The sequence below is a fragment of the Amycolatopsis sp. CFH S0740 genome (assembly GCF_004522315.1).
GTDB classification, from domain to species: Bacteria; Actinomycetota; Actinomycetes; order Mycobacteriales; family Pseudonocardiaceae; genus Amycolatopsis; species Amycolatopsis nivea.
In genome coordinates this window covers 1-56929 of sequence record NZ_SDLS01000019.1, presented here as the reverse complement: position 1 = coordinate 56929, position 56929 = coordinate 1, and the positions used below count along the sequence as shown (strand labels likewise).

Below are 56929 nucleotides of genomic sequence, written 5' to 3'. Positions count from 1 at the left end.
TAGCGGTGTCCCCGTTCAGCTCAACGGAAACAGCGAAACGAGGCAGCTCCCGACCCCGGCCGGACACCCGGCCGTCGGCATGCACGCGGATCTCGGCCGGGTAAATCTCTTCGGCCAACTCCGCGCGGACAGCGTCCTTCGCCGCGATCCGGGTCAGCAGCCAGCCACGCTGCTCGCGCGGTGGTACCGCGGCGAATTCGGCCCGTTCCTCGGCCGCGAGGTAGACACCGGCGTAAATCTCGCGCGCGGCGACCGTCGGCCAGCGGTCGGTGACAGACACGCGACCGCCGTCCAGGCGCTCGGAAAGCAGGTGCTGGTGCGGGAAGGCGTAGACGCGATGGGCCGCGCGGTCGCACGGGAACCGGACGTCCCGCCAGCCCTCGACGGTCGCGAGCACCTGGCCGTCGCGCACCAGTTCGGCGTCCATTTCCAGCACGTCCGGCCGGGGCAGCCGCGTTCGCACCAGGCATTCGACCCGGGTGCCCGGTCCGGGTTCCGCGGCGTGCCAGGTGATCCGGCCGATCGAGCGAGGGAAGGCGAGCAGATCGTCGGACCGGGTCGCCATCAGCCAGCAGCCCAGCAGCTGGCCCACGTTGTCGAGCAGCCCGCCGGGAGCGGACGGCACCACCAGCTCGCCCCGGATGTGCTGTTCGCCGAGACCGGTCAGCCGGGCCAAGCCTTGGTACGCCGGGCCGTGGAACATCTCGCGGCGTGCGTAGATTTCGGCCGCGGCCAACGGCGGCGGGGTTTCCGGTGCCGGAATCCGCGTGCGGGGCGGCGATGGCCGGAACGGGCCCAGCTCGACGGTCAGCAGTGCGTACGGTCCGATCTCGACAGTCACCTGGTCGCCCCGGCGGCTGAGCGACAGCGGCACCTGCTGGGCAGGAGCGGCGATCAGCCACCGCGAGAACACCGCGTCGCGCACTGTGGCCGCGGTCGTGCCCGGCCAGGTCCGTTCGACGGCCCGGCAGGCGAGGTCCACCAGCGTGGTCGCGGGCACCACCGGGCGGAAGTCGGTCTCGTCGGGCCAGTCGTCGCGCTGCCGGAAGAACCGGTGGTCGCGCAGGTACGGCATCGCGGCGAGCGATACGTCCACAGTGGACTCCACCGGACGCTGGACCGCAGCCGCGACGACGTCCGCCGCGCTCTGGCGGGTCTGGTCGAGCAGCGCGCGGAACTCCGCGGCGATCGCCTCGGGCGTCCCGGCGGGCAGCTCCGGCAGGCTCCGGTCTTCGAGCAGCCCACGCGCCCGTTCCCCGAGTGTCAACAACGGTCGCCCGGTGTTCAGCCGGATCCGCCGCGGCTCCGCGGCTGCGAAGTCGGGTGCGCCGCCTTCGGTCCACAACGCCGTCGCGACCCGGCGGAGCTGAGCGAGCCCGGAGCGGGTTCCGGATCCGGCTGCGACGACCAGGTGCCGCCGGTCGCCGAGCGTGTCGGCGACGAACGAGCCCAGCTGCCCAGCGCCGACCTGGACGAACACGCAGAATCCATCCTCGTGCAGCGCCTCGGTGAGCTCGCGGAAGCGGACCGGGCGCACGAGGTGCTCCAGGTACAGCCGGCGGATCGCGTCCGGTTCGGCGGGATAGGGCCGCGCGGTCGTGGCCGACCACACCGGCACAGCGGGTTCGCGCAACTCCAGCTCCGCCGCGAGCCGCGTGAACGGCTCCAGGTGCGGCCGCAGCAACGGCGTATGGAACCCGGACCGGAACGGCAGCGTCCGCGCCACGATTCCCTTGCTGCGGCACGACTTGGCGAACGCCGCTATCGCGTCCGGCGGACCGCACACGATCGTCTGCTGCGCCGCGTTTTCGTGGGAGACAACGAGGTCTTCGGTGAGCAGTTCGGCCGCTCGCCCGGCTGGGCAGCCCAGCACCAGGTAGTCCGCGGCGGGCAGTTCGAATCCTTCCGGCCAGTACCGGTCCAGCAGATCCGGCTCCGGCCGGTACATCCCGGCGGCCTGCATCGCGGTCCACTCGCCGGCGCTGTGCCCGGCGAGCGCGTCCGGGCGGATCGCCAGCCGCCGCAACGCCTGGTCGAGCACGAGCCCGGCTGCCGACACGCTCGCCGCCCGCGCGGGCACGCTCGCGGTCGACCAGTGCGGACGGTCGAGTCCGAAGTGCCGGGCGACGTCGGCGAGGCGCGGTTCGGCGTCCGCTTCCAGCCCCGGATACAGGAACACGGTTTTCCCGTGCGGCAACAGCGGATCGGCGGTGCACCAGAGGTCGGCGCTGTGCCATGCCCGGCCGGTGGCCGCGACTTTCCCGATCACCTTGCGAGCCATGGCCAGTTTGCGTTCGTCCGGGCCGACGATCCCGATCCGGCACCGCCCGTCCCCCGGCTCCCCCGGCCGGTCAAGGCGGTCCAGCAGCTCCGCCGGGGAGTTCGCGGCCAGCCGCAGCACGTGTTCCGGCTCGGTGACGCGTGCTTTGCGCTTCGGCGCCGGATCCCCAGCCTCCACCACCAGGTGCGCGTTCACGCCGCCGAACCCGAACGCGCTCACCGCGGCCACGCGCGGCAACGCGCCCCACGGCTCGGCTTCGGCCAGCACGCGGAACCGCGTCTTGTCGAGCAACGGGTTCGGGTCGCCGCAGTGCAGCGTCGGCGGAAGCACCTCGTGGTGCAGCGCGAGCGCCACCTTGACCAGCCCGGCGACCCCGGCCGTCGACAGCGTGTGCCCGATCATCGACTTGACCGAGCCGATCACCGCGCGCGGACCGACGGTCGTGCCGAACACCTCGGCGACGGTGGTCAGCTCGGCAGCGTCCCCGGCGGGCGTGGCCGTGCCGTGCGCCTCCAGCAGGCCGATTCCCGCCGGGTCCATTCCGTCCCACGCCCGGCGCAGCGCGAGGGTCTGGCCCGCGACCGACGGGCTGAGCAAGCTCGCGCCCCGCCCGTCGCTCGACGTGCCGCTGCCCCGCAGCACGGCGTACACGCGGTCGCCGTCGCGCCGGGCGTCGGCCAGCCGCTTGAGCACGACGATCGCGGTGCCCTCCCCGATCAGCATCCCGTCGGCGCCGCGCGAGAGCGGGCTGATCCGCTGGCTCGGCGACAGCGCGCCGAGCTGGGTGAACAGCGACCAGAGCGTGTCATCGTGCGTTTGGTGCACGCCGCCGGCGAGTACGGCGTCGCAGCGTCCCCTCGCCAGTTCCCCGATCGCCTGGTCGACCGCGACCAGCGACGACGCACACGCGGCGTCGACGGTGTAGGCCGGGCCGCCGAGGTCGAGCCGGTTCGCCACACGGGCCGCGGCGAGGTTCGGCACCAGCCCGGCGGCGGTCTCCGGCCGGAACTCGCCGAGGGTTTCGCGCAACGCCGTGCGCAGCCGGTCGAGCACGTCCGGGCCGGCGGACGGGACCAGTTCGCCGACCGTGCGGGCGATCTGCCGGACCGTGCGGACCCGCTGGTCGAATCCTTGCAGCCCCGGCGAAAGGTAGCCGCCGCGGCCGAGCACGACGCCGATCCGTTCGGGGTCGCCGAGTTCGCTGAGGCCGCCGGCGTCGTCGACCGCGGCCACCGCGACCGCGAGCGCCGTCAGCTGGTCCGGCTCGATCCCGGCCAGCGACGTCGGCGGCACGCCGTGGGCGGCTGGGTCGAATTCGAGCGTGTCCGGAGCGAATCCGCCGCGGCGGCCGTGCGTCCGGTCCGGCGCGGAGCCGGCTTGCCCATGGAACGCCGGGTCGCGGCGATCCTCCGGAATCTCGGTGACGGCGTCGGCGCCTTCGACAAGATTCCGCCAGTACTGGTCCACAGTGGACGCTCCCGGGAGGAAAACGCCCATCCCGACGAGCGCGACCGGTTCCTGCCTCACCATAGCGACGCCGTGTACAGGACCGCGCGATCAGTTCCGTAGGCGAGTTCGCGCAACAGAGCCGCGACGCCTTCCCCGGCGTCGAGCAGGGCGACCTCCCGGCGTTCGTACTCGCGGGCCAGCTCCGGCGAAACCATCCCGCTGTGGTCAGCGCCGGGGGCCCACGGTCCCCAGTGGACAGTGACCGCGCGGCCGGGCCAGCTCGTGCTCAGCGATTCCAGAGCGTCGTTCGCCGCGGCGTAATCGGTCTGGCCGCGGTTGCCGAGCACTGCGGCGATGCTGCCGAAGAAGGCGACGAACCCGGGTTCAACCCCGAACTCCGGCAACGCCGAGAGCAACGCGCGCGCACCGTCCACTTTGGTCTCGAAGACGGTGCGGAACGACTGTTCGTCCTTGTCCGCCATGAGCTTGTCGTCGATCACGCCCGCGGCGAAGACGACGCCGTCGATCCGGCCGTGCCGCGCCACGAGGTCTTTGACCAGTTGGTGCACGGCGTTCGCGTCGCGTACGTCGAGCGACTGGTACGCGGGGTCGCCGCCCACAGCCCGGATCTCGTCAAGGGTGCGGCCGATCTCGCGCTGCGCCAGGACGGTCCGCACCTGGCGTTCGATGTCGGCCACCGATCCGCCGCGTCCGGCGAGCACGGCCCGCATCGCGGCGGGGTCGGCGGGCAGGTCGTCGGGTTCGCCGGGCCACGGAGTGCGTCCGGCGAGTTCGATCCGGCAGCCGGACTCGGCGAACGCGACCGCCGCGCGGGCGGTGATCCCGCGCGCCCCGCCGACGAGCAGGACCAGGGAATCCGGGCCGAGGTCCAGCGCGGCGAGTTCGCCGCCGCCCGGCCCGGCCCCGGAGTAGGCGATCGACCCGAGTTCCTGATGCTGCGGCTCGATCGTGAAGCGGCCGTCGTGGTCATGGCCGACGACGGACGGGCCGTCGCTGCAGGCTTCGTCGACCAGCACCTTCGCGAGGTCTTGCCCGACCTCGACCAGCCGGGTGGTGCCCGCGCGTTCCAGCGCGGCCGAGCGGACCAGGCCGCGAAGCCCGGCAGTTCCCGGCTCCGCCGCGATCAGGACATCTCCATGCAGCGCCTTGAGCCGGGTGAACAGCTCCGGGGCCTCGGTGCCTCCGGCGAGCAGCACGGTGAGGTCGGCGTCCTCGGTGACGACTTTCGCTCCGGCGCACGCGAAAGCCTCGCGGACCGACGCGTCGCCGCCCAGCACCGCCACGGACTTTCCGCGCAGCCGCGTGGGATCCGGGTCGAGCGGCACCGGCACTCTGGCCAGCCGGTACCGCTTCGGCGCGGCCGCCGCCGGGGCGGGCGACAACCAGCTCTCCAGGTGCGCGGTGAGGGCGTTCGCGGTCCGGTCGCGGCTGAGCTGATCGGTGCGGTCGTCGGCGGGCAGGCCCAGTTTGCCCAGCAGGGTTCCGGCGATCTCGGTCCGTTTGATCGAGTCGATCGACAGGTCCGCCTCGAGATCGAGGTCGCCCGCGATCATCTCCGCCGGATAGCCGGTGCGTTCGCTGATCACGCCGATCACTGTCGTCAGCACGTCGGCGGGCGCTGCCTCGATCGCCGCTGGTTCCGGTGCGGCCACCGGCTCCTCGATCACCGGGACGAGCGCCGGGGCGGCTGGCGCGGGTGCGGCGGGCGCGGTGCCCAGGTAGCCGAGCATCACGTCGCGCTGCGCCGCGACGAGTTCGCGGGCGGTACGCAGGAAGTCGACGACCGCTTGGTCGCGGCTGGGGGCGGGCTCGGTCATCGCGGTGCTCCGTATCCGTCGGGCAGGCGGGAGGGCGGGGGTTTCGGCGCCGGGTGCGCGGACGGACCGGCCGTCGACTGCCCAGGCGGTGTCGGCGGGTTCGGGGCGCGACGGCCGGACCAGCCGTTCGGTGCGGACGGCGACGCCCGCTTGGGCGAGGCGGGACAACGCGGTCAGGAATCCGTTGAGGCCAGGTCCGCACGCGACCGCGGTGTGCGGGCGGTCTCCGAGGATCTCCCCCACCAGCGCGGTCAGCACCCGGCCGGGCCCGACCTCGACGAACGTCCGCGCGCCCGCCGCGTACATCGATTCGATCTGGTCGAGAAACCGCACGGGTGCGCCGATCTGCGCCGCGAGTTCGCCGCGGACGTCGCCTTCGTACGGTTGCGCCATCCGGTTCGACCACACCGGCAATCGGGGCGCGGAGAGGTCTTCCTCGGCAAGCGCCGCGGCGAAGGCGTCGCCAGCTCCGGCGACCAGCGGGCTGTGGAACGCGCAAGCCACCGGGATCCGCTTGGCCGCGATGCCGGTCTCGCGCAGCCGCCGGATCGCGCGTTCCACCGCGGGGACCGGCCCGGACAGAACGCTTTGCTCGGGTGCGTTGTGGTTGGCCACCACGACGTCCGGGCCGATCAGGGTCGAGGTGAGGACGTCGCGCGACGCCTTCACCGCGGCCATCGTGCCGGGTGCGGCGACGTCGGCGATGGCCTTCGCCCGGGCCCGGCTGAGCCGCACGAGGGTCGCGGTGTCGAACGCGCCCGCGACCGACAGCGCGACCAGTTCGCCGTAGCTGTGCCCGCCGAGGAAGTCCGGCCGCACGCCGACTTGGTCCAGCAGCCGCGCCACCGCGGTTTCGACCAGCCCCAGCGCGGGCTGCGCGACGCGCGTGTCGGTCAGCGCGTTCTCTTGCGCCGCAACGGAATCAGGGTCGAAGGCATTCGGCGGGAAAGCGGTTGCGGCGACGTCGGGGGCGAGGCGCAGGACGTCGGACAGTTCGGGGAAGTGCACGAACAGCTCGGCGAGCATGCCGACGCGCTGGCTGCCCTGGCCGGGGAACAAGAACGCGACTTTGCCGGGATCAGCCGCGCTCGGGGCGATGCCGGCGAGGGTCTCCGCGGTTCCGGCAGGCCAGTCGCGGAGCCCGTGCCGCCGGTCGGGAGCGACTGGGCCCGCCCCGAGCACGGCGTGGAAATTCGTACCGCCGAAACCGAACGCGCTCACTCCGGCCAGCCGCGCCGGATCCGCCCACGGCCGGGCCGGGGTGGTGAACGTGAACGGGCTGGCCGCCGGGTCCCAGGCCGTGGTGGGCTTGGCCAGGTGCAGCGTCGGCGGGACGACCTCGTGCCACAGCGCGAGCGCGGCCTTGATCAGCCCGGCCAGCCCGGCCGCGCACTTCGTGTGGCCGATCTGGCTCTTGACCGAACCGAGCGCGCAGGAGCCCGGCGTGGCCCCGGACTCAGCGAAGAAGCTCGTCAAAGTGCGCAGTTCGGTCGCGTCGCCGACGACCGTTCCGGTGCCGTGCGCCTCCACCAGCCCGACGTCCGCCGGGGACACCCCGGCGTCGCGGTAGGCCCGTTCCAGCGCGCGAGCCTGCCCTTCCGGACGCGGCGCGGTGAGCCCCAGCGCCTTCCCGTCGCTCGCCGCGCCCACCCCCTTGACCACGGCGTAGATCCGGTCGCCGTCGCGTTCGGCGTCGGCGAGCCGTTTGAGCACCAGGCAGGCGACGCCCTCGCCGAGCGCGATGCCGTCGGCGGACGCGTCGAACGGACGGCACCGCCCGGTCGGCGACAACGCGCCGGCGGCGGTGAACATCAGGTAGTCGTGGATGCCGTTGTGCAGGTCGACCGCCCCGCACAGCACGAGCGAACTGGTTCCGCTGCGCAGTTCCTTCACCGCGAGATCCAGTGCGGCCAGCGAGGATCCGCAGGCGGCGTCGACGGTGTAGTTCGCGCCGCCGAGGTCGAGCCGGTTGGCGATCCGGCCGGAGATGACGTTGGCGAGCGTGCCGGGGAAGGTGTCCTCGGTCGGTTCGGGCAGCTGGTCCCGGAGTTCGCTCGGGACCTCCTCGAAGTAGCCGTCGAGCAGCGAGCGCAGCGTGCCCGCGTTCGCGAGGTCGCCGCCTGCCTCGGCGCCGAAGACGACGCTCGTGCGTTCCCGGTCGAACTCCCGGTCTTCGTACCCGGCGTCGGCCAGCGCGCGGCGCGCGGTCTCCAGCGACACGAGCTGCGCCGGGTCGATGCTGCTCATCGCGGACGGCGGAATGCCGTAGTCCAGCGGGTCGACCGGCAGCGGCGGCAGGAAACCGCCCCACTTCGACGTCGACTGTCCGAAGTAGACTTCCGGATCCCAGCGCTCGGGCGGCACCTCGGCGACCGAATCCTCGCCGCGCAGGATGTTCGACCAGAACGCTTCGAGATCAGGCGCGCCCGCGAAGGTACCGGCCATGCCGATGACGGCGATGTCACGGCTCGCCGTCTCCGTCTCTTCGACGGGGCGCGCGAATGTCCGTCCCGAGGAGACTTCGGCGTGCAGTTCCGCGATCGTGGTCCGGCGGTCGCGCAGCACGGCGACCTCCCCGGCCATGTACATCCCGTCGGCGAGCTGGGTCTGCGCGCTCAGCCGCGTTCCGTCGCGGCGCACGCCCTTGCTGGCGATCCGCGACCGTCCGGTGTTCAGCTCCTCGAGCCGTTGCCAGGCCTGCCGCGCGGGCACGTCGGTCAGGTCTGCCTTGAGCTGCTGGAACTCCGTCGTGTACGGGCTGAGCAGGCAGCGCGTGCGATGGCCCGGCGCGGTTTCGAGGGTGACAGTGGTGTCGGCGGCGAGCACGCATTCCTGGAACAGCCGAGTGATCGCGCCGTGCTGCACGGCTTCCTTGGTGAAGAGGTAGGCGGTGCCCAGCAAAACGCCCGCACCGTCGAGCGGCGCGGCCATCGCGGCGACCATCGCGGCCGAACGGGCGTCGTGGATCCCGCCCGCGAACAGCACCTCGACGTCCTTCTCCCCCGCCAGGACAGCCAGCTGCTCTTCCCACAGCTCGAAGCTCGACCGCGGTCCGACGTGGCCGCCGCATTCGGCTCCCTCGAACACGAACCGGCGCACCCCGGCGTCGAGGTACTGGCGGAGCAGGATCGGCGAGGGAACGTGCAGGAAGGTCGCGATGCCCTCGGCTTCCAATGCCTTGGCCTGCCCCGGTTTCCCGCCCGCGATCAGCACACAGCGCGGCCGGGCGGCCCGGATCGCGGCGAATTGCTCGGCGCGCAGGTCATCGGGGACGAAGCCGAGGATGCCCGCGCCCCATGGCCGGGTACCGAGCCGTTCGGCGGTGCCGCGCAACAACTCGGCCGTGCGCGCGCCGTTCGCGGTAGCCACTGCGATGAACGGAAACCCGCCCGCGTCCGCGACCGCGGCGGCGAACGCGGGCTGGTCGCTGACGCGCGTCATCGGGCCTTGCACGATCGGCAGCGCGGTGCCCAGCGTGCGGCACAGCCGGTCGCCCAACGCTGCCGAGGGCAGCTCCGCGCCGATGATCCGGCGGACGCTGGCCTCCGTCGCGGACGGCAGGAGCACCCCCGCCGCGCCGCCCGCGAGCGCGCCCACCGCCGTCCGCTCTCCGGCCGCGCGGCCCCACACCGGGACGTCGAACCTGCCGAGAAGCTGTTGCAGCAGAACGAACTCGCTCAACTCGCCGACCCCGGCGACGAGCCCCAGCGCACCGCCGCGGACCGCTTCGGCGGCGGTTGCCGCGTCAGTCACCTCGGCGAGCGCGCCCTGCCACGGCGCTTTCGTCCGGATCGCGAAGGCCGCGCCCGCGGGCAGCGGACCGTCCGTGCGCACGCCGTAGGGCACGCGAACCCGGGCCGCGACCAGGCGCAGCTCGACCGGGTCGGCCCCGTCGAGCACGCCCAGCCCGCCGCCGCGCGCGACGGCCGCCACCGTGTCGGGATCGCCGACGCCCAGGCACCGCAGCCGTCGAGCGTGCGACGGCGGGACGAGCTCGACCATCGGCTGACCTCCTGTACCGGGATGGGCAGTGGTGCGCGGACGGTCGCCGCGGAACCGTTTACAGCAATAACGCATGGGCTGCGGAAAACGCAATACCGGCCGGGAATAATTGCCGCGGAGCGTACCACCGGCCCCCTCGCCGTGCTAATGTCCGAAACCGTGGACCGACCCCTCATCAAGCCGCTGAGCAGGGCTTTTGTCATGCGAATGACAGTCCGGAAATACACTTTGCTCACCCCGGTAACACTGTCGCCGAAAATAGTGGAGAACAGGTGGAACTGATCGGACGGGTAGTCGTGCTCACCGGCGCGGCGCACGGAATCGGCGCCGCCATGGCCCGCAGATTCGCCGCCGAGGGCGCGAGCGGGGTGGTCGTGTCCGACCTCGACGCGGACGGCGCCGAACGCGTGGCGGCCGGGATCCGGGACGCGGGCGGGCGGGCCGTCGCGGCGGTGACCGACGTGACGTCCAAAAAGGACTTGAAAGCGCTGGTCGCGGGCGCGCGAGCCGAGTTCGGGCCGGTGGACCTGTTCTGCGCCAACGCGGGCGCCGCGTTCGGCACCGGTCTGCACGCCGCGGACGAACAGTGGGCGAAATCCTGGGAAATCAACGTGATGCAGCACGTGCACGCCGCGCAGGCGGTGCTGCCCTCGATGCTCGCCCGCGGCGAGGGCTGCCTGCTGCTCACTGCGTCGGCCGCCGGTCTGCTCGGCGTGCCGGGCGACGCGCCGTACTCGGTCACCAAGCACGCGGCCGTCGCACTGGCCGAATGGCTCGCGATCACCTACCGGCCGCGCGGGGTGCGGATCAGCGCGCTGTGCCCGCTCGGCGTGCGCACCGCGCTGCTGGAGCCGGGCCTCGCCGCGGGCCACCCGGCCGCGCTGGCGATCGCGGCCGCCGCGCCGCTGCTCGAACCCGAGGACGTCGCCGACGCCGTCGTGCGCGGGCTCTCCCGGGACGAATTCCTGATCCTGCCGCACGAAACGGTGCGCGAAACGTTCGCCCGCAAAGCCAGCGCGGTGGACGCGTGGATCACCGAGATGGCCGCCCAAGGAGGCTGAAGTGGAATACCGCAGGCTCGGCACCAGCGGCCTCGCCGTCAGCGAAATCGCCTACGGCAACTGGTACAACCACCACGCCCCCGGCTGCGTCGCCGCGGCGCTGGACTCGGGCGTCACGACGTTCCACACGGCCGCGGCCTGGGACGGCGGCGCCGCGGAAGCCGCCTTCGGCACGGCGTTCGCCGGCGCCCGCCGCGACGATCTGGTCCTGTGCACCGGAGTGTTCTGGCCCGAAGGCCCCGGGCCCAACGACGCCGGACTGAGCCGCAAACACGTGATCGCGTCCCTCGAAGGCTCGCTGCGGCGGCTGCGCACCGACTACATCGACGTCTACCAGCTCTTGAGATTCGACTACAAGACACCGGTCGCGGAGACGTTCCTGGCCCTGTCGGACCTCGTGCGGCAAGGCAAAGTGCGCTACGTCGGCACCGCGGAGTGGACGGCGGACCAGCTGGCGCAGGCAGCCGAGGCGGCCGCGCGGTACGACGTGCCGCTGATCTCGAACCAGGCGCACTACTCGATGCTGTGGCGCGTGCCGGAGGCACAGGTGATCCCGGTGTCCGACCGGCTCGGCATCGGCCAGTTCGCCGCTGTCCCGCTGGCACAAGGCGTCCTGACGGGCAAGTACGGCAACGGCACGGTCCCGCCGGGCTCGCGTGCGACCGGACCGGCGTACGCGCGCCCGCTGCGGTACCCGGAACTGGTCGACCGAGTCGAACTGCTGCGCGGCGTCGCCGACGACGCGGGGTTGACCATGGCGCAGCTGGCGCTCGCCTGGACCCTGCAACACGAAACCGTCGCCGCGGCGGTGGTCGGGGCGAGCACGCCGGAACAGGTGACTGAGAACGCGAAGGCCGCGGGTGTCCGGCTCGATCTGGATGTGCTGATGCGAGTGGACCAACTGCTGGGCAGCTTCGTGCAGACCGATCCCCGGCTCGTGTGGATGCCGCCGCCGGGGAACTGACGCGACGTCGGCGGCAAATGGGCACCGCTGGACCACCAGCCGCAGCTGCGCGGCAGCGCTGGCGCCGAGTACCGCCCGGATGACGCCTTCTCGTTGATCGACAAGGTGTTCTGCGCCTGAGCGACGTCCGATGGACAGCCGAGTTCAGGCGTCTCGTGGACAGCGCAACCCGCTCCAGCCTGTGCCGCTCGAGCAGCACGAGTATTTCAGCGCTCGGTAACACGCTCCGGGATCCCGCCGTCTGTCCTGGTACAGACGAGGAGTTCACGCGATGATCGGTTCCCATTCTGGCGGCCCCGCGCCGTGGCCGGGCGCGGTGCCCGCCGCGTTCCCGTGCCCGTACTGCGCACAGCAGGTCCCGGCGGGCACGGTGCGCTGCTGGCGCTGCGGCAACCGACTGGCTGCCGAGGCCACGCCGGGCGACACCGTCCGGCGGTTCGCCGCCGCGACCGGGCTGGCCGCGGGCGGCGTGCTGGTCGGGGTGTCGCCGGTCCTGCCGTGGTTTCAGGTCGTGCTGCTGGGGAACGCGAGCCTGTTCGACGTCGCTCGCCTGGCAAGCAGCCGAACCGTGCCGCTCGTCTTTCTTCCCGCGGCTCTGGCGGTCTGCGGGGCCGCCGCGATCGTCGCGGCCGTCGTGCTGCGGGAGGGCGTCGCGGTCCGGGCGACTGGCTTCGTCCTGTTCGGCGTCTCCGGTGTCCTGGCCGGATTGCTCCTCTTCAGCCTGCTGAGCGGTCTCGACAGCGCTGGCGGCCTCCTGCGCATCGGGCTCGGCCCCTGGGTCAGCGTCGCCGGTGCGCTCTTCATGCTCGTCGGCGCGGTGGTGCCGCAGCCTGCCGTCCGGCCACCGCGCACCGACGGCCGCACCGTCTTCTCCGCTATCACCTGCGCGGTCGCCATCGTGGTCGCCGCGCTGGGTCTGACCGCCGCCACCGGCATCGACAGAACGACCCGCAGCACGACGGACCCGACGCTGGCCGCCCCCTCGTCGCCGGAACCCGTTCTCCCGGTGCCGTCCACCAGCGACCCGCAGCCAAGCAACGCCCCGACCTCCACCGTGACCAAGGATTCAGCGCCCCCGGCCGCCCCGCGCGACACCCTCGCCGACGCCGAAGCAGTCGTCCAGGCGAAGGGCTACCGCCCCTATCCAGCCACCTCCTGGGAATCGGCCGACGGCCTGCAGGTCGTCCTCGCCACCATCGCCGAGTCGGCTGACGGCTACGCGAACCGGGCCTTCTTCTTCCACGACGGCAAGTACCTCGGCACCGACACCTCGGTGGACAGCGCCGGCATCCAGGAAGCGTGGTCTACTGACACCACCATCGCCCTCTCGTACGAGATGTACAACGCCGAAGACCCGCAGTGCTGTCCCACCGCCGACGCGGCGACAGTCCGCTACCACTGGACAGGAACCCGCCTCGTCCCCCTCGACGCGATACCGCCCGCCGACCCGAGTGCGAGCCCGAGCCGACGCTGACCTGAACTGCCGGAACCGACCTGTATCCGCAACAACCCAGCTTCGCGGCCGAACGTGAGATGGAGTCGCCGTTGCCCACCCTTTCAGCCCCTGACCAAGACAGTGGACCGAGCGGGGCGCTTCCCCTCACGTTCGGCCGGGTTTTTCGCCCGTGGCGCTATGCCGTCAGCCATTCGGAACTTCGGTTGCGCACCGTCGACACCGAAGCCGGCGACCTGATCGAAGCCGCCTTCTTCGGGGTGGTCGGGATGAAACTCAAATCCCTCTATCAGTCCCTGACCATAGACTACGCAGACCGTGCGCAGACCGCGGAAACACTGCGGTTCGCAGACATCAAAGAGAAGTCCGCCCATCACGTGCGATGTTTGACACTCCACTCGACCGGCGACAGCGGATTCATCGCGTGCCTCAGTTTTGTCGTCAGATCCTATCCCGCTGGATCCGACCCCGACCGCACCGACAATTCTGCTTTGATCGCGAGGAGCAATCGCTAAGGTACCTTTCTGACACTTCGTTAAGCCGGATGCGAAAGCCTCGTCCAGCGTGCACCCCGGCAGACCTCACTCCACCGCGGGACCGATCGGCCCGAGCACCCCGGTCTCGGTCCGGACCCCTTCTTTGAGTTCGATGAACAGGGCGTGACTGTCGGTGTCGCCGATGTTGTGCCCGGCGTGCTGCTGAGCGGCCAGCCAGCCGACCTTGCCCGCGGTCAGCTCCAGGTCGTGCGTGCTGTCGTCGGCGGCGTACATCCGGCGGCGGAACGAACTGAGCACCACCAGCACGCTGTCGGGATGGGCGTGGCGGGTGGTGCGGTCGCCGGGCTTGTCGGTGTATTCGAGCACGCGGACGCGCTCGTTCTCGAACACCACGTGGTAGTGCTCCGGGTTGGTGACAGTGGGATCCAGGGCGGTTGCCGCATCGATGGTCATGACTGCCTCACCGAGAAGGTTCGAGGTCCGCCCGGCGGGCGCCGGACGTGCGGCCCGGCCGCCGTCGCGGCGGGTACCGCAACGGAGGATTTTATTGCACGCATGCGTGCATGTAAATGAGTAGACTGGACGCATGCCTCGCCGTTATTCAATGCAGACCCGGCGCCGCGCCAGCGAAGAAGCGCGGACCCGCATCTTCGACGCGACCCTGGACGCCCTGGTCGCCTCGGGCGGGCAGCAGGTCACCATGCAGGAGATCGCCGAGCGGGCCGACGTGGCGCTGCGCACCCTCTACAACCACTTCTCCAGCCGCGACGAACTGCTGACCGCGGCGTTCGACCACCACACCGCGCAAACCCGTGCGGCCGTGGAGGATCTCGGCTTGCCCGACGCCGCGCCCGAACATCAGCTGCAGCACATCATCGAGGCGTACTACTCCCGGTACGAGCAGATGGGCCCGCGCCTCACCGTCCTGCTCGCCCAGCAGGACGCACCGGAGCTGGACGAGCAGATCCGCGCGATCCGCCGGTGGCGGCGCACCCTCCTGAACAGCATCGTCGAACGCGCCCACCGGGACGGCAGGCTCGCGGTGTCCGCGTCGGCCGCTCTCGCGCTGGCCTACACCCTGACCAGTCACGCCGGCTGGCAAACCCTGCTCGACACCTTCGACGGCGACACGGCATCAGCTGCGCGCGCCGCCACCGAGGCGTTAACCTCCGCGCTGTTCCACCAGCAGCCCAGCGTCGATCATTGACCTGACCGAGGAGCGCCTCATGGCAACCGGAGCCGACCGGACCGCGTTCGGGCCGATGGTCATCGTCGCCGCCGACCAGCACGAGGCCCGGCCGCTGATCGACGACCCGTGGGCCCGCCGCCTCCTGCCCGCCAGCGGGAGGCTCGCGGCCGCGCTGACGAAATACCGGCCGATCCGGCGAGCGCTGATCGCCGCGACCGAGAAGAAGATCCCCGGCCTGTGGGCGAGCATGCTGTGCCGCAAACGCTATGTCGACGATGCCCTCCGCGCGGCTCTCGACGAGGGCGGGCTCGAGGCGGTGGTCATCCTCGGCGCGGGCTTCGACACGCGCGCCTGCCGCCTGCCCTCGCTCGCGAAGATCCCGGTCTACGAGGTCGATCTGCCCGCCAACATCGACCGCAAACGCGCCGCGCTCACCAAGGCGCTCGGCCGCGTCCCCGCCAACCTGACGCAGGTGCCGGTCGACTTCAACACCGAAAACCTCGCCGACGCCCTCGCCCGGCACGGCTACCTCCCCGGTCGGACTTTCTTCATCTGGGAGGCAGTCACCCAATACCTCACCGAGGACGGCGTCCGCCGCACGTTCGACTTCCTGGCCACCGCGGCCGCGGGCAGCCGCCTGGTGTTCACCTTTGTCCGCAAGGACTTCCTCGACGGCACCCGCCTTTACGGCGCTGAAGCCGCCTACACCGAGTTCGTTCGCAAGCGGCCGCTCTGGCGCTTCGGTCTGACTCCCGACCGCGTCGAAGCCTTCCTCGCCGAATACGGCTGGCACGAACGAGAACAAGCCGGACCGGAGGAATTCGCCGCCCGGTACCTGCGGCCCGCCGGACGGGACCTGCCGGTGTCGGAGATAGAACGCTCGGTGCTGGCCGAGTTCACCGGCTGATCCCCGCCCGCGGAATCCGGTCAGGTCAGATGGTCGAATTCCCCGCTGACCCAACGGATATGCGCGTCGGCGGAACCATGCACGACCGCCTTGGCGTCCGCGTCGATCGTGTCGCCGCCGAGCGTGTACAGCCGGTCGTAGGACCAGCCGTCCAGCCGATCCACGATCCGCCGGACCACCGCAGCGGACAGTGGGATGTGCTTCGGGAAATTGCGCTGGAACGACACCCAATTCGGCGCCAGACCGCCGCTGATCGAGTCGCCGGACAGGATCGTGCCGTCCTGGGTGCGCAGCACGGCACTGCCCAGCATGTGCCCGCCGACCTGGATCAGCTCGACCCCCGGCACCGGCTCGGCGTGCTCGGTCCAGAACTCGAGCACAGGATCGGTGCGGCCCAGCCATTCCCGGCCCGCGGCGTTCACCAGCACCGGAACCCGCCCGAACGCGTGACTCCAGCTGACCTGGGCGGCGAACATGTGCGGATGACTGGTCGCGATGGCGGCGACCTCGCCGAGCGCCCGAACCGCGGCGAGCGTGTCCGGCTCGATGGAAGTCGGCGGATCCCACAACACGTTCCCCCGCGCGGTCCGCACGACGAACGACCACTGCCCGATCCCCACCACCGGTTCCCGTCGCAGACTGTGCACCCCGCGGCCGTGGTCCCGCTCCCGCACCACGTGCGGTTCGGCGGCAAGCTGTTCGTGAGTGCGCCAACTCCCCGAATGCGGGCCCAGGTCGCCGCGTTCCTCGATGCCGACCTCGCCGCGGTCCAGCACGCAGTGCGGGGGTTCCGGAGAGCCGGGTTGTTCGATGCCGCATCGGTCGCAGATCCACAATGTCATGATCGAGATTCTTGAACCTCGACCATGGTGGAGGTCAACCGCCGATCGACGAACCACGCCGGTTGCTCCCCCGACCTGGCTCGCGAGCTACCGAACGCCCGATGAATCCTCCAGCGCCGCAATCATTCCCGTCAGCGCGCCGAGGCTGACGGTCCGGACCTGATCGCGGGTGAGGCGGTCGTGTTCGAGCCATTCCAGGCACAGGGTGTGCACGAACATCAGCCAGGACGTGAGCGCCGCGGACATGGTGGCGCGCTGTGCGCCGCTGAGGCCGGTGGCGGCGAGCATGACGTCGTGCATGGCCCGGTGGTCGCCCAGCACGATGGCTTGCACGACGGGGTCGCCGGCGAGATCGCGGTTGGCGGCCAGCACGGTGTGGCGGTTGGCCGCGAAGTAGTCCATGTGCGCGTCGAGGCCGGCGGCGATCTGGTCGGTCAGCGGCAGGTCTGGCTCGATCCGGATCTCGGCCTGCAACTGCTCGGCGGCGCGCTGGTAGATCGCCGCGAACAGGACGCTCTTCTTCGGGAAATGCCGGTACAGCAGGGCGCGGGAGACCCCGGCGCGTTCGGCGACGCGGTCCATCTGCACCTGCTCGTAGGGCAATTCGGCGAACAGCTGCGCGCCGACGTCGAGGAGTTCGGCACGGCGCTGGTCCGGAGCGAGACGGCGGCGAGGCGGCATCGCCCCACCTTAGTTGACGCACGTCCACTAGCGCGGTTACGCTTCGGCGGCTTAGTAGACGCGTGTGTACTAACGGCGCGCATCCGGGACCGGGAGACGATCATGAAGGCCGTATTGCGGTGGTATCTCGTCGTTTTCGGGATCGCCTGCGCGCTGATCGCGCTGGCGCACATCCTGATCGGGCCGAGCACGATCATCGGCGCGAACACCCCGAACGCCACCCTCGACGGCGATCTGCGGTTCTCGATGCTGCTGTTCCTCGCCTACGGGATCGCCTGCGTGTGGGCCGCCCGGGACCTGGACCGGCACGCCGGCCTGATCCACCTCCTCATGCTGGTGTTCTTCGCCGGCGGGCTGGTGCGCTTGCTGACCGTCGCCTACTCCGGCTGGCCGCACTGGTTCTACGTCGCGATGCTGGTTGTCGAACTCGTCACGCCGCTGATTTATTCGCCCCTGCTGCAGAAAGCCACCGGACGCCCGGCGACCGCGGACCTCGCGGCGTTGACGCGGCAGGGCTTCCCGTTGCGAACAAAGGAAAACATCATGCTGGCCGGTTTCATCGCTTACCATTATCCGCGTCCGCATTACCGCGACGAGTTCTTCCGGCGCGTGGAAGGCGTCGCCCGGGTTTTCCGCAGTGCACCGGGGTTTCTGTCGGCGGATTGCTGGCTCACTGCAGACGGGGAAACCGTCGTGTGCGTAGCCAAAGCCGAATCTCGCGAAGCGCTCGAAGCCGCCATCATCCTGCGCCATTCGCCGCAGACCCGGCTCGCGCTCGACGCGGAGTTCGGCGAAGCGCCGCCCGGCGTCGTCGACGGCACGAACACCGAACTGTTCGCGCGCCCGCATCTGGTTCACCAGCTCGTGTCGCGGTAAATCCGGCTCGTTTCCCGGTCAACGGTGAGGACAATCGTGATGAATGCGCAAGAACCCGCCCGCATCGAGGTTTTGGTAGTCGGAGCCGGTCCGGCCGGAATGGCGGCAGCGGCCTCCCTGTCCGATCAGGGCGTCGAAACGATGGTCGTGGACAAACAGGCCGAAATGATGAACACCTCACGGGCAGCCGTCGTGCACGCCCGCACGCTTGAGGTGCTCGAGGAAATCGGCGTCACCGAGGAACTCGTGGCACGCGGCATCCGCGTCTCGAAATTCACTGTGCGCGAGCACGATCGCGTGCTGCTGCACATCGATTTCGACCAACTGCCCAGCGCTCATCCCTATACCCTGCTGGTGCCGCAGGACATTACCGAGCAGGTACTGCTTAAGCGGCTGCACAAGGCAGGCGGGCAGGTAACCCGGCCCAGCGAGGTGACCGCGTTGGCGCAGGACCCCGCAGGCGTCACCGTCACCCTCGCCACCGGCGAGCAGATCCGGGCCGGATACGTCATCGGCGCCGACGGGATGCACAGTCTCGTCCGCGAGCAGGCCGGCATCACGTTCCACGGCGACAGCTACCCGCAGTCGTTCGTCCTCGCCGACGTCGTCCTGACCGGCGACGTGACCGACGCGGAAGTCCGGCTCTACTTCGCCCCCGAGGGAGTCACCGTGCTAGCACCCCTGCCCGGCGGCCGGCACCGAATCGTGGCGACGGTCGACGACGCTCCGCCGCACCCCGACCGTTCGCAGGTGCAGGCATTGCTGGACGCCCGCGGTCCGCGGACCGGTTCGATCGAGGTGACCGATCTGGGCTGGAGTTCGCGGTTCCGCGTGCACCACCGCCTCGCCGACCGTTACCGCGCAGGACGCGTCTTCCTTGCTGGCGACGCCGCGCACGTCCACAGCCCGGCCGGCGGCCAGGGCATGAACACCGGCATCCAAGACGCACTGGACCTGGCCCGCCGACTGGGCGCGGTGCTACGCGATGGCGCCCCAGACAGCACCCTGGACGGCTACGAAGCCGAGCGGCGTCCAGTCGCCGAGGAAATCGTGGCGTTCACCGACAAAATGACCCGGGCCGCCACCCTCGGCAGCCCCGCGCTGCGAGCCATGCGCAACACCGCGATGCGCACGCTGGACTGGCTGCCCGCGGTCCATCGCAAGATGGCGCTGACGCTATCCGAACTCAAAACCGGCCACTGACCCCCGCGAGTTACTTGAGGCGCAACAGATCCGGGTGGGGCTGAGAAGGCTGCGGCATCTGCTCCGCACGCAGCCGGTGGAGCTGGCCAATGGTCAGCGGAACCGAGAAATCAGCACCGTATTTCTCGCCGCGCGTCTGGTGAAACTCAAGACCGTCCGGAGACATGCCCACCCCGACAGTCGCCAAGTAGACAACGTCTAATTCGTCAGCGAGCGCCAGCCAAGCGCCCGCGAAGTGCAGCACCGCTGCCTGCACGCGGACGCCGTCCACCGTCCACATCGAACGCGGCCAGCTGGACAGGTCAGCGACACGCTCGGCCAGATGCGCCTGAACAGCCTTGCGAAGAGCGGCGCGATCCGCACCGGGCGGGGTCGGTTCGATGACGTTCAGCAGCTGCCCGAGCGTCATGCCGGGCGCACCCCATTCCAACGGCCCCGTACCCGCCGCGAACGCTCCGCGCGGCAAGGTGCCCACCAGCGCAGCCCGGTCTCCGGCATCGGTCCGGTGTCCGAACCAGACCGGCGTCACAGGCGAGTTTTCGATCGCCGCGACCCACTGCTTGTGCGGACCGGGAAAGTCCAGGTCATACACCGGGTCGACAGCGGGCGCGGCCTGGTCGTCTGCGTTCATCCGCTCGGCTTTCACAGCACGAGATCCTCTCGACGGGTGTGCACGCAGTAGAGCACATGCACGCGCTGAACCGCCTCAGCCAGGACCGAATGAGCAGCGCAAGCGAGCGTGGAGTCACGATGAAGCTGTCATTCAGCGATGACTTCCGCTTCCGGGGCCGTTTCAGCGGGTCAATACGACCGCGGCAAGCCGAGTGTGTGGCTCGCGACGTAGTTCAGGATCATCTCCCGGCTGACCGGCGCGATCTTGAGCAGGCGCGCCATTCCCCACAGGTGCGCGAGACCGTATTCGGTCGCCATTCCGTTGCCGCCGTGGGTTTGGATGGCTGCGTCGAGGGCTTTCAGGGCGGCATCGGCGGCGCTGTACTTCGCCATGTTCGCCGCCTCGCCCGCCGGGCGGCCCGCGTCGTGCAGCCACGCGGCTTTCGCGGTCATCAAGCGTGCGAGTTCGACGTCTACCGCCGCCTCTGCGAGCGGATGGGCCACTCCCTGGTGCGCGCCGATCGGCGTGCCCCAGACCGAGCGCTCGTTCGCGTAGCGCGCGGCTTTCGCCAGTGCGTACCGTGCGATGCCGGTTTCGATCGCGGCGCCGCCGATGCGTTCCGGGTTGAGGCCGCGGAAAACGATGCGCAGTCCGTCGCCGACCTCGCCGATCCGGCGGTCGTCGTCCACCCGGACGTCGTCGAAACTGAGCGTGTACTGCTTCTCCGGCGCGCGCATTTCGACCGGGATCCGGCTGCGGTGCAGGCCGTCGGCGTCCGTGGGCACGACGAACAGCGTCATTTCGCCCTGTCCGGAGTCGCTGGCGCCGGTGCGGGCCACCACGAGCAGGTTCGCGGCCTCGTCCACTCCGGAGATGTAGTACTTCGTGCCCGACAGCACCCACCCGTCGCCGTCGCGGCGCGCGGTGGTGCGCAGCTGGTGGCTGTTCGACCCGGCGTCCGGTTCGGTGATCGCGAAGACCATTTTCTCCGCACCGGAAGCCATCGCGGGCAGCCACCGGCGCTGCTGCCTGGGCGTGCCGAATTCCTTCAGCACCTCCCCGGAAATCGCGGCAGACACGAGCAAAAGCAGCAACGGCATCCCGGCCGCGGCGGTCTCCTCGACCACGATCGCGAGTTCGGTGATGCCCGCGCCTCCCCCGCCGTGCTCCTCAGGCAGGTTCACGCCGACGAAGCCCGCCTCGCCGAGGGCGTGCCACAGCTCGTCGGTGCGCCCGTCTTCGTCCAGCACGCGCCGGAAATACCCGTCGCCGAACCCCGCGCAGATCTTGCCGACCGCGGCCCGCAGGTCAGCGTGCTCGGGCGATTCGTCGAAATCCATCAGTGCCGTCCCGAGGCTTCCGGCGCCGACGCATATTGCCGGCGCAGCTTGTACTTCATGACTTTTCCGCCGACTGTTTCCGGCAGCGCGTCCACGAACCGCACCGTTTTCGGGGTTTCGAAGCCAGCCAGGCGTTCCCGCGCGAACGCGATCAGCTCCTCCTCGGTGACCGCCGCGTCCTCGGCCAGCACGACGAACGCCGCCACCCGCTCGCCCCAGCGTTCGTCCGGAACACCGATTACCGCCGCCTTCGCGACGCCGGGATGCAGATGCAGTGCCGACTCCACTCGGATCGTGGAGACGTTCTCGCCGCCGGATTTCACGATGTCCTTGTACCGGTCGACCATCACGCGCTGGCCGCTTTCGCCGTAGGAGCAACTGTCGCCGGAGTGGAACCAGCCGTCGCGGAACGCTTCGCGCGTGGCCGCTTCGTCGAGGTAGTAGCCCGCAGTGGTGACCGGCGAACGGTAGACGGCTTCGCCGGGCACGCCTTCCTGTCCCTCCAGCGAAACGCCCTCCGGATCCACGATCTGCGACGCCAGCAGCGGACTGGGCGCTCCGACGTAGTTGTCCTGCGGCGCGGTCCGCTCGTACAGGTCCGGATGCTGGTCGGGCCAGAACCGGTGGCAGGCAATGGATTCCGTCTGCCCGAAGATTTCCGTCACTGTCAACTGTGGACAGTGCTCGCGAAGACCGGCGAGCACCGCGGGCGGGAGCGCGGCCCAGCCGTAGACGGCGATCCGCAGGGACGACACGTCGCGCGGGTGCGCGTCGAGTTCCTGCCGCAGCGCGCCGAGCATCGCCGGGGAACCGCCCCACAGCGCGGTGCTCCGCTCGCGCTCGATGCAGTCGGCGGTCGCGACCGGGTCCGGCCGTCGTCCGATGACGGCCGAGCCGCCTGCCGCGAACGCCGCGAGGAGAAATATCTGATGGCCGACGTGATACATCATCGGCAGGAAGCTGGCGACCTTCACCGCGCCCTCGAACGGGACCCCGCGGGTGAGGGTGAGCGCGAAGCCGTGCGCGGCGAGTGTGGACGCCGCGTGCGAGCACATCACGCCCTTCGGCATCGCCGTCGTGCCGGAGGTGAAAAGGATTTCGTAGATGTCGTCGCCGTGGATCGTGGTGTCCGGCGCGGTTTCGGAGACGCCGGAGACGAAGTGCGAGAACGACTCGCTGCCTTCCGGAGCGGGTCCGCCGATTTCCACCGCCACGTCCGGCGAAACCCCGGCGCCGCGCCACTGCTCCGGCGCGGCGGCCCAGATGTCGGCGTCCACGACGCACATTCGCGGCTGGACCCGGTCGATCAGGTAGCGCACCACGTCCGGCGCCATGGCCGGGTTGATCGGCGCCGCGACCATGCCCGCCTTCGCGACGCCGAGCTTGAAGGCGTAGCCCTCGACGGAATTCTCGCACACCATCGCCACCCGGTCGCCCCGGTGCAGCCCCCGGGCGAGCAGGGCGTTCGCGATTTGGCTGGTGAGCGCGTCGAGCTCGGCGAAGGTCAGCCGGGCGAAGCGGGGATCGCCGAACGCGCCGGGCCAGCCCGCGATCGCGGTCGCGTCCGGGACGCTCCAGGTGAGGCGTTCGACCAGATCGGACACGCAGATGCGGTTCCAGCGGTCGTCCGCGCGGCGGTTGTAGAGGCTGGTGACATCGAAGGCCATGAAGCTCCCCCTTTGGAACTCCGCGGTGAGCACGCCGCGTGCTCGGATGCCCCTCACCTTAGAGAATCATCATTCACTAAGCAAGGGGCTCCGCGGCCGGGGGTCACTGGTCCGCGGCGATCTCCAGCACGAGCTCGGCGGCGCGGGCGAGGCAGTCGAGCAGCCGGTCGGCTTCGAGGCCGACGTTGTGGAACAGGTTCGACTGGACGGCGCCGACCGCGGCGTGGACGAGCGTGCGCGCCACCGCGTCGTCGAGGTCCGGATGCGCCTCGCGGGTGAGGTGCACCCACTCCTCCAGGTACAACCGCTGCTTGCGGCGCAGCCGGACCTGGTCCTCGGCGGGCAGGCTGCCGATCTCGTTGTGGTAGACCCGCGCAAGCGCCCGCTGGCGCACCACGAACTCGGCCTGCCCGCGCACAAGCCGCCGCAACGTCTCACGCGGCCCGGCATGCTCGGCGAGCGCGACCTCCTGGTCGGCGATGAGGCGGTCGATGATGTCGTCGAAGAGCGCGACGAGGATCGCTGCCTTGCTGTCGAAGTGCCGGTAGATCCCGGAACCGACAATGCCGGCGTCGCGGCCGATCTCGGCCATCGACACCGCGTGGTAGCCGTTGCGGCTGATCAGATCGCCCGCCGCGACGAGAATCTTCGCTCTCCGGTCGGGATCCCGCGTCCGGGTGGCCGAACGTGCCACACCCACCACCTCCAGCCTGTCGCTCCCGCCACGATATCGGCCGCGCGGCGGGCATGCCGAAGCGGACCCAGTGGGGTGAACGGCGGGTCACTCAGGATTGGCGGGATTGCGGCGGGAGGACGGGCGCACCGACCGCTGGCTTCTCGAATCACCGGTTCACCGGCGACAGCGGACCGGTGCACCCGCGCGGGTGGGGAAACCCGGCGTGTCCTCCACCGCTGCGAAGGCTCGACCCCGAAGCGCCGCTCGGGCGCTGGCTCGGCGAACCCGAAGCGAAGGCTCGGCCGCAACCCGGCCCGAACCCACCTCAACCATGGAACTGCCCAGGCCTCCAAGCCTGCCCGGCGAGCCGGCGAGCACCCGGTCCCCACCCGGCCCGAACCCACCTCAACCATGGAACTGCCCGGCCACCGACCTTCCCCGGCGAACCAGCCGAACGCTCGGCCGCAAGCCCGCAGCGCACCCCAGACTGAACCCGCCTCAGCCGCAATGCCAGGAACTTCAGCGGCGTGGCCTCAGTCCCGCTCACCGTCCACAAGAGACGCCAGCGCCGCCGAAATGCCCGATTCATTCTCATTTGCCCGTGTCTTGCGTCTCAGGCCAGGCGACACCTTCGACCTGGGCGGACACGGCTCGAACGCACCTGCAACGCCGCATTAAGCTCCTGGCATGGGGAATCAGCCGCGGAACTGCCCCGCCCGCCGCCCAACCCCAGGCGGGCCCGCGAACGCCTGGGCCACCCGCATCCACTCCCCCGCGATATCACCGCGCGTGCGCAGCGCCGTGTCCGCCACATGCCGCCGCTGGGTCACGACCAGGCAGAAGTCCTCGGCCGGTCCGGTCACCGCGTTCGGGGAGGCCGGGTCGCCCCAGGTCCAGTGGCTGCCGTCCGGGGCGGTCAGGGCCACGTGCAGCTCGGCGTCGGGCACTGGCCGGCCCCGCGCCCGGTAGCTGTTCGGGAAGGCCAGCACTCCGATCCGCGCCACGTGCCGCAGCCGTGCGGTCGCCTCGCGGCGCACGCCGAAAGTGTCCGCGACGTCCTGCCCGTGCGCCCAGGTCTCCATGATCCGCGCCGTCAGCTTCGACGCCAAGCTCATCGACGGCCCGAACCACGGCACCCGGACCGCGGGATCCGCCGCCTCGGCCGCCGCGCGCAAACGGCGGTGTTCGTCGTTCCACCAAGCCAGCATCTGCGCACCGGGGCGATCCGCGTGCACCGCTCCGATGTCGTCCACATAGGACTGAAGATCTTCTAGGGAATCCCGCAGCGCGACGAATTTCTCCGGCTCGCCGACGCACAGCGCGGTGACTCCGTCGAAATGCGCCAGGTGCGCGATCTGGTCGCGAACCGTCCAGCCAGGCGCGGGCGTCGGCGCGGACCAGTCGTGGTCCGGACGTCCGGCCAGCAACGCGGCGAGCGCGTCGTGCTCCGCCGTCAAGTCTGTCAGCAATCCGTCGATCATCGCGCCCGCCACCGCGGCGCCCGCTTCTCGGCGAACGCGCGCGGACCCTCCTGCGCGTCCTCGCTCAGATAGACCGGTTCCCAGATCCGCTCGGCCACCTCGAAGGCATCCGACCGGCCGTGCTCGGCGACCGCGTACACCATTTCCTTCGCCGCCCGGACCGAAAGCGGTGCGTTGGCGGCGATGCGGGCAACCACCTCCCGTGTCGCGTCAAGCAGTTCCGCGCCCGGCACCACGCGGTTCACCAACCCGATCTCGTAAGCGCGCCGGGCGCTGATCGGCTCGCCGGTCATCAGGATCTCCATCGCGACGCGCGGCGGGATCAGCCAGGGCAGCGGCGCGGCCCACGGTGAGCCGCGGCCGACTTTCGCTTCCGACACCGCGAACTTCGCCTCTTCCGCCGCGATGACCAGGTCCGCGGACTGTGCGAGCAGGAAGCCGCCGCCGTACGCGCCGCCGTTCACCGCGGCGACGACCGGTTTGGCGAGCTTCAGCGTGCGGCCGGGTTGGGGCACGAAGTCCGGCGGCGGCACAGTGAGCTGCGTACTCGCCATCTCCTTCAAATCGCCGCCCGCGCAGAATGCCCGGTCCCCGGCCCCGGTCAGCACGATCACCGAGACCGCCGGATCAGCGTCCGCCTCCTCGAAGCGCGCTTTCAGGCCGCGCCGAACCGCCGCGTTGAGCGCGTTGCGTGCCTCCGGCCGGTTGATGGTGATCCACGCGGCACCGTCTTCCACCGCGTATCGGACCTCGTCAGCCATTCTCGCCTCCCGCACCGGTTTCCTCGAGCACGATCAGCACCGTTCCGGTGTCCACAGTGGACCCTTCAGCGACCGGGACGCTGCCCACGACGGCGTCGGCGGGCGCGGTGACGGCGTGCTCCATCTTCATCGCCTCCAGCACGATCAGCTGCTGCCCGGCCCGCACCTGCTCGCCGGGCGCGACCGCCACCCGGATCACCGTGCCCGGCATCGGCGCGACCAGCGATCCCTCCAGCAGGTGGTCGGCGGCGTCCGGGAACCGCGGCAGCACCGCCAGTTCGACCGTCCCGCCCGGCCAGCCCGCGTAGACGGTCGCGCCGGCCCGGTCGATCGAGAACGCCCGGCGCACGCCGTCCACGACGAGATCCGCGTGCTGCGGCGTGCAGGCGTGCACGACGACCTCGTGCGGCTCGCCGTCCACTTCGAACCGGACGTCGCGGCCGAGCCGGTAGCCGACGGCCAGTTCGCGGTCCAGATGCCGGTACGACCGCGTCTGCAGCTGCGCGGGCGAGGACCGGAACCCCGACGTCACGTGCGGCAGCACCCGTGCCGACGCCCGTTCGTGCGCTTGCTCGGCCAGCGCGGTCGCGAGCGCCGCGGCGCGCACCACCTCGGCGTCGTCGACCTCGATCAGCGTCGACGGCCGGCGCCGGTCGAGGAAATGCGTGTCGATCCGCGCGGCGGCGAACTCCGGGTGTTCGAGGATGCCGACCAGCAGCGCCCGGTTGGTGGTGACGCCGTGCACCCGGGCCCGCCGGAGCGCCCGGACGAGCCGCGCGGTCGCTTCTTCCCGCGTCCGCCCGTAACCGACGACCTTCGCCAGCATCGGGTCGTAGTTGGTGGACACCACCGAACCCGACTCGACGCCGCCGTCGACCCGCAGCCCCTCGGCTTCCGGGATCTCGAAGCGCTCCAGCAGACCGGCCGCGGGCAGGAAATCGCGCGCCGGGTCCTCGGCGTAGAGCCGGGCTTCGATCGCGTGCCCGCGGATCCGCGGCTCGTGCGCCTCCGGCGGCAGCGGGGCCCCGGCGGAGACCTCCAGCTGGAGGCGCACCAGGTCGAGGCCGGTGACCAGCTCGGTGACCGGGTGCTCCACCTGCAGCCGCGTGTTGACCTCCAGGAAGAAGAACCCGCCGTCCGGCGCGACGATGAACTCCACCGTGCCCGCCCCGACGTAGCCGAGCGCGCGCCCGGCGTCCACCGCGGCCGCGCCCATCCGGGCCCGCAGCTGCTCGTCCACCACCGGCGACGGGGCTTCCTCGACGATCTTCTGGTGCCGCCGCTGGATCGAGCACTCCCGTTCGTTCAGGTGCACCACGGTGCCGTTCCGGTCGCCGAAGATCTGGATCTCGATGTGCCGCGGATTGTCCACGTAGTGCTCGAGGAACACCGTGTCGTCGCCGAACGCCGCTCCGGCCTCGCGGCGGGCCGACGCGATCGCTTCGAGCAGCTCGCCCGGTTCGCGCACCACCCGCATGCCGCGCCCGCCGCCGCCGAACGACGCCTTGACCAGCACCGGCCAGCCGATGTCGGCGGCGATGCCGAGCACCTTGTCGTCGGCGACGCCGGTCAGGTCGCGGCCCGGCAGCACCGGCACGCCGGCGCGTTCCATCATCTCCCGCGCGGTCAGCTTGCTGCCCATCGCGGCGATCGCTTCGGCGGGCGGACCGACGAACGTGACGCCCGCGGCCTCGCACGCCCGCGCGAATCCCGCGTTCTCCGAAAGGAAACCGTAGCCGGGGTGGATCGCGTCCGCGCCGACGCGTTCCGCCGCGGCGAGCACCCGGTCGGCGCGCAGGTACGACTCGACGGGCGTCGCGCCGCCGAGCGGGACCGCTTCGTCGGCCTCGTGCACGAACGGCGCGTCGGCGTCCGGATCGGCATAGACTGCGACCGTGGCGATGCCGAGTTCGCGGCACGTCCGGAAGACCCGGCGGGCGATCTCGCCGCGGTTGGCGACCAGCACCTTGGTGATCATGTGTCCCTCGCCTACATCCGGAAGACCCCGAACCCGCGGGTCCCCTCGATCTCGTTGTTGTGGCACATCGACAGGGCGATACCGAGCGTGTCCCGCGTGTCGCGGGGGTCGATCACGCCGTCGTCGTAGCACTGGCCGCTCATGTACAGCGCGAGCGATTCGGCCTCGATCCGCTCCGCCAGTTCGGCGCGGCGGCGCGCGTCGGCCTCCTCGTCGAACGGCCGCCCGGCCGCCGCGGCGGCTTGCCGGGCGACGATCGACATCACCCCGGCCAGCTGCTCCGGGCCCATGATCGCGGTCTTCGAGTTCGGCCAGGTGAACAGCAGCCGCGGATCGTAGGAGCGGCCGGACATGCCGTAGTTGCCCGCGCCGTAGGACGCGGCCAGGTTGACCGTCAAGTGCGGCACCCGGCTGTTGGTGACGGCGTTGATCATCTTCGAGCCGTCCTTGATCATGCCGTTCTGCTCGTACTGCGTGCCGACCATGAACCCGGTGGTGTTCTGCAGGAAGACCAGCGGGGTGTCGGTCTGGTTGCACAGCAGGATGAACTCGCTGCCCTTCTTGGCCTCCTCGTTGAACAGCACGCCGCGCGCGTTCGCCAGGACGCCGACCGGGAAGCCGTGGATCGAGGCCCAGCCGGTGACCAGAGCCGTGCCGTAGAGCGGTTTGTACTCCTCGAACCGGGAGCCGTCCACGATCCGCGCGACCACCTCGCGCGGGTCGAACGGGACCTTCAGGTCGACCGACGCGATCGACAGCAGGTCTTCGGCCGGGTACAGCGGTTCGTCGGCCGGTTCGGTCGGGCCGGGGCCGAGCTTGCGCCAGTTCAGGTGCTCCACGATCTCCCGGCCGAGCGACAGGCATTCGTGCTCGTCGCGGGCGAGGTAGTCGGCCAGCCCGGACGTGCGGGCGTGCATGTCCGCGCCGCCGAGGCTTTCGTCGTCGGCGTCCTCGCCGGTGGCCATCTTCACCAGCGGCGGGCCGCCGAGGAACACCTTCGCCTGGTTCTGCACCATCACCGCGTAGTCGCACATGCCCGGCACGTACGCGCCGCCCGCGGTCGAGTTGCCGAAGACCAGCGCGATGGTCGGGATCCCGGCCGCCGACAGCGCGGTCAGCTCGTGGAACAGCCGCCCGGCCGGGACGAACAGCTCGGCCTGGCGCTCCAGGTCGCCGCCGCCGGACTCGACCAGGTTGATCACCGGGAGCCGGTTCTCGCGGGCGATCTGCATGGCCCGCAGCACTTTTTTCCAGGTGTAGGGGTTCGACGCGCCGCCGCGCACGGTCGGATCGTGCCCGACGATCATGCATTCGACCCCGCTGACCACGCCGATGCCCGTGACGACGCTCGCGCCGACCGGGTATTCGGTGCCCCAGGCCGCGACGCCGCCCAGTTCCAGGAACGGCGCGTCCCGGTCGAGCAGCAGCTCGATCCGTTCCCGCACCAGGAGCCGGCCGCGTTTCCGGTGCCGTGCCACGTATTTCTCGCCCCCGCCGTCGACCGCGCGGCCGAGCTGGCGGCGTAGTTCGGCCAGCCGCTCGAGGTTGCCCTCGCGGTTGGCGGCCGCGGTCGCCGAGGAGAAGTCGAACGTACTCGTGAGTGTCTTCATCCGGCCTGGATTCCTTTCCCGCACCGGGTCCGCGCCGCCGCTCCGGCGAGGAGCGCGGCGGTTTCGGCGATGTCGCCGGCACTGCAGCCGCGCGACAGGTCCGCCCACGGCCGGCGCAGGCCGAGGACGAACGACCCGAGCGCCCGGGCGCCACCGACCCGTTCGGCGACCTTGTACGCGATGTTTCCCGCTTCCAGCGACGGGAAGACCAGCACGTTGGCCCCGCCCGCCAGCACCGAGCCGGGCGCCTTGCGCGCCGCCACGCCCGCGTCCACCGCGACGTCGAACTGGATTTCCCCGTCGGCGACCAGGTCCGGGCGCGCCGCGCGCAGCAGCCGGGTCGCCTCCCGGACCTTGTCCGCGCGCGGGTGGACCGCGCTGCCGCCGGTGGAGAACGAAAGCAGCGCCACCCGCGGCTCGGTCCCGAACAGCTCCCGGTGGTGATCGGCCGCCGCGGCGGCGATCCGCGCCAACTGCGCCGCGTCCGGGTCGGGCACGACCACGCAATCGGCGTAGGTGGCCCACGTGCCGTGGTGGCGGATCGCGAAGCAGCCGCATACGAGGTCCGCGGTCCGCAGCTGTCGGATGCCCGCCCGCAGCACCGCCGCGCTGGTGGTGAGGCTGCCGCTGACGCCCGCGGCGAGCCCGGCCGGTTCCAGCACCCGGGCCAGGTAGTCCACTGTGGACTCGCCAGGCGGCGGGGTCAGCTCCTCGGTCCCCGCGGGCGCGGTGCCGGGCGCGGCGCCGATCAGCACCGGCGTGATGCCGCCCTGCTCCACCAGCCGGGCCGCCGCTTCGATCACCCGCTCGTCGCTCGCGTCGGCGAGTCCGATTCGGACAGTCATCGCGCGAGGTCCGCGGGAACGTCGAATTCCATTTGCAGCAGGCCGAGCGAAAGGGTTTTGCCTTGCGCGTCCGTGCGCAGCGAAGCCGCTCCGCCGCCGTCGAGCGCGTCGTGGAGGATGAAGTTCAGTGCCCGCAGGTTCGGCAGTTCGTAGCGTACGACCTCGCCGCGGCACAGCGCGCGGAAATGCGCGGCGACGCGTTCAGCGGTCAGGTTCTCCCGGAGGAACTCGTACGCCGCGTCGGTTTCGGTCCAGACGCCGATGTTCGCGTCTGCGCCTTTGTCACCGGAGCGCGCCGAAGCGAACTCGCGCAACTGCGTCGTCCTGGTCATGCCGCCACCTCGCTGACTCGCACTGCCGGACGCACCGCGGATTTCTCGAGCAACGCGGGCCAGAACCCGACGATCGCGCTGGCTTTGGGCCGCCCGCCGGCGAAACCGGTCAGCCCGGGCGGGCCGGACGTCAGCAACGAAGCCAGTTCCGCGCCGAGCCGGTCGACCGCCGCCTTGTCCTGCGACCGGATCGACACCCGCAGCACGACTTCCGACGGCGGCGCGGCCGGCTCCGGCAGCATTCCCTCGTACAGCACGTTGGTGCCGACGACCTCCACCCGGCAGTCTCCTGCGGGAAACCGCACGCCGTCCTCGGCGAGCCGCGCCAGCAGAAGATCAGCGGTGCAGCGCGCTTTCGCCGCCGCGTCCGGGCCGCCGACGGTCAGCTGCGCGGTGGTGCGCCAGCCGTCGAGCGTGCTGACGGAAACCTTGTAGGTGTCGGTGGGCGCGCTGCCGCGCACGCCATGCACGCGGACGCGGTCCGGGCCGTCCTGGGTCAGCTGGATCGAGGTGAAGTCCGCGACGACGTCCGGCGTGAGATACCGGGCGGGGTCGCCGAGTTCGTACAGCAGCTGCGCGGTGACGGTGCCGACGTCGACCAGTCCCCCGGTGCCCGGTTTCTTGGTCAGCACGAACTCGCCGGATTCACCGACCTCCGCGATCGGATAGCCGATGCCGGCCAGGTCGGGCACGGATTCCCAGCGGTCGTAGTTGCCGCCGGTGCTCTGCGTGCCGCATTCGAGCAGGTGCCCGGCGACGGTGCCGGCCGCGAGCCGGTCGTAGTCGCTCGCGGTCCAGCCGAACTCGTGGATGAGCGGGGCGAGCACGAGCGACGGGTCGGTCACGCGCCCGGTGACGACGATGTCCGCGCCGTCGGCCAGCGCCTCGGCGATCGGGAACGCGCCCAGGTAGACGTTCGCGCTCTGCACGCGCGCCAGCTCGCCGGCCAGCGGAGTGCCGGTCGTGAGGTTCGCCAGCGCATGCCCGTCTTCGATCAGCGCGGGCAGCCTGGCGAGGATGTCGTCACCGCCGACCGTCGCGACCCGGACCGGGACGCCGAGCCGCCGCGCGACCTCCTCGACCGCGGCCGCGCACGCCGCCGGGTTCACCCCGCCCGCGTTCGCGACGACCTTGATGCCGTGCTCCGCGCAGTCCGGAAGGATCCGCTCGAGCTGCGCGACGAAGTCCGTCGCGTACCCGGCCTCGGGGTTCCGCGCCCGCAGCTTCTGCATGATGCTCATCGTGACCTCGGCCAGGAAGTCCATCGTCAGATAGCCGATGCCGCCGCCGCGCACCAGCTGCAGCGGCCCGCGCACCGAATCGCCCCAGAAGCCCTGGCCGTTGCCGATCGAGACGGTTCTGCCGGTCATGACCCCTCCTCGCTAGTGAATTGCTATTCACTATGGGCATCCCGCTCGTGCCTGTCAAGACGAGCCCCGCGCCGTGATCGCCGCGCTGGCATCCGGCCCGGGCACGCGTTACAGTGCCGCATTAGTGAATGGGAACTCACCTGAAGATCCCGGAGGACCGCCCCGGTCGGGATTCCCGCGATCCGTGGAGGAGCAATGGAGCTCGCCGCCAACCTGATCCAGCGCGTCAACGTCGCGGATTCCCTCCGCCGGAGCGCCGCCGCCCGCCCGGACCGCCCGGCGCTGGTCGACGGCCCGCGCGCCTGGACCTACGCCGAACTGGACGACTGGGTCGACCGCCTGGCCGGCGGCTTGTCGGCGAAGGGCTACGAACGCGGCGACGTCCTCGCCCTCGCCTCCGGCAACAGCGCGGAATTCCTCGCGGCCTACTACGCCTGCGCCCGGCTGGGCGTCGTCTGCGTGCCGATCAACCTGGGCTGGCGGCCGAAGGAAGTCGGCTACGTGCTGACCCACTCCCGAGCCCGCGGCCTGGTCGTGGAAACCCAGCTGGTCGCGACGATGGCCGAGTCGCTCGCCGAATGCGCCCAGGTGTCCGACGTCTTCGTCGCGCCCGGTACCGATGCGCAGTGGTCCCCGGCGCCGACGGACCGCTCCTGGACCACGCTGGACGAGGTCGCCGCCGCACCGGCCGCCCCGGGAGAAACCCTCGTGGCCGATCGCGATCCGCTGAGCTATCTCTACACGTCCGGCACCACGTCGTTCCCCAAGGGCGTCGTCGGCACGCATCTGGGCATCTACCTGGAGTCCATGTCAGCCGCCCTGGACAACGGCTGGAGCGCGTCCGACCGGTTCCTGGCGATGATGCCGATGTTCCACACCGCGCAGCTCAACGCGTTCTGCACGCCCGCGATCCTCGTCGGCGCGACGGTGCGCATCCATCGCGGTTTCGAGCCCGAACGCTTCCTCGAAACGATCGAAGGCGAAGGGATCACCCAGGTGTTCGGCCTGCCGATGATGTACCGGGCGGCGCTGGATCACCCGTCGTTCGGCGCGCGGGACCTGTCTTCGCTGCGCCGCGCCACCTACGCGATGGCTCCGATGCCCGAAGCCCAGATCAAGGCCTGCCTCGACGGCTACGGCTGCGAATTCGCGCTGCTGTTCGGGCAGACCGAGATGTCGCCGGTCACCACCCTGTTCCGGCCCGAGCACCAGCTCACCCACGTCGGCGCCGTAGGCACCCCGCTCACCGGCGTCCACGTCGCGATCATGGACGAGCAGGGCGAGCTGCTGCCCCGCGGGGAAACCGGCGAGATCGTCTACCGTGGACCGTCCACAATGGAGGGATATCTGCGCGACCCGGACGCGACGGAAACCGCGTTCCGGCACGGCTGGTTCCACTCCGGCGACGTCGGCCGGTTCGGCCCCGACGGCGTGCTGTGGTTCACCGACCGGGCCAAGGACGTCATCAAGACCGGCGGCGAGAACGTCGCGTCGCTGGAGGTGGAACGCGCGGTCTACGACGCCGAGCCGAACGTCGCGGAGGTCGTCGTCGTAGGACTGCCGCACGAACGCTGGACGGAGGCGATCACCGCGGTGGTCGTCCCGAAACCCGGCTGCCGGATCGACGCGGAAACCCTGCGCACCGCGCTCAAGGACCGGCTGGACGGATACAAGGTGCCGAAAGCGGTGATCGTCGCCGACGAACTGCCGCGCACTTCGACGGGGAAGATCCAGAAGAACGTGGTCCGGGAACAGCACGCGAACCACTACGGGGAGCGGTGAAGGAGCCCCTGTTCGGAACGCCACTCCTCAGCGAGCAGCCCGAGCACGACTTGGTCGGCGAATTCCCCGCCGACCCACGCGGCGCGCCGCAAGGTGCCCTCCGGCACGAAGCCCGCCGCGGGTAGCGGCACAGGACCGGGACCGCATCACCGCCCAAACCCTGGCCCCGATAAGCCGGACGGAGAGCGATAGCTACGTGCGCTGTCCAGTTGTGGAGATCGACGCCCCAGAGCAACGCTTCACCGGCCAGTGTGTTGTCCGCGAGCCGCACCACCGAGAAACACGCGGTGTCGTAGACGGGATCGGAAACGGCATAAGGAGACTCCGCGCACCCGAGTCACGGCGACAACTGCTCGAGTACGGGGCCTTTGGTCTCGATCGCGTGCCGGATCGTCACGACCCCGCCGACGAGCAAGGGCCCGGCGGTCGAGACCGCACGGAGCCACGCGCTGCCGAAGCCGGTGCCCACCGCGCGCAGGCGGGTGGAGTACAGCTCGGTCGAATACAGGTAGCGGGAGAACGCGAGGCGGGAATGTGTCCCGACCGATTCCGCGAACCAGAAGAACTGCGTTTCAGCGAGCTTGCTCGGGAGACCACTGCAGCAGGAACCGCAGCGCCTCCTCGCTCGGCGAACCCGGTTCCGCGGTATAGGCGACCAGCAGCTGCTCCGGATGAGTGTCCACTGTGAACTGCTGCACGTCGAGTTCGAGCTTCCCCGCGACCGGATGGCGATAGACCTTCGACAGCGCACGCGGTCCGCGCACCTGGTGATCCGCCCACCACCGCCGGAAATCCGGGTCCCGCACGCTCAGTTCGCCGACCAGCGCGCTCAACGCGGGATCGTGCGGCGTGCGTCCGGCTTCCATCCGCAGCACCGAAACGCACTCGCGCGCGGCCCGCGGCCAATCGGCGTACAGCGACCGGAACGATTCGTCCACAAAGGTCAGTCGGATCAAATTCCGCTCAGCCACCGGCAATTTCTCGAAGTCAGTGAGCAAGGCGGCGCTTCCGCGGTTCCAAGCCAGCACGTCCATCCGGCGGTGCAGCACCATGGCCGGAACGTCGCGCATCGTGTCCAGCAACTGCCGCAACCGGGGCGCGACCTCGGGCCGGGCCGGTTGGCGCGGGGAGACCGGCGCGACGTCGGCGACCGTGAAGAGGTACGCGCGTTCGTCCGGCGCGAGTTGCAGGGCATCGGCCAGCGCGTCGAGCACCGACCGGGAAACGCGGTTCGTGCGGCCCTGTTCGAGCCGCACGACGTAGTCGATGCTGAGGTGTGCGAGCTGAGCCAGCTCCTCGCGCCGCAATCCGGGGACGCGCCGCCGCCGTCCGTCGTCCGGATACCCCGCCTGCCGCGGATCGAGCGCCGCCCGGCGGGCGCGCAGGAAGTCGCCCAGTTCGCTTGCCATGCCACCAGTGTGCCGTGCGGGCCGGGCCGCTTGCCTGGTACTGGGATGCATAGGCAGCACTGTCCCTGGTTCGGACCCTGGACCGCGCCGAAGCTGGAGGCATGCGAAACGACATCTCCTTCCGCAGCAACAACCTCCGCATCGCCGCCCACCTCTATCTCCCGGACACCCCCGGCCCGCATCCCGCGCTGGTCGTCGGGCACCCGGGCACCGGTGTCAAGGAACAGACCGCGGGCTCGTACGCCGAGCTGATGGCCGCGCAGGGCTACGCCGCTCTCGCCTTCGACGCCGCTTACCAGGGCGAAAGCGAGGGCCTGCCGCGCGGACTCGAAGACCCTGCTCAGCGAGTCGAGGACTTCAAAGCCGCGGTCGGCTACCTGACCGGCCGCGAGGACATCGACCCAGCCCGGATCGGTTTGCTCGGCATCTGCGCGTCCGGCGGCTACTCGCTGACCGCCGCCTCCACCGACCGCCGAGTGCGAGCCGTCGCCACGGTCAGCGCCGCCGACGTCTCCCGCCAGCTGCGCCTCGGCGCCGACGGAACCCAGGACCCGGCGGTGTTCGACGCGATGCTGACCGCTTCCCGCACCGCGCCCGGCGGCCTGCCGGTCTTCCCCGCGAACGAACAGGAAGCCCGCGCCACCGGCCAGCACGCCTACGAGGGCTGGGAGTACTACTGCACCCCGCGCGGCGCGCACCCCCGGTCCGCCAAGTCGCTGACCTGGGACAGCATCGACCGGCTCGCGTTCTTCGACGCCTTCGCACCGCTCTCGCTGCTCGGGCCGCGACCGCTGCTGATGATCGTCGGCGACCGCGCCGAGACCATGTGGATGAGCATCGAGGCGTTCCAGCGGGCGACTGGTCCGAAGGAGATATTCCGCGTCCCCGGAGCGTCCCATGTGGACCTTTACGACCGCCCGGCGGCGGTCGGCCCGGCGGCGGAAAAGCTGGCCGAGTTCTTCGGCAAGCACCTGTGATCGTTGGGCGGCGCGGTCTCTACTGTCCGGCGCTCCCGGAAGCAGTGTCGAGCGGACGCTCGAAGAAGGTCTCCAGGACGACGATCGCCTGAGTGCTCGTGACTCCGTCGATCGCGTAGAGGCGACGAAGCGAGGCCTGCAGTTCCTCCGTAGTCGACGTGCGGATCTTCACCAGCAGAGCCGCCGGGCCCGCGATGACGTGCGCCTCGACGACCTCGGGGAGCGCCGCGATCGCTTCGCTCGTCGGCGAGTCGCCCATCCAGGCGTTGGCCTCCACCAGCACGAACGCCGCCACTCCCCGGCCGACCGCCGCCGGATCGACGTCGACGGTGGTCCTCCGGATGACGCCCTGTTCGCGCAGCTTCCGCACTCGCTCGTGCGCGGCGCCCGCGGACAATCCCACGGCCTGCCCCAGCGCGGCATAGGCCTGGGTGGCGTCGCGCTGCAGCTCAGCGAGGAGTTTGCGATCCAAGTCATCCACTCCTTGACGATAACAGGTTCAGCAAGACAAGCTCTCAACGAGATGACATTCAGAACCTGGGGGTAATCAGTGGACCTGGTCAAGACTGAGTTCGCAGTGCTGGACGAGCGGTTCGCGCGCTGCAACGGGGACGAGTGGATGCAGCGCCTGCACACCGGATGCCGCTGGACCGAGGGACCGGTCTACTTCCCGGCCGGCCGCTACCTCGTGTTCAGCGACATCCCGAACGACCGGACCTTGCGCTGGGACGAGACCACCGGCCAGGTCGGCGTGTTCCGGCAGCCCTCGGGCTACGCCAACGGCCACACCAGAGACCGCGCGGGGCGGCTGGTCAGCTGCGAGCAGGGCCACCGCCGCGTCACGCGCACCGAACCGGACGGCAGCGTGACCGTACTCGCGGAGCACTATCGCGGCCGACGGCTCAACAGCCCTAACGACGTCGTCGAACGATCCGACGGATCCATCTGGTTCACCGACCCGAGCTACGGCATCGACAGCGATTACGAGGGCTACCAAGCAGAAAGCGAGATCGGCGCCTGCCACGTCTACCGAGTCGACCCGGCGGACGGAGAGGTCCGGATCGTCGCGGACGACTTCGAACGCCCCAACGGACTGGCCTTCTCCGCGGACGAGAGCAAGCTGTACATCGCGGACACGCGGCAAAATCCCAGCCACATCATGGTTTTCGACGTCACCGACGACGGCAAGCTCACCGGCGGCGAGGTATTCGGCACTTCCGACAACGGCGGCTTCGACGGGCTCAGGGTGGACACCGCAGGACGAGTCTGGGCAGCCGCCCACGACGGCCTGCACTGTTTCGCTCCCGATGGCACCCGGATCGGCAAACTGCTGGTGCCGGAGATCTGCTCGAACCTGACCTTCGGCGGAGCGCGCCGCAACGAACTGTTCATCACCGCGTCCAGTTCGGTCTACACCTTGCGCGTCAACTTCAACGGGGTTCGCTGACCGGAATCGCCCACCCGACAACTTGATCGCGAACTGCTTCGGCCTGAGGCGGGGACGGTCGACTTCGGTCAACGCACTCTCGCTTGTTCCCCGTGCGACGCGACGCTCACCGCTATGCTCGGGAGCCACAGGAGGGGACGGGATGGCGGTCAGACTCCGGGTTTCGCCCGGCAAGCGCGGAGCTCACCGGAGCATCGAGTCGGCCCTGCGCAGTGCCGCCGGGCGGCGGGGGTCGTGCGTTGTCGAGGTGGATCCGGGGCGTTATCCGGAAAGCCTGTTCGTGCAGGGGGACGTGCGCATCGCCGCGCGGCAGCCTGGGACGGTGGAGATCTGCCCGCCGACCGGTGCGGGCGTCGTGGCGTCGGGCACCGTCCGGCTGGAGGGCCTCGTGCTCCGGGCGCGGGACAACGACGTGGTCCGCTGTGCTGCCGGCTCCCTCGCGATCAGCGTGTGCACCCTCGTCGCACACGGGGACACCGCCGCGTTGCACGGGCCGCCCGGCAGCTCGGTCACGGTGACGGACACCGAACTGCAGTACGGCCGCGCGCTCTTCACCGGTTCGCACGCTCAGCTCGAACGATGCGTGTTCACCGACTCCGCCAACACCGGGCTGTGGGCCACCGCTGGCGCCGACGTCACCGTGCGCGACAGCCGATTCGACCGGTGCCGGGTTCACGGCCTGCTCTCCCGCGGTTCCCGCGTCGCCGTGACCGGCTGCCGGTTCACCGGCACCGGCGACGCCGCGGTCGCCGCGGACCAGAACGGGAGCCTCGACGTCGCCGACTGCCGTATCGAAGCCGCCCAGACCACCGGCATTCGCTACGCCCAGGGGGCCCGCGGCACGATCGCCGGCACGCACGTCGGCCCGACCGACACCGGGCTGGTGGTCGCCGACGGCGCCGACCCGCTCGTGCGCGGATGCACCTTCGAAAGCCCCCGGGTGGCCGGAATCGATGTGAACACCCGCGGAGCCGGGCGGTTCGAGCACGTCACCGTCCGGCAGGCGCGGAAGTTCGGCATGTTCGTGGCCACCCAGGGCACGCCGATCCTGAGCGGCTGCCGCTTCGACGGCGGCAACATCGGGATCTACGTCGAGAACGCGCGCCTGGTCGCCGCCGACACCGTCATCGAGGGGTTGGACAACACCGCCGTGCGGTTCGCGGGCCAGGGGAATTCCGAACTGACCCGGCTGCACGTCGCGCGCTGCCCCGTCGCGGTCGAAGCCAACGGAACCGCCGACGTTCAAGTCACCGAAGCACGAGTGCGCGATTTCGAGCTCGTCGGAATGCTCGGGCACGAGAATTCGTCGATGCGCGCCGCGAACTGCAGTGTGTCCGGCGGCCAGATCGCGTTCAGCGCGAGCAGCAGCGCCCATCTGGACCTGCACGACTGTCAGGCCAGCGACACCGAACTCAGTGGCGGGGCCGTCTTGGGCAAGGCGACGCTGACCGCACGGCGACTCACTGTTTCCGGGTCGCCGTCCATGGGCGTCTTCGTCGCGGAGAAGGCCAACCTGGTTCTCGACGACAGCGTCTTCACCGGCACGACGACCGCCGGCCTGAATTTGCACGGCGCGACGGCTCTCGTCCGCAACGTCGACGTCAACGGGTCCGAGGGCTGCGCCGTGCACCACAACGGCAGCGCCGTGCTGAAAGAGTTCCGTTCGCCGCTGCGGGTGATCGAGGTCGAGCCGGAGCCCGAGCCACCGCAGATCGTGCACAATTACCACGGCCCGGTCATCCACGGGGACGTCGTCCAGTCCGTGCTCACCTGGGGCAACACCGTCGTCCAGCAAGCGACACCCGACCACCGCACCTGACCGGGAGGAAACCCGTGCCCACCGAAGAACACCATCACCACGGCCCGGTGATCCACGGCGGCGTGCACAATTCGCAGCTGGCGTGGAACAACCGGAACGTCACGCAGAACCTCGCGCACACCGAGCAAGTCGCACCCGGGTTCGAAGCCGTCGCCGAGGTCGTCGCCGAGGTCAAGCGGCAACTCGGCAGCCTCGGGCTGCCCGAAGCGGACGCCCGCGACGCCCGCGAAACCGCCGACGCCGTCCTCGCCGAGGTGGTCAAGCCGGAGCCGGACCGAGGCATCGTCCGCAAGGGCCTCACCGCGTTGAAGGGCCTGCTGGCCCAGCTCGCGATGGGGCTGCTCACCGGAGCACACGAGGGCGCCGTCGAAACCGGCAAGGAGCTGGTGCACGCGCTCAGCCAGCTGCCTCTCTGAGGTTCGCCTGTCCCGCGCTTCACGGTCTACAGTGGACGGTCAGAAGCCCGGTGCCTTGCCAGGACTCATGATCCCGCGCGGACCAAGCGCCGTCTGGAACGTCTCGTCGGCGGCCCGCCACACCTCGGGCGCGCTCGGCAGCCGGATAGGCCAGCCGCCGGACTTCGAGAAGCTGAGCCGCCTCGACGCGGACTGCGGCTTCCTTCGCGGCGGCCGGATCGAGCTGGGCGATGAGCATGGCCTGGGTCGTTCTTCGCCTACCGGGTTTCGCCGAAGATCCGCCGGTAAGCGCCCGGCGTGGTTCCGAGCCGTGCCCGGAAGTGTCGGCGCAGGTTGACCGCCGAGGCGAGCCCGACCCGGTTGGCGATGGTCTCCACCGGAAGGGCGGTCTGTTCCAGCAGCACCCGTGCCGCGTCGAGGCGCTGGCCGAGCAGCCACTGTCCCGGGCTGGTGCCGAGTTGCTCGGTGAACCGCCTGGCGAGCGTCCGGTTCGACAGCCCGGCCCGCCCGGCGAGCCGGGCCACGGTCAGTTCGGTGTCGAGCTGAGTGGTGGCCCACTGCAGCAGCGGGGCCAACGACTCGTCGGCTCTCGGCGGGACGGGCTGCGCGGCGTACTGGAGCTGGCTGCCGTCCCGGTGCGGCGGCAGCACCATGTTCCGGGCGATCCGGGCGGCGTGTGCCGCGCCGTGGTCCGCGCGGACGAGGTGCAGCAACAGGTCGATGCCCGCCCCGGTTCCGGCGCTGGTCGCCACGTCGCCGTGGTCCACGTAGAGCACGTCCCGATCTACCGTCACCTCGGGGAAGGCGGCGGCGAGCCGGTCGGTTTGGCGCCAGTGGGTGGTCGCGCGGCGTCCGTCGAGCAGTGCGGTCCGGGCGAGGACGAACGCCCCCGTGCAGATGGCCGCGATCCTCGCCCCTCGCCGATGGGCGGCCCGCAGCGCCTCGATGACGGCCGACGGCACCGGTGCGTCGGGCGGCTGCCAGCCGGGGATGATCACGGTGTCCGCCTCCTGCAGGGCTTCGAGCCCGCAGTCGACGAGCATCGTGTAACCGGCGGTGGTCCGCAGCGGGCCGGGACGCTCGGCGCAGATCCGGAAGTCGTAGCGGGCAGGCACGTCCTCCCAGGCGGTGCCGAAAACCTCGGCGGCACACGCGAGTTCGAAGGGCGACTGGGGCGCGTTGAGCAGGGCTGCCACCCGATGACGGGCCATGGCAGGAATATACCCAAGGATGTCATTTTGGACTCTCGGCATCGAAGCCAGCCCCCGGTCACAGTGGTCGGATGAGCGAAGCCAATGGAACAGGCGTGTCGCGGACCGAGGTCCAGGTCGACGGTGAAGCGGCCAGCTACTTGACCGCGGGGCGGGACGGCCCGGTGGTCCTGCTGCTGCACGGGACGTATTGGAGCCGCGTGTGGCTTCCGGTGCTGGGCCGCCTGGCCCAGGCGGGGCTGCGGCCCGTCGCGGTCGACCTTCCCGGGCTGGGACGCTCAGGAGGCGAACTCACCCCGGAAACGGCCACGGTCCCGGCCCTTGCAGACTGGCTCACGCGATTCGCCTCCGCACTGAAGATCTCCGGGCCGATCGCAGTGGCGGGCCACGACATCGGCGGCGCCATTGCCCAGCATCTCCTTGCCCATGATCTGTTGGAGATACGCCGGCTGGCCTTGGTCAACTCGGTCGCCTACGACTCCTGGCCGGCACCGCACGTGGCGCGGTTCCGGGACCCGGCGGTCGCAGCGGCCGTCACCGCCGACGGCCTCCTCGCCGCCCGCCGGCAGGCCGTGGCCTCGGCACTGGCAGACGCCGCCACCGAACAGCTGATCGCCGAGTATCTGGATCCGTGGACGAACCCCCGGGTCCGCCGCTCCTGGCTGGCGATGGCGGGCGCGGCCGACAACCGCTACACCCTCGATCTCGTACCCGCGCTGCGCCGGTCCACGACGCCCAAGCTGCTGATCTGGGGCGAGGACGACAGCTTCGAGAAAGTGGAGTACGCCGAGAAATTCGCCTTGGAGATCCCGCGAACCACGCTCGTGCGCATCCCGCGAGCGGACCACATCCCCACGGAAAACGCCCCCGGCCAAATCGCCAAAGCCCTCGCCGATTTCTTCACAATGTAGCCGTCATTGCGACGCAGTAAGCGTCCACCTTCCGAGTTACCCCGATGCCGCCTGCTGTGCCCGAAGTGCGGCGCCGCCTGGTCGAGCCGGCGGGCGGTGAGGTAGGCGGCGGGCGGTTGCCCGGTCAAGGCGCTGAACCGGTCGGCGAAGGCGGAGCGGGACATGGTGGCGGTCTTGGCGAGGTCGGCCACGGTCCAGCGGCGGGCCGGGTCGCGGTGCATGGCGGTCAGGGCCCGGCCGAGGGCGGGATCCATCGCCGCGATCAGCCAGCCGGTCCGGTCCCGGGTGCGAATCAACCCCCGCCACACCATCGAACTCGACGCCAGCCACGCCTCCCTGGCGTCCCAGCCCGGCCAGATCGCCGACCTGATCGACACCGCCGCCCGCGCCTGACCGGCCCTCTCGACACCGCCCGGCGCTGCTGGAGCACTCCCGCAGCGCCGGGCCTATGGCCAATGAACCAAGGAAAGTGTCCCAGACAGTCAGCGCCGGCGGCCGGGGCCTATTCCAGGCCGACGAACATCGTCTCGTGCAGGCGGCCGACGTGGGCGCGCACGACGCGGGCCGCCGTTTCCGGGCGGCCGGCTTCCAGCGCGTCCACCAGTCTCGCGTGTTCCCGGTTGGACTCGCGCAGTTTCGGCATCGGGTACGGCAGGTAAAACCGGTGCAGTTCCCTCAGCACGACCTCGTACTGCCGCACCGCCGCGGCCGGCCCCGGCGCCGCCACCGCGCGGTGGAACTCCGTGTCCAGTTCGTGAAACTCGGCCCAGCCGGCCGCGTCTCGCATCCGGGCCACCAGCTCCCGCAGGCGCGGGACGTCCGGCGACCGAGTGGCCGCCAGCTGCGCCAGCCCGGACTCCAGCACCAGCCGGTGGTCGATCAGCTCCCGCACCTCGGCGGCCGATGCCCGGTACGCGCCGACCTCCCGCACCCGGGCCGCCGGCGGGTGCTCGGCCACCAGCGTGCCGCCGCCCCGGCCGCGACGGCGTTCGATCACGCCGTCTTCGGCCAGGGATTCCAGTGCCCGCCGCACGGTGATCTCCGCGACGTCCAGCGCCCGCGCGATCTCCGCGTTCGACGGCAGCCGCTCCCCCGGCGCCAGCAGGCCCAGCTCCACCGCGAGCGCGATCCGCGCGCGCACGGTGTCCAAAGCGGACAGCCGCCGGATCCCGGTCACCGCGGGGGAATTGAGGTCTGCCGTGGTCATGCGACGACCGTACCGCACAAAGTGCTCATGATGAGCACTCTTGTTTAAGTGTTCAAGATGGTCTATTTTCCGTCCATGCCGCGACCACTGCCGATCGCCCTCGCCCAGGCGCCGCCCCGGCCCGCCGGAACCCCCGGGTTCGCCGGCGAGGTCGAGTCCCTGCTGAACCGGTTTCCGGGCACCCGCCTGGCCGCCTTCCCCGAACTGCATCTCTGCGGCGTCGACGGCGAAGGCGACGACCGCACCCGGCAGCTCCGCGAAACCGCCGAACCGCTGCACGGCCCCCGGACCCGGGAACTCGCCGAACTGGCAGGGGATCTCGGGATCTGGCTCGCGCCCGGCACGGTGTGCGAAGCCGGCGACCGCGGCGAACTGTTCAACACCGCCCTGCTCTTCTCCCCCGGCGGCGAACTGGCCGGCTGGTACCGCAAGATTTTCCCCTGGCGCCCCCACGAGCCGTACGACCCCGGCGACCGCTTCGTCGTCGCCGACCTGCCCGGCACCGGCCGGATCGGCTTCTCGATCTGTTACGACGCTTGGTTTCCCGAAGTCGCCCGGCACCTCGCCTGGCTGGGCGCCGAGGTAGTGCTCAACCCGGTCCAGACGACCACTCCGGACCGCGCGCAGGAACTCGTGCTCGCCCGGGCGAACGCCATCGTCAACCAGGTCTTCGTCGCGAGCGTGAACACCGCCGGGCCGTTCGGCCGCGGCGACAGCGTCCTCGTCGGGCCCGAGGGCGAGGTCCTCGCCGCGTTGCCCGGCGAAGCCGAAGGCGTCCTGGCGCACACGATCGACCTCGACGACGTGACCCGCGTCCGCCGCGAGGGCACCGCCGGAACCAACCGGATGTGGGCGCAGTTCCGCCCCGCCGACGCCCCTGTGCACCTGCCGCTCTACCAGGGCCGGATCGACCCGGGCCGCTGGAGCCCCCGAGGAGAAGACGACCGATGACCGCCACGCCCACCGCCCCGGCCGCGCTGCGGCGCCGGCTCGGCCTTCCCGGCGTCGTCCTGTTCGGCCTCGCCTACATGGCCCCGCTGATCGTGCTCGGCACGTTCGGCATCGTCGCCGCGACCACCGCGGGCACCGTGCCTTCCGCCTACCTGCTCGCCCTCGTCGCGATGCTGTTCACCGCCGCGAGCTACGGGAAAATGGCGGCCGCGCATCCGGTCGCCGGCTCGGCCTACACCTACGTCCGGAAAGCCATCGACGCGCGCGCCGGTTTCCTCGTCGGGTGGGCGGTGCTGCTCGACTACTTCTTCCTGCCGATGGTGATCTGGCTGATCGGCGGCGCCTACCTGTCGGCGGAGTTCCCCGGAGTGCCGCGCTGGGTCTGGCTGATCGCTTTCATCGTCCTGACGACGCTGCTCAACGTGCTGGGCATCAAAGTCGCCGAAAAAGCCAACTTCGTGCTGATGGCGTTCCAGCTGCTGGTGATCGGCTTCTTCGTCGCGCTGTCGATCAGGCACGTGCTGCATGCCGGCGAGGCGCTCGCGAGCACACAGCCGTTCTTCCACGCGGGCAGCACACTGGGCACGATCTCGGGCGGCGCCGCACTGGCGACGTACTCGTTCCTCGGCTTCGACGCCGTGACGACGCTGACCGAGGAAACCACCGAACCGCAGCGGACGATCCCCCGCGCGATCCTGCTCACCGCGCTGATCGGCGGCGGGATTTTCGTGGCCCTCGCCTATTTCACCCAGCTGGCCCACCCGGGCAGCGCGTTCGCCGACGAATCCTCGGCGGCCTTCGAAATCGCCACCACGATCGGCGGCGACCTTTTCGCGTCGGTCTTCCTGGCCGGGCTGGTGGTCGCGCAGTTCGCGTCCGGGATCGCGGCACAAGCCAGCGCGTCGCGGCTGATGTTCGCCATGGGCCGCGACGGCGTGCTGCCGCGCGTTTTCGGCAAACTCCACCCGCGGTTCGCGACACCGGCCTTCGGCATCCTGCTCACCGGAGCGGTCGGGCTGGCAGCGCTGGCACTGGACGTGAGCACGTCGACCTCGTTCATCAACTTCGGCGCGTTCACCGCGTTCACGTTCGTCAACCTCAGCGTGCTCGCGACCTGGCTGCGCGACCGCACCGGAAAGCGGACGCTGACCTGGCTGGTCTTCCCGCTGATCGGCGTCGTGGTGGACCTGTGGCTGCTGGTCAACCTGGACGGCATCGCGCTGGTCTTCGGCCTGGTGTGGCTGGGCATCGGAATCGTGGTGCTGGCCGCGATCACCCGCGGATTCCGCCGTCCACCGCCGGAGATGACCTTCGACGAGTAGCCCGGAAACGTTGGCCCTTCCTGGGAAACACGTTCCGCGTTCGCTGCGACGGCGTTGGTCGGGTGGGCGCGCCGTTGCCGTTGCCGTTGAGCTGCTGCGCACGCCTCTAGCGACGATGAGGGCGTCGCTGGACGTCGCGATCGCCAAGCCCCATTCAGCCGCTTCGACAATCGCGCTCACGGACCGGCTGCGTCCCCAGCTGGATCGAGTCGATCACCTGCTCGACGGATTTCTCGTGCTGGCCAGAGCGCAACACGGGGCGCTGGCCGATGCTGACCGGGTCGACCTCGGCGAACTCGTCGACGCGGCACGGCGCGAACGTTTCGCCGACATTCGCGAGAAAGGCTTGACCGTGACGGTGGACCTGCCCCCGGCGACGACGGCCCAGGGCAGCCCGGCCCTGCTCGCGCGGTTGGTGGACAACGTCATCGACAACGCCGTAGCGCACAACGAGCAAGGCGGCTGGATCGAGGTCACCGGGTCCGCGACCGAGGAGGAGACCGTGCTGGCCGTCGAGACCGGCGGACGCGTCCTCGACCAACGAGAGGTCGACCGGCTGGCCCAGCCCTTCGAACGGCTGGGCGAGGAACGCACCGGCTCCTCAGGACTCGGCCTGTCGATCGTGGCCGCCGTCGCCGCCGCCCACCGCGGCCGGCTCGCGCTGTTCGCCCGTCCCGAAGGCGGCCTGCGCGTGACGATCACCCTGCCGGCCGTGAAGACGCCGGTCCCGGCATGAGGATCCTCGTCGTCGAAGACGACCGCGCCCTCGCCGAGGTCGTCGCGGAGGGGCTCCGGGACCAAGGAATGGCGGTCGACCTCGCCGGCGACGGACTGACTGCCTCCGCCAAACTCGAACTCACCGCGCACGACGTCGTCGTCCTGGACCGAGACCTGCCCGGTCTCCACGGCGACACGCTGTGCCAGATGATCACCGAACGGGCGGACCGGCCGATGGTGCTGATGCTGACCGCGGCGAGCGCGCCCGGCGACCGGGTCAGCGGGCTGACTCTGGGCGCCGACGACTACCTCTCCAAGCCCTTCCACTTCCCGGAGCTGATCCTGCGCATCCAGGCGCTCGCCCGTCGCAAACCGCACGCACGTCCCCGAACCCTGCGCACGGCAGGGATCGAGCTGGACCCGGTACGCCGCACCGTCGTACGCGACGGACGACAACTCAGCCTCTCGGTGAAGGAGTTCGCGGTTCTCGAAGCGCTGCTGCGGGCGAGTCCCGGTTTCCTGAGCGCCGAGACCCTGCTCGAACAGGTTTGGGACGAGAACGCCGACCCGTTCACCAACACCGTCACGGTCACGATCGGCCGGCTGCGACGCAAACTCGGCAACCCGCCGATCATCACCACGACCCCGGGAATCGGCTACCGGATCGCCTCGCCCACCGACCCGCGAGGGCACGCGGCCGAATAGTGCAAGCTTTGCATCCCCATTCGCCGAACTGGGCGATCCACATATCCATCTCGGCGTTGCGAGACGTTGACTCGCGATTCTCCCCATTTCCTCGGCGGGACTGAAAACTAATGGTGGAGTCGGGTACGCGACTGCCCCTTTTCGAGCGCGGGTGGCAGTGATGTCGCGGGGTCAATCGTCGGCTGCGACGAGGAGAGTGAGCGACGCCGCGGGCCGGTCGATGACGACGAGTTCGTGGTAGTCGATATGGATCGGGCCATAGTCGTGGAGCGCGTCCTCCGCAAGCTGTCCCAACAGGTATGTGCTGGTCGCCTTGCGGATCGGGCGGTAGATCTCCTGGCGCAGGCGTGCTTCGAGCGGCTCTGGGACGTTCCCGTGCTGGCTGGCCCAGGAGCGGATGACGCCGACTGCCGTCGCGGCATCGACCGTCTCGTAGTCGTCCGGGGTGATGCGATGAAGCCACCACTGGCCATGGCGCGGCCAGTCTTGAACGCCGGCACCGTCGTACGTGTCCCGAAACTGGGGGTGTGCGATCAAGGCCGCTAGGACATCTCGGTCCTGCGGCGCCTCGGCCGGCAACTGGAAATGCTTGGCATCAACCCAGCGGTAGCCATGATGGGATCCCTCGCCGAATTCGAAGTCTCGGAAGTTGATGAAGAGACTGACCAGATGGACGAGGGCGGACATCGATTCCATGCTCGTCATCGTAGGTCGCGCCGTCTCCTCGATCCGCCGGAGCGAGCGACCCGGATACGACGTCGCGGACAACGGCGGCGAACTGGCCGTGGTCCACCTCTTCGTCGTCGACGGCTAGGACACAGCTGCGTCTGGCGCGGTCCAGAACCGCATTGCCGGTCTCCCGCAACACTGTCCGCAGCCGCGACAAGTAGCTGTAAAGCGCGGCATGCGCGCGCAACGGCGGCGCGCCGTCCCACACTCGGTCGATCAGTTCGCCGGCCGACACACTGATCCTTGGTGTTGGCCTGGGGAAGGATGTGTTTGTGTCTGATTCGTCGAAGTATCCGCAAGAGTTCCGGCGGGATGCGGTCGCGTTGGTGAGGTCGTCGGCTCGTCCGTTGGCGCAGGTGGCTCGCGAGCTGGGATGAATCACGAGACGTTGCGGGCGGAGCGGGAGCTGCGCGATGCAGCTGTGCGCCAGCGACTCTCCGGTGCGAAAGTTCGGCCGTTGGCGGAGATGTTCGAAATACCGCTCCAGCTCTCGAGCACCTCCACGGGCGCCTCAACGACGGTCATGAAAACAGGCTTACTCGAACAATCCCTTGGGTTACCAGCGCTGTGCTCGTCTCCAGCGCCTCCGAGAGACCTCGCCTCAAGATCGTTTTCGAGGCTGTTCCCGCAGGTCAGACCCTATAAAAGGGGAGGCAGAGTGGGCCGGGTTGGGCTCGAACCGACGGCCAAGGGATTATGAGTCCTCCTGGGCCGAACGATGTGCTGACCTGCGAAAACGCAGGTCAGCGGTGAGCATCAGCAGCAAAATCCCTTGGGTTTGGAGAGATCCCCTCCCGTACTGCGCCAGCTTCCGGTAAACCGTGGCGCAGCCCATGCCGAGTTGCTCGGCGGTCCGCACCACCGTCGCACCGGGTTGGGACAGCCAGCGGACTGTCCCGTCCCTCTCCAGTGCCTGGTTCCCGTTCATCCGGCCCCGCCGCCCGCTCGTCCCGGTCCCTCCGCCGCCCGTTCGATCGAGCGGGCTCCGGCCGCGCGGCGGCTGGTAAGAACACCGGTACGTCCGCATGCGAGCGGGCATGCCGACCGGGCGAAGGGGTGCACATGGCTTTCCCAGGTTTGCAGCACATCGCGATCACCGTGTCCGATCTTCAGCGCAGCACCGAGTGGTACACGAGGCTGTTCGGCGCCGGGCCCGTCCTGGACGAGGACGAGGAAGGCGGCGAATTCCACCACACGGTCTTCGCCCTCGGCGGCGGCATGCTGTTCGGGCTGCACACCCACCACGGCAAGGAAACCCGGGACCGGGCGGACGAACGCCGCACGGGGCTGGACCACATCGGGTTCGCGGTCGAATCGCACGCCGCGCTGGCCGGATGGGCCCGGAAGCTGGACGAGCTCGGCATTTCGCACGGCGGGGTGAAGAAAGCGCACTACGGCAGCGGCGTTTCCTTCCGCGATCCGGACAACATCGCGCTCGAGTTCTTCGCCGGTCCGGAATGACCAGGCCACCGGGAAAGCGATGTGCGATCAGCGAGTAGCCGACGTCATGGCACGCCAGGTCGTCTCGGCCGGACGCGACACCTCGTTCCGGGACCTCGTCACGGCTCTGCTCGAACACGGCGTGCCCGCGCTGCCGGTCGTCGATCCGGCCGGCCGGCCGATCGGGCTCGTCACCGCGGCCGACGTGGCGGCGAAGAGCGAGTTCCACGGCGGCGCGGACCGGCTGCCCGCGTTCGGCGGGCCGCGCCGCCGGAGCCGGTGGCGAAAAGCGCTTGCACGCACTGCCGGCGAGCTGATGACGGCCCCCGCGCCCACGATCGCCGCCGACGCGCCCCTGCACGTGGCGCTCCGACAGCTCGCGGACGCCAAGCCGGCCCAGTTGTGCGTGGTGGATCAGGCCGCCCGGCTGGTCGGGCTGATCTCCCATCGCGACGTCCTGTCCGCGTTGCTGCGGTCGGACGCCGACATCCGCGCCGAGGCCGAAGCCGGTGCGCCGGAAGGCGTCACGGTGCGGGTCGCCGATGGCGTCGTGACGCTCACCGGCACGGTCGGGCTGAGAAGCGTTGCCGAGCAAGCTGTTCGGAGCGCACAGTGCGTGCGCGGGGTAGTCGCCGTCAGCGATGAACTCGACTTCGGCTTCGACGACCGCACCGCGCACGCACTGTGAACCCGGCTGCTCAGCAAAAGCCCATGGGCACTTTCTCCCGGCCCGCCGCGGCGCCGAATTCCGCGGGCTGGCAGGTGGTTTCCAGCACCGACAGCCACAGGTCGCCATCGGGGTCGACTTGGTTGCGGCGGCTGGTCATCAACGACAGCGGGACGTGCACGAAGCGCCGCCGCCAGCGCGCGACAGCCGCCGCGGTACGGCCCGCCATGGCGGCGTGCACCGCCGCGTGCGCCAGCCGCAGGCAATACACGCTGTCATAGGGGTTGGCCGCGATGCTCCGGATCGCATAGCTCGGGTCGATGTAACGCATCGTGGGAGGAAGTCCTGCCGCGGTCAGGTGCGCGGCGATGCGGTCTTTGAGCAGTTCCCCCACGTTGCCGAGCTTGACGTTGCCCGACGCGTCCGTGGCGCGCCCGTTCCGGTGCGCCGCGCCGGGCCGGTCGAGCAGCTCCTGACCGGCCCCTTCGGCCAGCACTATCACGACGTAGCCCTTCGCCCGCACGCGTTGCTCGACGTGGGCGAGCAGTCCGTCCCGTCCTTCCAGCGCGAACGGGATCTCCGGGATCAGCACGATGTCCGCGCCGTTGGCGGCCAGCGCGGCGTAACTGGCGATGAACCCGGAATGCCTGCCCATCAGCTTCACGATCCCGACCCCGTTCGGGCTGGACGCGGCTTCGACGGAAACCGCCGAGATGAAGTCCGTCGCCCGGGCGAACGCGCTCTGGAAACCGAAGGACTGGTCCGTGAAGGGCAGGTCGTTGTCGATGGTCTTCGGCACCCCGATGACCGCGATGTCGAGGCCGCGCGCCCGGATCGCGTCGCTGAGGTACGTCGCGGCGCGCATCCCGCCGTCGCCGCCGATGACGAACATGACGTCGACGCCCCGCAGAACGAGGCTGTCGACCATCTCGTCGGCGTCCTGGCCGCCGCGCGAGCTGCCCAGGATGGTGCCGCCGTCCTTGTGGATGTCGCGGACGTGCGCCGGCGTCAGTTCCACGGTGTCGTGCCGATGCTCGGCGGTCAGCCCCTGCAGGCCGTTCCGGAAGCCCAGGATCCGCTTCACCTTGTAGTGCACCGCGAGTTCCTGGACGAGACCGCGGATGACGTTGTTCAGCCCCGGGCACAGCCCTCCGCAGGTGACGATCCCGGCGGTGACGCGTGCCGGGTCGAAGTAGATCTTCCGGCGCGGGCCCGCCCCTTCGAAGCTCGGAAGGCGCGCCGGCGGGAGGCGGTGCCCGGCCAGCATCGACACGGTGTCCTCGAGCAGGACCCGGTCGCCCTCGGCGACATAGTGCGGAGAGGTCTGTTTCGTCGACACCATCTCGGCGAGCGGCGAATCGTAACGACACTCGCCGAGATGACGAACGCGGAGGTCGTCCAAATGCAGCGTCACCGGATCTCCCTGGTCGTGCGGACAGCGTGGGTCACTCGAAGGTGGTGTGGGTGAGGTAGCGGATCTCGCCCCGGGAAATCAGCAGCGATTCGCAGGTGGTCTTGCCCTCGCATTTCCGGGGGCGGTCGAGGAGCGTGCCCCCGGTGACCCCGGTCGCGACGAAGAAAGCGTCGCCTGCCGCGAGTTCGTCGCATTCGTAGACGCGGTCGAGGGACATGCCCGCCGCGCGGATCGCGTCCGCCTCATCGTCCCGTTGCGGGGCGAGGCGGCCCAGCATCCCGCCGCCCAGCGCGCGAACCGCGGCCGCGGTCATCACGCCTTCGGGCGTGCCGCCGACGCCGAGCAGCAGGTCGACGTCGAGCGTCGGCAGGAGCACGGCCAGGCTTCCGCCGACATCGCCGCCCGCCGGGGTCTGCACCGCCGCGCCTGCCCGCAGCACGCGGGCGATCAGGTCCTGGTGCCGCGGCTTGTCCATGATCATCACCCGGAGCTCGCTGACCTTCTTGCCGAGCGCGGCGGCGACGTTGGCCAGCGTGCGCTCGGGCGGATCGTCGAGATCGACGACGTTTTTCGCCTGCGGGGGCACGACGATCTTGTCCATGTAGAACCCCGGCCCCGGCGACCAGAGCGTGCCCGGCTCGCCGAAGGCGATCGTCGCCAGGGAGCCGGGAAGATCCTTGGCGCAGAAGGACGTTCCTTCCAGCGGATCGACCGCGATGTCGAAATCCGGGCCGTTGCCGGTGCCGACGATCTCGCCGTTGAACAGCATCGGGGCGTCGTCCTTTTCGCCCTCCCCGATGACCACCGTTCCCCGGCCGGGAGCCTTCGCCAGCGCTTCGCGCATCGCCTTGGTGGCAGCGGCGTCGGCGGCCTTCTGGTCGTACCGGCCGACCCAGCCGTAGCTGGCGACGGCGGCGCTGCGGGTCGCGGACAGCGCCACCGCCTCCAGTGCGTGGACATCGACGCACGTGCGCGGCGCGGCCTCAGTCTGACAGTGCATTTCGGGCTCCCATTCCGGTCGGTCGCATCAGGACAGCGAGGCCGCTATTCGAGATTCGCGTGGAGCCGCCACAGTTCGCGGGCTTGAGTGCCGCTGGTCTGCCATAGCGCGTGGAAGAGCGAATCCGTGATCAGCAGGACGGACTGTTCGAACAGGCTGCCCGCGTACTGGACGGAGGAGTTGCCGTCGAAGTCCTGCTTGTCCGCGGCCGGGATGAGCAGCACCTCGGTCGCGGCCTTCGCCAGCGCCGACCCGGGCGCCGTGGTCAGCGCGATCACGTCGGCGCCCTGGGCGCGAGCGGTCTCCGCGGCGCGCACCACCCGAGCGGTCGATCCGGAGCCCGATGCCGCGACCAGGACGTCCCGTTCGCCGATCGCCGGAGCCGTCACCTCGCCGACGACGTGCGTCGGAAGTCCGAGGTGCATGAACCGCATCGCGGCCATCTGCAGCGCGAGGCCGCTCCGTCCGGTGCCGATGGTGAACACCGCGGGCGCCTTGAGCAGCAGTGCGCCTGCCCGGAGCCACGACGCGGACTGCACCGCCGCGCTCACCCGGTCCACCTCTCCGACGACCGCACGGGTCGCTCCGGTGAAGAGCGCAGCGTCAAGTTTCTTGGGAATCGTGTTCGTCAACGAGATCTTCCTCCACTCGCGGGCGGGCGACCTTGGTGCGTCGCCTGCGCGGCCATCGCGCGGGCCAATCTGCTTAGACCACAAGGATTCTCCACCGCCGGCCTGTCCAGCAAGGCTTGCGGCATCAGGAAAAGCTATCCCCTGATTGGGATGACGAATAATGGCGGGGAAAAGGAAGCGGCCCCGGCGGACTGCACCGCCGGGGCCGCTTCGTGCGGGCGTACCGTTCAGGAGGCTCCCATCAGCCCTTGTGGACGTGTTCCGGGCGGATGTTCCCGGATCCTCCTGCCGCCCGCGGCAACGACATCACCGCCGAACGGAGCGCACGCTTCGGCGTGCGGCTTCCACCACGGCGTCGACGGTGATGCCGAACTGGCTGTACAACGTCGTGAAATCCGCCGACGCGCCGAAATGCTCCAGCGACACGATTTCGCCGGCATCGCCGACGAACCGGTGCCACGGCTGGGCGATCGCCGCTTCGACCGCCACCCGCGCCCGCACCGAAGGAGGCAGCACCTCTTGCCAGTAGGCCGAATCCTGCCGGTCGAACCACTCCACGCACGGCATCGACACGACCCTCGTGGGAATTCCTTCGTCCTCGAGAATCTTCCTGGCCGCTACCGCCAGCTGCACCTCGGAACCGGTGCCGATCAGCACCAGCTCAGGCGTGCCGGTCGAAGCCTCGGCGAGCACGTAGCCGCCGCGTGCCACGCCTTCGGCAGAGGTGCCCTCCAGGGTCGGCACGTTCTGCCGGGTGAGCGCGAGCCCGGTCGGGCCTCCGGTGTTCTCCAGCGCGGCTTTCCAGGCGTACGCGGTTTCGTTCGCGTCCGCGGGGCGAGCCACCGACATTCCCGGGATCGCCCGCAACGAGGCCAGGTGCTCGACCGGTTGATGCGTCGGGCCGTCTTCGCCGAGGCCGATCGAGTCGTGCGTCCACACGTAGACGACCGGCAGTTGCATCAGCGCGGCCAAGCGCACCGCCGGGCGCATGTAATCGCTGAAGATCAGAAAAGTGCCGCCGTACGGACGAGTTCCGCCGTGCAACGCGATGCCGTTGAGAATGGACCCCATCGCGTGTTCACGGATGCCGAAGTGCAGCGTGCGGCCGTAGGGCTGGGCGGTCCAGGCGTCGGTGGAGATTTCGGCCGGGCCAAAGGAATCCGCACCCTTGATCGTGGTGTTGTTGCTCTCGGCCAGATCCGCCGAACCGCCCCAGAGCTCGGGCAGCACCTCCCCGAGCCTGGCCAGTACCGCGGCCGACGCCTTGCGGGTGGCGACTCCCGTCTCATCCGGCTCCCAGACGGGCAGATCGTCCGCCCAGCCAGCCGGGAACTCGCGCTTGGCCAAGCGGTCCAGCAGGGCCTTGCCCTGCGGGTTGCTTCGTGCCCAGGCGTCGAATTCGAGCTGCCACTTCTCGTGGTCCGCCCGGCCCCGCGCGGCGGCCTCGCGGGTGTGGCGCAAGACCTCGTCGTCGACCTGGAAACTCAGCTCCGGATCGAAGCCGAGAGCGCGCTTGACCGCGCCGAGTTCTTCCGCGCCCAGCGCCGCGCCATGCACCCCGCCGGTGTTCATCTTCGTCGGGGCGGGGTAGCCGATGACGGTGCGCAGCACGATCATCGTCGGACGGGAGGTCTCCGCCTTGGCTTGCTCGATCGCGCCGAGGAACCCGGCGACGTCCTCGCCGCCGTCCACAGTGAGCACGTGCCAGCCATAGGCCTCGTAGCGCTTCGCGGTGTCCTCGGACAGCGCGATGCGCGTGTCGTCCTCGATGGAGATCTCGTTGCTGTCGTAGATCACCGTGAGGTTGCCGAGTTGCTGGGTTCCGGCAAGCGACGACGCCTCCGACGTGACGCCTTCTTCGATGTCGCCGTCGGAGGCGATCACGTAGACGTGGTGGTCGAACACGCTCGTGCCCGGCTCGGCGTCCGGATCGAACAGACCGCGCTCGCGGCGGGCCGCCATCGCCATGCCGACCGCGCTCGCCAGGCCCTGGCCGAGCGGGCCGGTGGTGATCTCGACGCCCTTGGTGTGCCCGTATTCGGGGTGGCCCGGGGTCAGCGAACCCCACTTGCGCAACGCTTTCAGATCGTCCAGTTCCAGGCCGTAGCCCGAGAGGTAGAGCTGGATGTACAGGGTGAGGCTGGAATGTCCGGCGGACAGCACGAACCGGTCGCGCCCGATCCACTCCGGATCACCGGGGTCGTGCCGCAGAACCCGTTGGAACAGCGCATAAGCGACCGGCGCGAGGCTCATGGCCGTGCCGGGGTGCCCGCTTCCGCACCGCTCGACCGCGTCCGCCGCCAGCACGCGGACGGTGTCCACCGCACGTGCGTCCAGACTGCTCCAGTCTTGCGGGAACCGCTGGGCGGTCAAGCGGGCAATCTCGTCAGGGGATTGGTTTGCTGCCATGGAAGCGCACTCCCGATGATGTCGATTCTTGGCGTATTCCGGAAAGAGCAGATCCGGCCCGCTGCGCGCCGAGCCCGTGTCCGGCGCGCAGCGGGCGGGTGTGGTCAGGCGGTGAGGCGGCGGAGTTCGCGGGCCGCGGCGGCGGGATCGGGCGCGTTGTAGATCCCGCCCCCGACCACGGCCACCGCCGCGCCCGCGTCCTTCACCAACCCGATGGTCGCGGCCTTCACCCCGCCCGCGATCGAGAACGCCACCCCCGCCTCCCGCCCGTCGGCCAGCAGCGTGTCGATCGAATACCCCGGACGCGCCTGCTCGTCCAAACCCGCGTGGATCTCCACGAACGACACCCCCAGCTTCGCCACCTCCCGGATCCGCGCCACCCGGCCCTCGGTCACCGAGATCATGTCCGCCACCACCTCCTTCCCGTACTTGCGACCCGCCGCCACCGCGCCCCGCACCGTGTCGTCGTCCGCCGCCCCCATCACCGTCACCAGATCCGCCCCCGCCTCGAACGCCAGCGTCGCCTCCAGCTCCCCCGCGTCCGCCGTCTTCAAATCCGCGAACACCAGCTTGTCCGGATGCGCCGCCTTCACCGCCGTCACCGCCGAAATCCCCGCCGACTTCACCAACGGCGTCCCCAACTCCAAAACATCCACATGCTCGGCCACCTGACGCGCCAACGCCAACGCCGAACCCACATCCAGCACATCCAACGCAACCTGCAACCGCACAACAAACTCCTTCGCCATCGCCGATGAACTCCGTTCCACCATCGCCTCGCGGGTCCGTTTCCGGCAACAGCGCGCCACATGCGCAAACGCAATCCCCCGATACGCACAAGCAATGCCCGCCGGCCGCGAACCGAAATTACGATTTGTCTCGTGCCGAATAAACCATTGATCGCCCCCTCCATCCTCTCCGCCGATTTCGCGCGGCTCGCCGACGAAGCGGCCGCCGTGCGCGGACGCGCGGATTGGCTGCACGTCGACGTCATGGACGCGCATTTCGTGCCGAATCTGACGTTGGGCCTGCCAGTCGTGCGATCGCTGCTGGCGACGACGGACATCCCCGTGGACTGCCACTTGATGATCGAGAACCCGGACCGGTGGGCGATCGGGTACGCGGAGGCGGGTTCCTACAACGTCACGGTGCACGTCGAAGCCGCGGACGATCCGGTCATGCTCGCGCGGAACGTGCGCGCGGCAGGGGCGAAAGCAGGGCTCGCGATCAAGCCGAACACCCCGCTGGAGCCGTATCTGGACGTGCTCAAGCACTACGACACCCTGCTGGTGATGTCGGTGGAGCCCGGGTTCGGCGGGCAGAAGTTCATCGCCGAGGTCCTGGACAAGGTGCGCACCGCGAGGCGGCTCGTCGACACCGGGCACCTGAACCTGGTGGTGGAGATCGACGGCGGCATCAACGGCGACACGATCGAACAGGCGGCGGAGGCCGGTGTCGACTGCTTCGTGGCCGGCTCGGCGGTGTACGCCGCCGACGACCCGGCCCGCGCCGTGGAAGGGCTGCGCAGGCAAGCCCAAGCCAGCACACGCTGAGCTGTCCCCGACGGACGGCAGGAGCGGGATTGGCCGCCCGTGAGGGGAACCCTCGCGAACTCAGATTCCCCATGCCAGGAACTTAAGGCGAGATTGCGGGTGCGGTTGAGGCGTGGCTGCCCGGGCCGCGTGACCCCGGTGACAGTACGTGAGGGGAACCCTAAGTAACAGGAACTTAAGCGGTGCGGCAGGCGCATTTCGAGGTGTATTTGCCCAGTTCGGCGGTGTGGCCGGGGTGGGATGTGGGGTCAGCGGTCCGTGAGGGCCACCCTGAGGGAATCAGATTCCCTGTTTT

General features: G+C 70.1%; 49 protein-coding genes and 1 pseudogene (1 of these 50 cut by a window edge). 22 read left to right on the top strand and 28 right to left on the bottom strand.

What is annotated here, in order from left to right:
- Together EIZ45_RS28370 and EIZ45_RS28365 are read right to left on the bottom strand one after the other, a co-directional pair.
- A protein-coding gene (locus tag EIZ45_RS28370; protein WP_134666840.1) for a type I polyketide synthase crosses the window boundary here: on the bottom strand, positions 1-3811 show its 5' portion. The gene continues 26 nt to the left of window position 1, outside the view; 3811 of the gene's 3837 nt are visible here — the first part of the coding sequence; the start codon lies at positions 3809-3811; its stop codon lies off the left edge, out of view.
- Positions 3805-9570 carry a type I polyketide synthase gene (locus tag EIZ45_RS28365; RefSeq protein WP_134666842.1) on the bottom strand — a complete coding sequence of 1922 codons (5766 nt, stop codon included), beginning with the start codon at positions 9568-9570 and terminating at the stop codon, positions 3805-3807. Before EIZ45_RS28365 ends, EIZ45_RS28370 begins: the two co-directional genes overlap by 7 nt.
- Positions 9571-9842: 272 nt before the next feature.
- On the opposite strand from EIZ45_RS28365, the gene EIZ45_RS28360 reads away from it, so the two are divergent.
- From EIZ45_RS28360 to EIZ45_RS28345, 4 genes are all read left to right on the top strand, one after another.
- A complete protein-coding gene (locus EIZ45_RS28360) occupies positions 9843-10631 on the top strand; it encodes an SDR family oxidoreductase (RefSeq protein ID WP_134666845.1) in 789 nt (262 codons plus the stop codon).
- A gap of 1 nt (position 10632) precedes the next feature.
- Complete coding sequence (locus tag EIZ45_RS28355; RefSeq protein WP_134666847.1) at positions 10633-11595, top strand: aldo/keto reductase; 963 nt, start codon at positions 10633-10635, stop codon at positions 11593-11595.
- A 271-nt stretch (positions 11596-11866) separates the two neighbouring features.
- The gene (locus EIZ45_RS28350; RefSeq protein ID WP_134666849.1) at positions 11867-13069 is read left to right on the top strand and encodes an LppP/LprE family lipoprotein; all 1203 of its coding nucleotides are present in this window, start codon (positions 11867-11869) and stop codon (positions 13067-13069) included.
- Between the two features lie 71 nt (positions 13070-13140).
- Positions 13141-13563: a hypothetical protein gene (locus EIZ45_RS28345; protein WP_134666851.1), complete on the top strand. Its 423-nt coding sequence runs from the start codon at positions 13141-13143 to the stop codon at positions 13561-13563.
- A gap of 66 nt (positions 13564-13629) precedes the next feature.
- Here EIZ45_RS28345 and EIZ45_RS28340 read toward each other — a convergent pair whose 3' ends face one another.
- Complete coding sequence (locus tag EIZ45_RS28340; protein WP_037812704.1) at positions 13630-13998, bottom strand: hypothetical protein; 369 nt, start codon at positions 13996-13998, stop codon at positions 13630-13632.
- A gap of 133 nt (positions 13999-14131) precedes the next feature.
- Here EIZ45_RS28340 and EIZ45_RS28335 point away from each other — a divergent pair, with 133 nt between their 5' ends.
- The gene (locus EIZ45_RS28335) at positions 14132-14752 is read left to right on the top strand and encodes a TetR/AcrR family transcriptional regulator (protein ID WP_134666853.1); all 621 of its coding nucleotides are present in this window, start codon (positions 14132-14134) and stop codon (positions 14750-14752) included.
- 19 nt (positions 14753-14771) lie between these two features.
- The gene (locus EIZ45_RS28330) at positions 14772-15641 is read left to right on the top strand and encodes an SAM-dependent methyltransferase (RefSeq protein WP_134666855.1); all 870 of its coding nucleotides are present in this window, start codon (positions 14772-14774) and stop codon (positions 15639-15641) included.
- A 20-nt stretch (positions 15642-15661) separates the two neighbouring features.
- Here the strand turns inward: EIZ45_RS28330 and EIZ45_RS28325 are convergent, their stop codons facing one another.
- Positions 15662-16483 carry a hydrolase gene (locus EIZ45_RS28325; protein ID WP_240690793.1) on the bottom strand — a complete coding sequence of 274 codons (822 nt, stop codon included), beginning with the start codon at positions 16481-16483 and terminating at the stop codon, positions 15662-15664.
- An 87-nt stretch (positions 16484-16570) separates the two neighbouring features.
- Positions 16571-17164: a TetR/AcrR family transcriptional regulator gene (locus EIZ45_RS28320; protein ID WP_134666857.1), complete on the bottom strand. Its 594-nt coding sequence runs from the start codon at positions 17162-17164 to the stop codon at positions 16571-16573.
- A gap of 102 nt (positions 17165-17266) precedes the next feature.
- Here EIZ45_RS28320 and EIZ45_RS28315 point away from each other — a divergent pair, with 102 nt between their 5' ends.
- Together EIZ45_RS28315 and EIZ45_RS28310 are read left to right on the top strand one after the other, a co-directional pair.
- Entirely contained in the window at positions 17267-18040 is a 774-nt protein-coding gene (locus tag EIZ45_RS28315; protein ID WP_134736084.1) for a DUF4345 domain-containing protein, read from the top strand.
- A 39-nt stretch (positions 18041-18079) separates the two neighbouring features.
- The gene (locus tag EIZ45_RS28310; RefSeq protein ID WP_134666859.1) at positions 18080-19243 is read left to right on the top strand and encodes an NAD(P)/FAD-dependent oxidoreductase; all 1164 of its coding nucleotides are present in this window, start codon (positions 18080-18082) and stop codon (positions 19241-19243) included.
- A 10-nt stretch (positions 19244-19253) separates the two neighbouring features.
- Here the strand turns inward: EIZ45_RS28310 and EIZ45_RS28305 are convergent, their stop codons facing one another.
- The 11 genes from EIZ45_RS28305 to EIZ45_RS28255 form a co-directional block, all read right to left on the bottom strand.
- Positions 19254-19889, bottom strand: a complete 636-nt coding sequence (locus tag EIZ45_RS28305; protein ID WP_134666861.1) for a hypothetical protein — start codon at positions 19887-19889, stop codon at positions 19254-19256.
- 155 nt (positions 19890-20044) lie between these two features.
- Positions 20045-21196 carry an acyl-CoA dehydrogenase family protein gene (locus EIZ45_RS28300; protein WP_134666863.1) on the bottom strand — a complete coding sequence of 384 codons (1152 nt, stop codon included), beginning with the start codon at positions 21194-21196 and terminating at the stop codon, positions 20045-20047.
- Positions 21196-22863: an AMP-binding protein gene (locus EIZ45_RS28295; protein WP_134666865.1), complete on the bottom strand. Its 1668-nt coding sequence runs from the start codon at positions 22861-22863 to the stop codon at positions 21196-21198. The genes EIZ45_RS28300 and EIZ45_RS28295 overlap by 1 nt, the downstream gene beginning before the upstream one ends.
- Positions 22864-22966: 103 nt before the next feature.
- Positions 22967-23557 carry a TetR/AcrR family transcriptional regulator gene (locus EIZ45_RS28290; RefSeq protein ID WP_199818128.1) on the bottom strand — a complete coding sequence of 197 codons (591 nt, stop codon included), beginning with the start codon at positions 23555-23557 and terminating at the stop codon, positions 22967-22969.
- Between the two features lie 677 nt (positions 23558-24234).
- Positions 24235-25008: a TIGR03084 family metal-binding protein gene (locus EIZ45_RS28285; protein WP_240690794.1), complete on the bottom strand. Its 774-nt coding sequence runs from the start codon at positions 25006-25008 to the stop codon at positions 24235-24237.
- Between the two features lie 8 nt (positions 25009-25016).
- On the bottom strand, positions 25017-25781 hold the full coding sequence (locus tag EIZ45_RS28280; protein WP_134666869.1) for an enoyl-CoA hydratase/isomerase family protein: 765 nt from the start codon (positions 25779-25781) through the stop codon (positions 25017-25019).
- Complete coding sequence (locus tag EIZ45_RS28275; RefSeq protein WP_134666871.1) at positions 25774-27759, bottom strand: biotin carboxylase N-terminal domain-containing protein; 1986 nt, start codon at positions 27757-27759, stop codon at positions 25774-25776. Before EIZ45_RS28275 ends, EIZ45_RS28280 begins: the two co-directional genes overlap by 8 nt.
- An 11-nt stretch (positions 27760-27770) precedes the next feature.
- Complete coding sequence (locus tag EIZ45_RS28270; RefSeq protein WP_134666873.1) at positions 27771-29369, bottom strand: acyl-CoA carboxylase subunit beta; 1599 nt, start codon at positions 29367-29369, stop codon at positions 27771-27773.
- The gene (locus tag EIZ45_RS28265) at positions 29366-30214 is read right to left on the bottom strand and encodes a phosphate acyltransferase (RefSeq protein WP_134666875.1); all 849 of its coding nucleotides are present in this window, start codon (positions 30212-30214) and stop codon (positions 29366-29368) included. The genes EIZ45_RS28270 and EIZ45_RS28265 overlap by 4 nt, the downstream gene beginning before the upstream one ends.
- Positions 30211-30546 carry a hypothetical protein gene (locus EIZ45_RS28260; protein WP_134666877.1) on the bottom strand — a complete coding sequence of 112 codons (336 nt, stop codon included), beginning with the start codon at positions 30544-30546 and terminating at the stop codon, positions 30211-30213. Before EIZ45_RS28260 ends, EIZ45_RS28265 begins: the two co-directional genes overlap by 4 nt.
- The gene (locus tag EIZ45_RS28255; protein WP_134666879.1) at positions 30543-31916 is read right to left on the bottom strand and encodes an acyclic terpene utilization AtuA family protein; all 1374 of its coding nucleotides are present in this window, start codon (positions 31914-31916) and stop codon (positions 30543-30545) included. Before EIZ45_RS28255 ends, EIZ45_RS28260 begins: the two co-directional genes overlap by 4 nt.
- 195 nt (positions 31917-32111) lie before the next feature.
- On the opposite strand from EIZ45_RS28255, the gene EIZ45_RS28250 reads away from it, so the two are divergent.
- Positions 32112-33698: an AMP-binding protein gene (locus EIZ45_RS28250; protein ID WP_134666881.1), complete on the top strand. Its 1587-nt coding sequence runs from the start codon at positions 32112-32114 to the stop codon at positions 33696-33698.
- Between the two features lie 109 nt (positions 33699-33807).
- Here the strand turns inward: EIZ45_RS28250 and EIZ45_RS47680 are convergent.
- From EIZ45_RS47680 to EIZ45_RS28235, 3 genes and pseudogenes are all read right to left on the bottom strand, one after another.
- Positions 33808-33981 (bottom strand): annotated as a pseudogene (locus EIZ45_RS47680) (GNAT family N-acetyltransferase); the annotation flags it as partial.
- A gap of 54 nt (positions 33982-34035) precedes the next feature.
- Positions 34036-34167 carry a hypothetical protein gene (locus EIZ45_RS47425; protein ID WP_255443432.1) on the bottom strand — a complete coding sequence of 44 codons (132 nt, stop codon included), beginning with the start codon at positions 34165-34167 and terminating at the stop codon, positions 34036-34038.
- A gap of 103 nt (positions 34168-34270) precedes the next feature.
- Positions 34271-35107: a helix-turn-helix transcriptional regulator gene (locus EIZ45_RS28235; RefSeq protein ID WP_037819283.1), complete on the bottom strand. Its 837-nt coding sequence runs from the start codon at positions 35105-35107 to the stop codon at positions 34271-34273.
- Between the two features lie 101 nt (positions 35108-35208).
- Here EIZ45_RS28235 and EIZ45_RS28230 point away from each other — a divergent pair, with 101 nt between their 5' ends.
- On the top strand, positions 35209-36084 hold the full coding sequence (locus tag EIZ45_RS28230; RefSeq protein ID WP_134666883.1) for an alpha/beta hydrolase: 876 nt from the start codon (positions 35209-35211) through the stop codon (positions 36082-36084).
- A 19-nt stretch (positions 36085-36103) separates the two neighbouring features.
- On the opposite strand, the gene EIZ45_RS28225 is transcribed toward EIZ45_RS28230, so the two are convergent.
- Positions 36104-36565 carry an Lrp/AsnC family transcriptional regulator gene (locus tag EIZ45_RS28225; RefSeq protein ID WP_043834185.1) on the bottom strand — a complete coding sequence of 154 codons (462 nt, stop codon included), beginning with the start codon at positions 36563-36565 and terminating at the stop codon, positions 36104-36106.
- A 69-nt stretch (positions 36566-36634) separates the two neighbouring features.
- On the opposite strand from EIZ45_RS28225, the gene EIZ45_RS28220 reads away from it, so the two are divergent.
- From EIZ45_RS28220 to EIZ45_RS28210, 3 genes are all read left to right on the top strand, one after another.
- Positions 36635-37531 carry an SMP-30/gluconolactonase/LRE family protein gene (locus tag EIZ45_RS28220; protein WP_134666885.1) on the top strand — a complete coding sequence of 299 codons (897 nt, stop codon included), beginning with the start codon at positions 36635-36637 and terminating at the stop codon, positions 37529-37531.
- A gap of 142 nt (positions 37532-37673) precedes the next feature.
- Positions 37674-39350: a right-handed parallel beta-helix repeat-containing protein gene (locus EIZ45_RS28215; RefSeq protein WP_134666887.1), complete on the top strand. Its 1677-nt coding sequence runs from the start codon at positions 37674-37676 to the stop codon at positions 39348-39350.
- Between the two features lie 14 nt (positions 39351-39364).
- Entirely contained in the window at positions 39365-39766 is a 402-nt protein-coding gene (locus tag EIZ45_RS28210; protein WP_134666889.1) for a hypothetical protein, read from the top strand.
- Between the two features lie 257 nt (positions 39767-40023).
- On the opposite strand, the gene EIZ45_RS28205 is transcribed toward EIZ45_RS28210, so the two are convergent.
- Positions 40024-40977, bottom strand: a complete 954-nt coding sequence (locus tag EIZ45_RS28205; protein ID WP_134666891.1) for a helix-turn-helix domain-containing protein — start codon at positions 40975-40977, stop codon at positions 40024-40026.
- 71 nt (positions 40978-41048) lie between these two features.
- Here EIZ45_RS28205 and EIZ45_RS28200 point away from each other — a divergent pair, with 71 nt between their 5' ends.
- Together EIZ45_RS28200 and EIZ45_RS46955 are read left to right on the top strand one after the other, a co-directional pair.
- Positions 41049-41888 carry an alpha/beta fold hydrolase gene (locus EIZ45_RS28200; protein WP_134666893.1) on the top strand — a complete coding sequence of 280 codons (840 nt, stop codon included), beginning with the start codon at positions 41049-41051 and terminating at the stop codon, positions 41886-41888.
- A gap of 162 nt (positions 41889-42050) precedes the next feature.
- Entirely contained in the window at positions 42051-42281 is a 231-nt protein-coding gene (locus EIZ45_RS46955) for a hypothetical protein (protein ID WP_240692040.1), read from the top strand.
- A 109-nt stretch (positions 42282-42390) separates the two neighbouring features.
- Here the strand turns inward: EIZ45_RS46955 and EIZ45_RS28185 are convergent, their stop codons facing one another.
- A complete protein-coding gene (locus EIZ45_RS28185; RefSeq protein ID WP_134666895.1) occupies positions 42391-43095 on the bottom strand; it encodes a FadR/GntR family transcriptional regulator in 705 nt (234 codons plus the stop codon).
- Positions 43096-43170: 75 nt separating this feature from the next.
- Here EIZ45_RS28185 and EIZ45_RS28180 point away from each other — a divergent pair, with 75 nt between their 5' ends.
- The 4 genes from EIZ45_RS28180 (at position 43171) to EIZ45_RS28165 (ending at position 46790) form a co-directional block, all read left to right on the top strand.
- Positions 43171-44046, top strand: coding sequence for a carbon-nitrogen hydrolase family protein (locus tag EIZ45_RS28180; protein ID WP_134666897.1), 876 nt, complete (start codon positions 43171-43173; stop codon positions 44044-44046).
- Entirely contained in the window at positions 44043-45368 is a 1326-nt protein-coding gene (locus EIZ45_RS28175; RefSeq protein ID WP_037819260.1) for an APC family permease, read from the top strand. Before EIZ45_RS28180 ends, EIZ45_RS28175 begins: the two co-directional genes overlap by 4 nt.
- Positions 45369-45483: 115 nt before the next feature.
- On the top strand, positions 45484-46104 hold the full coding sequence (locus EIZ45_RS28170) for a sensor histidine kinase KdpD (RefSeq protein ID WP_078870749.1): 621 nt from the start codon (positions 45484-45486) through the stop codon (positions 46102-46104).
- Positions 46101-46790 (top strand): response regulator transcription factor, encoded by a 690-nt coding sequence (locus EIZ45_RS28165; protein ID WP_134666899.1) that lies wholly within the window; start codon positions 46101-46103, stop codon positions 46788-46790. Before EIZ45_RS28170 ends, EIZ45_RS28165 begins: the two co-directional genes overlap by 4 nt.
- A gap of 171 nt (positions 46791-46961) precedes the next feature.
- Here the strand turns inward: EIZ45_RS28165 and EIZ45_RS28160 are convergent, their stop codons facing one another.
- Positions 46962-47486: a hypothetical protein gene (locus tag EIZ45_RS28160; RefSeq protein ID WP_205670135.1), complete on the bottom strand. Its 525-nt coding sequence runs from the start codon at positions 47484-47486 to the stop codon at positions 46962-46964.
- Positions 47487-48581: 1095 nt separating this feature from the next.
- On the opposite strand from EIZ45_RS28160, the gene EIZ45_RS28155 reads away from it, so the two are divergent.
- Both EIZ45_RS28155 and EIZ45_RS28150 read left to right on the top strand, forming a co-directional pair.
- Positions 48582-48980, top strand: a complete 399-nt coding sequence (locus EIZ45_RS28155; RefSeq protein WP_037819255.1) for a VOC family protein — start codon at positions 48582-48584, stop codon at positions 48978-48980.
- 46 nt (positions 48981-49026) lie between these two features.
- On the top strand, positions 49027-49647 hold the full coding sequence (locus tag EIZ45_RS28150; RefSeq protein ID WP_134666903.1) for a CBS domain-containing protein: 621 nt from the start codon (positions 49027-49029) through the stop codon (positions 49645-49647).
- Positions 49648-49657: 10 nt separating this feature from the next.
- Here EIZ45_RS28150 and EIZ45_RS28145 read toward each other — a convergent pair whose 3' ends face one another.
- The 5 genes from EIZ45_RS28145 to hxlA form a co-directional block, all read right to left on the bottom strand.
- Positions 49658-51040, bottom strand: coding sequence for an ATP-dependent 6-phosphofructokinase (locus EIZ45_RS28145; protein ID WP_037819252.1), 1383 nt, complete (start codon positions 51038-51040; stop codon positions 49658-49660).
- Positions 51041-51071: 31 nt separating this feature from the next.
- Positions 51072-52040 (bottom strand): class II fructose-bisphosphatase, encoded by a 969-nt coding sequence (gene glpX / locus EIZ45_RS28140; protein ID WP_134666905.1) that lies wholly within the window; start codon positions 52038-52040, stop codon positions 51072-51074.
- A 44-nt stretch (positions 52041-52084) separates the two neighbouring features.
- The gene (hxlB, locus tag EIZ45_RS28135) at positions 52085-52672 is read right to left on the bottom strand and encodes a 6-phospho-3-hexuloisomerase (RefSeq protein WP_051172715.1); all 588 of its coding nucleotides are present in this window, start codon (positions 52670-52672) and stop codon (positions 52085-52087) included.
- 306 nt (positions 52673-52978) lie between these two features.
- The gene (gene tkt / locus EIZ45_RS28130) at positions 52979-55081 is read right to left on the bottom strand and encodes a transketolase (protein WP_205670136.1); all 2103 of its coding nucleotides are present in this window, start codon (positions 55079-55081) and stop codon (positions 52979-52981) included.
- A gap of 104 nt (positions 55082-55185) precedes the next feature.
- A complete protein-coding gene (hxlA, locus tag EIZ45_RS28125) occupies positions 55186-55812 on the bottom strand; it encodes a 3-hexulose-6-phosphate synthase (RefSeq protein WP_051172421.1) in 627 nt (208 codons plus the stop codon).
- Between the two features lie 165 nt (positions 55813-55977).
- Between hxlA and rpe the strand changes: the two genes are divergently transcribed.
- Positions 55978-56634, top strand: a complete 657-nt coding sequence (gene rpe / locus EIZ45_RS28120; RefSeq protein ID WP_043832384.1) for a ribulose-phosphate 3-epimerase — start codon at positions 55978-55980, stop codon at positions 56632-56634.
- Positions 56635-56929: the final 295 nt, after the last annotated feature.

Bases quoted from the DNA above. Each gene is read 5' to 3' on its own strand.
- EIZ45_RS28300 (WP_134666863.1), bottom strand. From the start codon at position 21,196: ATGGATTTCGACGAATCGCCCGAGCACGCTGACCTGCGGGCCGCGGTC.
- EIZ45_RS28330 (WP_134666855.1), top strand. From the start codon at position 14,772: ATGGCAACCGGAGCCGACCGGACCGCGTTCGGGCCGATGGTCATCGTC.
- glpX (WP_134666905.1), bottom strand. From the start codon at position 52,040: ATGCACTGTCAGACTGAGGCCGCGCCGCGCACGTGCGTCGATGTCCAC.
- EIZ45_RS28165 (WP_134666899.1), top strand. From the start codon at position 46,101: ATGAGGATCCTCGTCGTCGAAGACGACCGCGCCCTCGCCGAGGTCGTC.
- EIZ45_RS28295 (WP_134666865.1), bottom strand. From the start codon at position 22,863: ATGGCCTTCGATGTCACCAGCCTCTACAACCGCCGCGCGGACGACCGC.
- EIZ45_RS28315 (WP_134736084.1), top strand. From the start codon at position 17,267: ATGAAGGCCGTATTGCGGTGGTATCTCGTCGTTTTCGGGATCGCCTGC.
- EIZ45_RS28275 (WP_134666871.1), bottom strand. From the start codon at position 27,759: ATGATCACCAAGGTGCTGGTCGCCAACCGCGGCGAGATCGCCCGCCGG.
- EIZ45_RS28340 (WP_037812704.1), bottom strand. From the start codon at position 13,998: ATGACCATCGATGCGGCAACCGCCCTGGATCCCACTGTCACCAACCCG.
- EIZ45_RS28170 (WP_078870749.1), top strand. From the start codon at position 45,484: ATGAGGGCGTCGCTGGACGTCGCGATCGCCAAGCCCCATTCAGCCGCT.
- EIZ45_RS28155 (WP_037819255.1), top strand. From the start codon at position 48,582: ATGGCTTTCCCAGGTTTGCAGCACATCGCGATCACCGTGTCCGATCTT.
- EIZ45_RS28255 (WP_134666879.1), bottom strand. From the start codon at position 31,916: ATGACCGGCAGAACCGTCTCGATCGGCAACGGCCAGGGCTTCTGGGGC.
- EIZ45_RS28365 (WP_134666842.1), bottom strand. From the start codon at position 9,570: ATGGTCGAGCTCGTCCCGCCGTCGCACGCTCGACGGCTGCGGTGCCTG.
- EIZ45_RS28205 (WP_134666891.1), bottom strand. From the start codon at position 40,977: ATGGCCCGTCATCGGGTGGCAGCCCTGCTCAACGCGCCCCAGTCGCCC.
- EIZ45_RS28250 (WP_134666881.1), top strand. From the start codon at position 32,112: ATGGAGCTCGCCGCCAACCTGATCCAGCGCGTCAACGTCGCGGATTCC.
- EIZ45_RS28175 (WP_037819260.1), top strand. From the start codon at position 44,043: ATGACCGCCACGCCCACCGCCCCGGCCGCGCTGCGGCGCCGGCTCGGC.
- EIZ45_RS28280 (WP_134666869.1), bottom strand. From the start codon at position 25,781: ATGGCTGACGAGGTCCGATACGCGGTGGAAGACGGTGCCGCGTGGATC.
- EIZ45_RS28235 (WP_037819283.1), bottom strand. From the start codon at position 35,107: ATGGCAAGCGAACTGGGCGACTTCCTGCGCGCCCGCCGGGCGGCGCTC.
- tkt (WP_205670136.1), bottom strand. From the start codon at position 55,081: ATGGCAGCAAACCAATCCCCTGACGAGATTGCCCGCTTGACCGCCCAG.
- EIZ45_RS46955 (WP_240692040.1), top strand. From the start codon at position 42,051: ATGGTGGCGGTCTTGGCGAGGTCGGCCACGGTCCAGCGGCGGGCCGGG.
- EIZ45_RS28160 (WP_205670135.1), bottom strand. From the start codon at position 47,486: ATGGAATCGATGTCCGCCCTCGTCCATCTGGTCAGTCTCTTCATCAAC.
- EIZ45_RS28350 (WP_134666849.1), top strand. From the start codon at position 11,867: ATGATCGGTTCCCATTCTGGCGGCCCCGCGCCGTGGCCGGGCGCGGTG.
- EIZ45_RS28260 (WP_134666877.1), bottom strand. From the start codon at position 30,546: ATGACCAGGACGACGCAGTTGCGCGAGTTCGCTTCGGCGCGCTCCGGT.
- EIZ45_RS28215 (WP_134666887.1), top strand. From the start codon at position 37,674: ATGGCGGTCAGACTCCGGGTTTCGCCCGGCAAGCGCGGAGCTCACCGG.
- EIZ45_RS28200 (WP_134666893.1), top strand. From the start codon at position 41,049: ATGAGCGAAGCCAATGGAACAGGCGTGTCGCGGACCGAGGTCCAGGTC.
- EIZ45_RS28335 (WP_134666853.1), top strand. From the start codon at position 14,132: ATGCCTCGCCGTTATTCAATGCAGACCCGGCGCCGCGCCAGCGAAGAA.
- EIZ45_RS28310 (WP_134666859.1), top strand. From the start codon at position 18,080: ATGAATGCGCAAGAACCCGCCCGCATCGAGGTTTTGGTAGTCGGAGCC.
- EIZ45_RS28325 (WP_240690793.1), bottom strand. From the start codon at position 16,483: ATGACATTGTGGATCTGCGACCGATGCGGCATCGAACAACCCGGCTCT.
- EIZ45_RS28180 (WP_134666897.1), top strand. From the start codon at position 43,171: ATGCCGCGACCACTGCCGATCGCCCTCGCCCAGGCGCCGCCCCGGCCC.
- EIZ45_RS28185 (WP_134666895.1), bottom strand. From the start codon at position 43,095: ATGACCACGGCAGACCTCAATTCCCCCGCGGTGACCGGGATCCGGCGG.
- EIZ45_RS28320 (WP_134666857.1), bottom strand. From the start codon at position 17,164: ATGCCGCCTCGCCGCCGTCTCGCTCCGGACCAGCGCCGTGCCGAACTC.
- EIZ45_RS28150 (WP_134666903.1), top strand. From the start codon at position 49,027: ATGGCACGCCAGGTCGTCTCGGCCGGACGCGACACCTCGTTCCGGGAC.
- EIZ45_RS28270 (WP_134666873.1), bottom strand. From the start codon at position 29,369: ATGAAGACACTCACGAGTACGTTCGACTTCTCCTCGGCGACCGCGGCC.
- EIZ45_RS28265 (WP_134666875.1), bottom strand. From the start codon at position 30,214: ATGACTGTCCGAATCGGACTCGCCGACGCGAGCGACGAGCGGGTGATC.
- EIZ45_RS28230 (WP_134666883.1), top strand. From the start codon at position 35,209: ATGCGAAACGACATCTCCTTCCGCAGCAACAACCTCCGCATCGCCGCC.